The organism is Microcoleus sp. N9_A1 (genome assembly GCF_036701795.1).
Taxonomy (GTDB): domain Bacteria; phylum Cyanobacteriota; class Cyanobacteriia; order Cyanobacteriales; family Microcoleaceae; genus Microcoleus.
Window position 1 is genome coordinate 57672 of sequence record NZ_JAUBRI010000018.1, and the last position, 53937, is coordinate 111608.

At 45.5% G+C, this 53937-nt stretch carries 43 protein-coding genes, 1 tRNA gene and 1 pseudogene (1 of these 45 cut by a window edge); 16 read left to right on the forward strand and 29 right to left on the reverse strand.

Features of this window, described 5'->3' with window-relative positions; genetic code table 11:
• Together QUA58_RS11215 and QUA58_RS11220 are read right to left on the reverse strand one after the other, a co-directional pair.
• On the reverse strand, positions 1 to 420 hold the 5' end (the start) of the coding sequence (locus tag QUA58_RS11215) for a class II fructose-bisphosphate aldolase (RefSeq protein ID WP_333251219.1). The gene continues 558 nt to the left of window position 1, outside the view; 420 of the gene's 978 nt are visible here — the first part of the coding sequence; its start codon is at positions 418 to 420; its stop codon lies beyond the left edge, outside the window.
• A 293-nt stretch (positions 421 to 713) separates the two neighbouring features.
• Complete coding sequence (locus QUA58_RS11220; RefSeq protein WP_333251216.1) at positions 714 to 1448, reverse strand: phosphoadenylyl-sulfate reductase; 735 nt, start codon at positions 1446 to 1448, stop codon at positions 714 to 716.
• Positions 1449 to 2460: 1012 nt separating this feature from the next.
• Between QUA58_RS11220 and QUA58_RS11225 the strand changes: the two genes are divergently transcribed.
• The 7 genes from QUA58_RS11225 (at position 2461) to QUA58_RS11255 (ending at position 14412) form a co-directional block, all read left to right on the forward strand.
• Entirely contained in the window at positions 2461 to 2826 is a 366-nt protein-coding gene (locus QUA58_RS11225) for a response regulator (RefSeq protein ID WP_333251212.1), read from the forward strand.
• A 256-nt stretch (positions 2827 to 3082) separates the two neighbouring features.
• Complete coding sequence (locus tag QUA58_RS11230; protein WP_333251210.1) at positions 3083 to 3586, forward strand: chemotaxis protein CheW; 504 nt, start codon at positions 3083 to 3085, stop codon at positions 3584 to 3586.
• Positions 3587 to 3730: 144 nt separating this feature from the next.
• Positions 3731 to 9520: a PAS domain S-box protein gene (locus QUA58_RS11235; RefSeq protein WP_333394083.1), complete on the forward strand. Its 5790-nt coding sequence runs from the start codon at positions 3731 to 3733 to the stop codon at positions 9518 to 9520.
• A 299-nt stretch (positions 9521 to 9819) separates the two neighbouring features.
• Entirely contained in the window at positions 9820 to 12642 is a 2823-nt protein-coding gene (locus QUA58_RS11240) for a hybrid sensor histidine kinase/response regulator (RefSeq protein WP_333394085.1), read from the forward strand.
• A 272-nt stretch (positions 12643 to 12914) separates the two neighbouring features.
• Positions 12915 to 13334, forward strand: a complete 420-nt coding sequence (locus QUA58_RS11245; RefSeq protein ID WP_333309642.1) for a chemotaxis protein CheW — start codon at positions 12915 to 12917, stop codon at positions 13332 to 13334.
• Positions 13335 to 13400: 66 nt separating this feature from the next.
• On the forward strand, positions 13401 to 14141 hold the full coding sequence (locus tag QUA58_RS11250; RefSeq protein ID WP_333394087.1) for a pentapeptide repeat-containing protein: 741 nt from the start codon (positions 13401 to 13403) through the stop codon (positions 14139 to 14141).
• Positions 14142 to 14157: 16 nt separating this feature from the next.
• A complete protein-coding gene (locus QUA58_RS11255) occupies positions 14158 to 14412 on the forward strand; it encodes a hypothetical protein (RefSeq protein ID WP_333394089.1) in 255 nt (84 codons plus the stop codon).
• Between the two features lie 111 nt (positions 14413 to 14523).
• Here QUA58_RS11255 and urtE read toward each other — a convergent pair whose 3' ends face one another.
• From urtE to QUA58_RS11350, 19 genes are all read right to left on the reverse strand, one after another.
• Positions 14524 to 15222 carry an urea ABC transporter ATP-binding subunit UrtE gene (gene urtE, locus QUA58_RS11260; protein WP_333394091.1) on the reverse strand — a complete coding sequence of 233 codons (699 nt, stop codon included), beginning with the start codon at positions 15220 to 15222 and terminating at the stop codon, positions 14524 to 14526.
• A gap of 226 nt (positions 15223 to 15448) precedes the next feature.
• Positions 15449 to 16195, reverse strand: a complete 747-nt coding sequence (urtD, locus tag QUA58_RS11265; protein WP_333394092.1) for an urea ABC transporter ATP-binding protein UrtD — start codon at positions 16193 to 16195, stop codon at positions 15449 to 15451.
• Positions 16196 to 16330: 135 nt separating this feature from the next.
• Positions 16331 to 17053: a TIGR00266 family protein gene (locus tag QUA58_RS11270; RefSeq protein WP_333394094.1), complete on the reverse strand. Its 723-nt coding sequence runs from the start codon at positions 17051 to 17053 to the stop codon at positions 16331 to 16333.
• Between the two features lie 311 nt (positions 17054 to 17364).
• Positions 17365 to 18507: an urea ABC transporter permease subunit UrtC gene (gene urtC, locus QUA58_RS11275; RefSeq protein WP_333394095.1), complete on the reverse strand. Its 1143-nt coding sequence runs from the start codon at positions 18505 to 18507 to the stop codon at positions 17365 to 17367.
• Between the two features lie 27 nt (positions 18508 to 18534).
• Complete coding sequence (locus QUA58_RS11280; RefSeq protein ID WP_333394097.1) at positions 18535 to 19689, reverse strand: ABC transporter permease subunit; 1155 nt, start codon at positions 19687 to 19689, stop codon at positions 18535 to 18537.
• A gap of 335 nt (positions 19690 to 20024) precedes the next feature.
• Positions 20025 to 21344: an urea ABC transporter substrate-binding protein gene (gene urtA, locus QUA58_RS11285; RefSeq protein ID WP_333394100.1), complete on the reverse strand. Its 1320-nt coding sequence runs from the start codon at positions 21342 to 21344 to the stop codon at positions 20025 to 20027.
• Positions 21345 to 21897: 553 nt separating this feature from the next.
• Positions 21898 to 21970: transfer RNA gene (locus QUA58_RS11290), tRNA-Ala, on the reverse strand.
• Positions 21971 to 22090: 120 nt separating this feature from the next.
• Positions 22091 to 22819, reverse strand: a complete 729-nt coding sequence (locus QUA58_RS11295; protein ID WP_333394104.1) for an HAD family phosphatase — start codon at positions 22817 to 22819, stop codon at positions 22091 to 22093.
• Between the two features lie 282 nt (positions 22820 to 23101).
• Positions 23102 to 24001: a methyltransferase domain-containing protein gene (locus QUA58_RS11300; protein WP_333251173.1), complete on the reverse strand. Its 900-nt coding sequence runs from the start codon at positions 23999 to 24001 to the stop codon at positions 23102 to 23104.
• 248 nt (positions 24002 to 24249) lie between these two features.
• Entirely contained in the window at positions 24250 to 26808 is a 2559-nt protein-coding gene (locus QUA58_RS11305; protein ID WP_333251171.1) for an ATP-binding protein, read from the reverse strand.
• A gap of 295 nt (positions 26809 to 27103) precedes the next feature.
• Positions 27104 to 27829, reverse strand: a complete 726-nt coding sequence (locus QUA58_RS11310; RefSeq protein WP_333251168.1) for a TVP38/TMEM64 family protein — start codon at positions 27827 to 27829, stop codon at positions 27104 to 27106.
• A gap of 98 nt (positions 27830 to 27927) precedes the next feature.
• Positions 27928 to 28914, reverse strand: coding sequence for an arsenosugar biosynthesis radical SAM (seleno)protein ArsS (gene arsS / locus QUA58_RS11315; RefSeq protein ID WP_333394105.1), 987 nt, complete (start codon positions 28912 to 28914; stop codon positions 27928 to 27930).
• A 298-nt stretch (positions 28915 to 29212) separates the two neighbouring features.
• A complete protein-coding gene (arsC, locus tag QUA58_RS11320) occupies positions 29213 to 29608 on the reverse strand; it encodes an arsenate reductase, glutathione/glutaredoxin type (RefSeq protein WP_006633827.1) in 396 nt (131 codons plus the stop codon).
• A gap of 29 nt (positions 29609 to 29637) precedes the next feature.
• Entirely contained in the window at positions 29638 to 30294 is a 657-nt protein-coding gene (gene arsH, locus QUA58_RS11325; RefSeq protein ID WP_333251160.1) for an arsenical resistance protein ArsH, read from the reverse strand.
• A gap of 7 nt (positions 30295 to 30301) precedes the next feature.
• Positions 30302 to 31006 (reverse strand): MIP/aquaporin family protein, encoded by a 705-nt coding sequence (locus QUA58_RS11330; RefSeq protein ID WP_333394107.1) that lies wholly within the window; start codon positions 31004 to 31006, stop codon positions 30302 to 30304.
• A gap of 104 nt (positions 31007 to 31110) precedes the next feature.
• Positions 31111 to 31452: a metalloregulator ArsR/SmtB family transcription factor gene (locus QUA58_RS11335; RefSeq protein ID WP_333251154.1), complete on the reverse strand. Its 342-nt coding sequence runs from the start codon at positions 31450 to 31452 to the stop codon at positions 31111 to 31113.
• 139 nt (positions 31453 to 31591) lie between these two features.
• Positions 31592 to 32707, reverse strand: coding sequence for an inorganic phosphate transporter (locus tag QUA58_RS11340; RefSeq protein WP_333394110.1), 1116 nt, complete (start codon positions 32705 to 32707; stop codon positions 31592 to 31594).
• 237 nt (positions 32708 to 32944) lie between these two features.
• Complete coding sequence (locus QUA58_RS11345; RefSeq protein ID WP_333251151.1) at positions 32945 to 33199, reverse strand: hypothetical protein; 255 nt, start codon at positions 33197 to 33199, stop codon at positions 32945 to 32947.
• A 177-nt stretch (positions 33200 to 33376) separates the two neighbouring features.
• Positions 33377 to 34051 carry a HEAT repeat domain-containing protein gene (locus QUA58_RS11350; protein ID WP_333223789.1) on the reverse strand — a complete coding sequence of 225 codons (675 nt, stop codon included), beginning with the start codon at positions 34049 to 34051 and terminating at the stop codon, positions 33377 to 33379.
• A 269-nt stretch (positions 34052 to 34320) separates the two neighbouring features.
• Between QUA58_RS11350 and QUA58_RS11355 the strand changes: the two genes are divergently transcribed.
• Positions 34321 to 36780 (forward strand): CBS domain-containing protein, encoded by a 2460-nt coding sequence (locus QUA58_RS11355; RefSeq protein ID WP_333251149.1) that lies wholly within the window; start codon positions 34321 to 34323, stop codon positions 36778 to 36780.
• Between the two features lie 216 nt (positions 36781 to 36996).
• On the opposite strand, the gene QUA58_RS11360 is transcribed toward QUA58_RS11355, so the two are convergent.
• The 6 genes from QUA58_RS11360 to QUA58_RS11385 all read right to left on the reverse strand — a co-directional run bounded on the left by QUA58_RS11360 (position 36997) and on the right by QUA58_RS11385 (position 44007).
• Complete coding sequence (locus QUA58_RS11360; protein ID WP_333251147.1) at positions 36997 to 39354, reverse strand: polysaccharide biosynthesis tyrosine autokinase; 2358 nt, start codon at positions 39352 to 39354, stop codon at positions 36997 to 36999.
• A gap of 1040 nt (positions 39355 to 40394) precedes the next feature.
• Positions 40395 to 41825, reverse strand: coding sequence for an MFS transporter (locus tag QUA58_RS11365; RefSeq protein ID WP_333394113.1), 1431 nt, complete (start codon positions 41823 to 41825; stop codon positions 40395 to 40397).
• A gap of 212 nt (positions 41826 to 42037) precedes the next feature.
• Positions 42038 to 42403 carry a Uma2 family endonuclease gene (locus QUA58_RS11370; RefSeq protein WP_333309644.1) on the reverse strand — a complete coding sequence of 122 codons (366 nt, stop codon included), beginning with the start codon at positions 42401 to 42403 and terminating at the stop codon, positions 42038 to 42040.
• Complete coding sequence (locus QUA58_RS11375; protein ID WP_333251137.1) at positions 42400 to 42597, reverse strand: Uma2 family endonuclease; 198 nt, start codon at positions 42595 to 42597, stop codon at positions 42400 to 42402. Before QUA58_RS11375 ends, QUA58_RS11370 begins: the two co-directional genes overlap by 4 nt.
• 59 nt (positions 42598 to 42656) lie before the next feature.
• Positions 42657 to 43211, reverse strand: a complete 555-nt coding sequence (locus QUA58_RS11380; protein ID WP_333394116.1) for a hypothetical protein — start codon at positions 43209 to 43211, stop codon at positions 42657 to 42659.
• A 118-nt stretch (positions 43212 to 43329) separates the two neighbouring features.
• Complete coding sequence (locus QUA58_RS11385) at positions 43330 to 44007, reverse strand: ATP-dependent Zn protease (protein ID WP_333394118.1); 678 nt, start codon at positions 44005 to 44007, stop codon at positions 43330 to 43332.
• Positions 44008 to 44246: 239 nt separating this feature from the next.
• Between QUA58_RS11385 and rseP the strand changes: the two genes are divergently transcribed.
• From rseP to rpsN, 4 genes are all read left to right on the forward strand, one after another.
• Positions 44247 to 45341: an RIP metalloprotease RseP gene (rseP, locus tag QUA58_RS11390; protein ID WP_333251128.1), complete on the forward strand. Its 1095-nt coding sequence runs from the start codon at positions 44247 to 44249 to the stop codon at positions 45339 to 45341.
• A 3-nt stretch (positions 45342 to 45344) separates the two neighbouring features.
• A complete protein-coding gene (locus QUA58_RS11395; protein ID WP_333394120.1) occupies positions 45345 to 45626 on the forward strand; it encodes a hypothetical protein in 282 nt (93 codons plus the stop codon).
• A gap of 45 nt (positions 45627 to 45671) precedes the next feature.
• On the forward strand, positions 45672 to 46316 hold the full coding sequence (gene nth / locus QUA58_RS11400; RefSeq protein ID WP_333251124.1) for an endonuclease III: 645 nt from the start codon (positions 45672 to 45674) through the stop codon (positions 46314 to 46316).
• 406 nt (positions 46317 to 46722) lie between these two features.
• The gene (rpsN, locus tag QUA58_RS11405) at positions 46723 to 47025 is read left to right on the forward strand and encodes a 30S ribosomal protein S14 (protein WP_006633844.1); all 303 of its coding nucleotides are present in this window, start codon (positions 46723 to 46725) and stop codon (positions 47023 to 47025) included.
• Positions 47026 to 47216: 191 nt separating this feature from the next.
• Here rpsN and QUA58_RS11410 read toward each other — a convergent pair whose 3' ends face one another.
• Positions 47217 to 47546: a hypothetical protein gene (locus tag QUA58_RS11410; protein ID WP_190740107.1), complete on the reverse strand. Its 330-nt coding sequence runs from the start codon at positions 47544 to 47546 to the stop codon at positions 47217 to 47219.
• Positions 47547 to 47592: 46 nt separating this feature from the next.
• Between QUA58_RS11410 and aat the strand changes: the two genes are divergently transcribed.
• From aat to leuS, 3 genes are all read left to right on the forward strand, one after another.
• Positions 47593 to 48189 (forward strand): leucyl/phenylalanyl-tRNA--protein transferase, encoded by a 597-nt coding sequence (gene aat / locus QUA58_RS11415; protein WP_445243661.1) that lies wholly within the window; start codon positions 47593 to 47595, stop codon positions 48187 to 48189.
• A 100-nt stretch (positions 48190 to 48289) separates the two neighbouring features.
• Positions 48290 to 48970 (forward strand): Uma2 family endonuclease, encoded by a 681-nt coding sequence (locus QUA58_RS11420; protein ID WP_333394123.1) that lies wholly within the window; start codon positions 48290 to 48292, stop codon positions 48968 to 48970.
• Positions 48971 to 49220: 250 nt separating this feature from the next.
• On the forward strand, positions 49221 to 51776 hold the full coding sequence (gene leuS, locus QUA58_RS11425; protein WP_333394124.1) for a leucine--tRNA ligase: 2556 nt from the start codon (positions 49221 to 49223) through the stop codon (positions 51774 to 51776).
• 85 nt (positions 51777 to 51861) lie between these two features.
• On the opposite strand, the pseudogene QUA58_RS11430 reads toward leuS, so the two are convergent.
• Positions 51862 to 52680, reverse strand: a pseudogene (locus tag QUA58_RS11430) (helix-turn-helix domain-containing protein).
• 170 nt (positions 52681 to 52850) lie between these two features.
• Between QUA58_RS11430 and QUA58_RS11435 the strand changes: the two are divergent.
• Positions 52851 to 53888, forward strand: coding sequence for a site-specific DNA-methyltransferase (locus QUA58_RS11435; protein ID WP_333394127.1), 1038 nt, complete (start codon positions 52851 to 52853; stop codon positions 53886 to 53888).
• The last annotated feature ends 49 nt before the right edge of the window (positions 53889 to 53937 follow it).

Here is a 53937-nt window from a genome sequence, read left to right on the forward strand (position 1 = left end):
TTCCCTGGCACTAATTCTGCCGATTTCTGCTTCAACTGCCGCACCGTTAGCGTGGGCTAATTTAGTCATTTCCCGGCTAAATATTAAGTTTTGTTCGTATGGCAAAAAAGAACCGTCTGCCATAATGGATTTAATGCCAGCGGCTAGACCGAGGTGAATGTCTTTTTCTGAGGTGCTGTGATCTAAGTGTACTGCGATCGGCACTAAAGATTTGCGGGCTGCTTTGATGCACAGCGCGACTAAAGGCGATTTTCCGTATAGGAGGGTGCTGGGGTGAAGTTGCAGTATAGCAGGACTGTGCAGCGCTTCGGCCGCATTGATGACGGCTTTTACTCCTTCGAGGTTGTAGACGTTAAAAGCGCCGATTGCATAACCATTTCTCAAAGCCGTGTTCAGCAATTCGCTAGTTGAGGCGAGCATATAGTACCTACTTTAAAAACTTTTCTGAATGTTGATCATTCTATCAAAGTTTAAGGGCAAGCTCAGCTTAATCTGTGTTTATTTTAATTGCGAATTCTTCGGCTAGCATTTATTCTCAATGTCGGTCATTCTATCAAAGTGCAAGGGCAAGCTCAGCTTAATTTGTGTTTATTTTAATTACGAATTCTTCGGCTACGATTTATGTGAAGTGCATTTATTCTTGGGCAAGGTGCGCCTAGCGCACCCTACTATTTGTTTGGTGAGCCTAGCGCACCTTACGACTAAGGGATTTACTATGTTTGTGCGTTACCAGCGTGCAAACCGCACTCTTTTACGGTCGCTTCTTCCCACCACCAGCGACCTTCGCGTTCGTGTTGGTTCGGCAATATCGGCTTCGTACAAGGTTCGCAACCAATACTTACAAAACCGCGTTCGTGCAACTTGTTGTAAGGCACATCCAAAGCGCGAATGTATTCCCAAACTTCTGCCGAAGACCAATTGGCTAAGGGGTTGAATTTAATTAATTCATGGTCTGGAGTTGAAAAAGCACCGTCAACTTCAATCACCGGAATACCATTGCGGGTACTGGGACTTTGGTCTTTGCGTTGACCGGTAATCCAAGCATCGAGGGTATTCAATTTCCGGCGCAGCGGCTTGACTTTTCGCACGCCGCAGCATTCTTTGTGACCGTCTTCATAAAAACTAAACAATCCCTTTTCATCTACTAGGGCTTGTACTTCTGCTGCATCGGGAAACATTACTTCTAATTTAATGCCGTAATGTTTTCTGACTTGATCCAAAAACTGATAAGTTTCTGAGTGCAATCGTCCGGTGTCTAGGGTGAAAACGCGGAAATTTTTGTTGATTTTTGAGGCAATATCGATCAGAACTACATCTTCAGCCCCGCTGAAAGAAATGGAGATATTGTCAAAATTTTCTAGGGCAAATTTGAGAATGTCTCGTGGTGTTTTTTGACTGTATTCTGCTTCTAGCGCGGCAATGTTGAGATTTCTTTGGATGGCAACCATATTTTCGGGTTTTCGGTGTTCTTTTCCTCTAGCCCTTTATTATAGCCGATCGCCGTCTCTCCCTCACCGACTAATTTGACAATCAAGCAATGTCGTCCGGAACCCCCGGATTCATCCGTGAAGCGAGAAAAAAGCTCCGACTGCTCATCACCCGCCTCCGGATTTATCAGTGGGAGCGCTTCTAAAATCTAAAATCTAAAATCTAAAATCGATTGACCGCATCTTCCAGCAGTCTTTGCGGCTGGGTTCACAATCAAACTCAAGGATGGCGCCTGCTGGTAGCAGTTTTGGTGAAACCAACACTCCTCTACTCGGTAAAATGGGACTGCCGCGCGGCCTATTGAATTTGCCCCCCAATTATAAATCACACACAATAGAATTCTTTAAATGTCATTGTTAAAATCCTCAAATTTGAATTGTATCATTAATAAAATAATAGCGCTTGCTCAGCGATATCGGGCTGTATATTAACTGAAATAAACTTTATTCTTCACCCAAACTAGCACCGCTATAACTATTTTACGTTACAATTAATAGCGTTAATAAATAATTTATTTAGCATTATATTAGGTACTAATTAAAACTAGATTTTGGGGAATAAAGCTAAAATAAACGTAGAAAATTTGGCTTTTTTCCCCTACATATTCTTCTATTAAAATCCTAAAATATTGGTAAATTTATTACTCCCTCAGAGCGGGTTCGGGGAGGGTGGGGGGGTAAATTTGACGACTCCGGCAAGGATTGCTATACTAAGAACTGTTGGTTTTGAAACACCGAATTACAAGAATCAATTACTAATTGCCGATTAATTTATTCAGAGCGATTCCGTTAGTAAAGTAAATTTTTATCGCTTTTTATCCCTGACAGCTAACCTTCAGCCATACGATCGGCTATATTGTATTTGGAAGTACATTAATTTGTCCGCAAAGCGGTCTAGTCCCATCGCCGCCGATCGCGCCAGCTTCTGAATAAACGTAGTCCGCTGTCAATAACAGCAAGGAAGTGTGGAATCATGTCAAAAATTTTAGTAGTGGACGACGTTAAGAGCGAACTAGAAATCATCTGCCGCATTCTTCAAGATGCCGGATTGGATGTGATCCGGGCAGGCGACGGCGAAGAAGCGATCGCCATGATCCGCAAAACCCCTCCGGCTTTGGTCGTTTTAGATGTAGTGATGCCACGAATGAACGGGTTTGAAGTGATCAGAGAATTGCGGGGCGATCGCGCAACTGCCAAATTGCCCGTAGTATTTTGTACTCATAAAAACACCGAGATCGATAAAGCTTGGGGAACCGATTTAGGCGCCGACGCTTACGTTAGCAAACCCTTTGAACCTCAGCAACTGGTCCACATAGTGCAACGCCTGCTTTCGACGTAATCCGAATATAAAGTTATCGGCAGATTTCCCAAAAATATTATACCGAAAAACCCCGTTTTTTTTAAGAAACTGGGTTTTTGAATTCCATAAAACTTTATGTTTAATCATATAAACCTGCTTATTTGCCCAGCCGCGATTTATTTAACGGAAACATTTGACGCACCAAAACTGATGCAGAAAAACTAGATCGGCGATCGACTTTAGGGTCAAAGCAAAATTCTAATTTGTAAGCTACACTATAAACTAAAAATAAGCCATGAAAATAACGGCTTCCCCCGCTGGGGGGAATCAGACAAGTGGAACAAAGCAATTTCTCCTGTTCGGTCAAGGAGGCAGTCTGTTCGCCATAGACTTAGAGGCAGTACGGGAAGTCCTTTCCTTCAAGGAACAACCGATTTCCCTGGTTCCCAACACCCTGCCATTTTTGCTGGGATTAACCAACTTGCGGGGCGAAATCTTAGCAGCAGCAGACTTCGGACTGTTCGTCGGTATTGAGTCGGTTGACATCTACCACCCAAACAGCCGCATCTTAGTTGTAGAAGCGCCCGATCCACGAGACGTGAGATTGTTGTCGAGAATCCGCCTGGGATTAGCAGTCTCCCGCGTCGAAGGAGTTTTACCTCTCAGTCCCGATCGCATTGTCTCAGCACTAGATGTGAGTCCCGACCTAGCTCCATTCTTAAAAGGTCTGTACAATTCCGAAGGACGCTTGCTAATGATTGTCGATGTAGAAGCAATCGCCCATTCCGAACGCTGGTAATTAAACAGTTGACAGTTGACAGTTGACAGCGAGGTTTTTAGACAGTTGACAATTGACAAAGAAAGAATAGGGAGTAAATCTAAAATCTAAAATTTTGCAATCTATCCATCGCCCGCATTTGAGTTACCAACTATAAATTTTATCATGAAACTTCTCTATACCTGGATCGCAACAACTTTCACCCTGACATTGCCAGACTTCTCTCCATCGCTGCTAGCTGGGGTTGCTAATTGCATCATTTGTGTCTGTTACTTTGGCATCGCCTCGCTGATCAGCTTAGGTTTGTGGCGAAACCGTCAATTCGGGTTCGACATCTTCGCCACAGTCACAGCAGGCATATTTTGGAGCTGTGGTTTGGGACACAGCGGCCACGCCGCCGAATACCTGGGACTGCCACACTCCCCGGTAATGCAAACTGTCTCCGATTGGATAACTGTAATTCCGGCGATCGGATTTTTGAGTTTATCCAACCGCTACCAATTCTTAGTAGGTTCCACCCAAATTATCAAGTCCAAAAAAGCAACAGAACAAGCCCTCAGCCAAACTACTCAGCGATTTCAAGCCATCTTCGATCAAGCTTTTCAAATCATCGGATTATTAGAACCAGACGGTACTTTGATCGAAGCAAATCGGACAGCGCTAGAATTAGGCAACTTCCCAGAATCACAAGTGCTGGGACAGAAATTTTGGCACACACCTTGGTGGGCAGCATCCCCAACCAACCAGCAGCGAATAAAAACCAACATTCAACAAGTCTCTACCGGCCAATTTGTGCGGGAAGAATACGAAATCACAGGCTTCAATAACCAGTTGATAGTAATTGACCTATCCTTTAAGCCGCTGTTAAATGAAACTGGACAAGTCTATCAAATACTCGCAGAAGGCCGCGAAATTACCAAACGCAAAAAAACAGAAGCGGCATTTCAACAACTAACTGCAGAACTAGAGCAGCGAGTCAAGGAAAGAACTGAGCAAATTTCGCAAACTAACGCCCAATTGCAACAGGAAGTTCGCGATCGCATCGCTGTTCAAGAGCAATTAAAAGCTTCGGAACAATTTTTAAATAACGTCCTCAACACCATCCCAGACCCGATTTACGTCAAGGATGAACAGCACCGCTGGTTAACATTAAACGATGCCTTTTGTCAATACATCGGTCACAGCCGAGAAGAACTAATTGGCAAAGCTTACCGCGACTTCTTGCCGAAAGAACAAGCAGACATATATGAAGAAAAAAACCAATTAGTTTTCTTGGCAAACACCAGCATCGAAACCCAAGAAACCATCACAAACCCAGCCGGAAACACCAGGTTTCTCTCCGTCAAAAAATCTACCTTTGTCGATGCCTGTGGCAGCAAAGTCCTCGTTTGCGCGATTCGAGAAATCACCAACCGCGTGGAAATGGAAGAACAACTGCGGCACACACTCGCAGAAGCAGAAAGCTCCCAAAACTTGCTGCGGACAGTCATTGACGCTACGCCAGACTGCATCTTTGTCAAAGATCGAAACTCGCGCTATACCCTAGTCAATACAGGTTTCGCCACCGCCTTCGGCAAAACTCAAGCAGAAATTATCGGCAAAGACGACGCAGAAATAGGCATATCGGTCGATCAAATCTTTGGCAACTTCCACGCCCACACAGACTCCCCGAACCAAATCCAAAAATTCCGGGCAGACAACCATCTCGCCCCGAACTCCAACGACTTCGCCACTTTAGCCGACGGAAAAGTACACAGCTTCGACACCCAGAAATTGCCCCTCAAAGACGCAGAAGGCAACATTTTAGGAATGCTCGGCTTGGCACGCGACATCACACAACGCCGCAAATCTGAAGAAGAACTATTGCGGTTCAAAGCAATTTTAGAAACCACAACAGACTGGGTAGGCATAGCCGACACCGAACAGCGCACCATTTATCTCAACCGCGCAGCCAGAGAAATGTTGAGAGTTGGCGAGGACTCAGGTTTAGCCGGAGTCAGCATTTCCGACCTGACATCGCCCAAAAGTATCGACACTATTATCAACGTCGGCATCCCCGCAGCTTGCCGGGACGGGGCGTGGAGCGGCGAGACAATTTGGCAAACTTTAGACGGCAAAGAAATACCAGTTTCTCAAGTAATTATTGCTCACAAATCCGAGAAGGGAGAAATTGAATTTCTGTCAACAATTGCCCGCAACATTACAGAAAGCAAGCGCACAGAAGAAACCTTGCAGCAGAACTTGCAAATGCTCGACCTGGCAAGCGATGCCTTGATCGTTCGGGATATGGACGGCAGGATTAATTATTGGAGTCAGGGAGCCGAACGGATGTACGGCTGGACAAAAAAAGAAGCCTTGGGGAAAGTCACAATTACTCTATTGCACACCATTTTCCCCCAGCCTTTAGCAGCTATTTCCGCACAGTTAGAAGAGCAAAATTATTGGGAAGGAGAATTGATTCACGTCACCAATTATGATACCCAAGTCACCGTATTTAGTCGCTGGAATTTGCAGCGAGACGAACAGGGGAAACCCAAAGCAATTTTAGAAACTAACAACGACATCACGGAGCGCAAGCAAGCAGAAATCGAAAAGCAAAGATTGATTGCGATCGTAGAAAGTAGCTCGGATTTTATCGGTACGGCAACCCTGGAGGGAGAGGCAACATACCTCAATGCGGCTGGCCTTAAACTAGCAGGATTGCAAAATATTGAAGAAGTAAAAAGCAAAACTATATATGAATTCTTCTCAGCAGAAGATGCTAAAAGCTTAAAAGAAGAAATCCTGCCGGCTACTATGCGAGACGGTTTTTGGCAGGGTGAATTCCGCTTGAGGAACTTTCAAACCGGCGAAGACTTTCCGGTTGACTTCACCCTATTTACCGTCAAAAACCCAGAAACTGGCGAGCCTATGGGGTTGGCAACAGTTACCCGCGACATCAGCGATCGCCAGCGGGCCCAAGAAATGCTGCGCGATCGCGAAAGACTGTTCCGAGCCATTTTCGACCAATCGTTCCAATTAGTCGGGCTGCTAGAACCCGACGGCACCGTCTTAGAAGCCAACCAAACAGCCCTGACAGTCGCCGGACTAGGGCGCGAAGACTTCATCGGCACGCAGTTTGCCGAAAATCTGTGGTGGCAGATTTCCCCAGAAGCCAAGCAAAAAGTCGAAGCTGCAGTCGTCAAAGCCGCCGCCGGCGAATTTGTTCGCTACGAAGCCGACGTGCTGGTTGCTGGAGGTGCTGTGATGACTGTGGACTTCTCCCTCAAGCCGATCGTAGATGACAACGGCAAAGTCGTGCTGCTAATTCCAGAAGCTCGCGACATTAGCGATCGCAAAGCCTTAGAACGAGAATTAGTTTTGCGTCAATCCCGCTTTGACGCATTTTTTGCCGCCGCCCCGGCCGCCATGTTTATCTTTGACGACCAGTTGCGGTTCGTGCAAGCAAACGAGAAATTAGCCGAAACTACCGGCGTTTCAGTTGCCGAACACCTCGGCAAAACGGTGAGGGAAGTTTTACCGGAAATGGTTGATACCCTAGAGCCGATATTGCAGCAGGTTCTCGCCACCAACCAACCATTGTTAAACGTTGAGGTGTCGGGAACAACTCTCAACCAACCGGGCGTGATCCGAGATTGGCTGGCTTCTTACTTTCCTTTGGCCGGAGAGGACGGCAAACCGATGGGTGTCGGCGGTGTGGCGATCGAAATTACCGATCGCAAAACAGCCGAAGCAGAGCGCGATCGGTTTTTCACCCTCTCCCTCGACTTGCTTTGCATCGCCGATTTTCAAGGCAAATTCAAGCGCCTCAATCCCGCTTGGGCAAAAACCCTCGGCTACACCGTAGAGGAATTGCAAGACCAATCTTTTATCGATTTCGTCCATCCCGAAGACTGCGAAAAAACCTTAGCAGAAACGGCAAAAATAGCTAGCGGAGCCGAAGTAATCGCTTTTGAAAACCGCTATCGGTGCAAAGACGGTTCCTACAAATGGCTGTCGTGGAAGTCGCGACCGCTAATAGAAGAAAAGATTATGTATGCAGTCGCTCGCGACATTACCCAAAGCAAACAGGCGATCGCCCAACTGCAAGCAACAACAGCCCAATTAGCCAGTTCCGAAGACAAATTTAGAGGCCAAAGCAATCTTTTGCAACTGTTAATTGACAGCATTAGCGACGGCGTAGTTGCAGCCGACGAAAATGGCAATTTTGTTTTATTCAACCCCGCCGCCGAAAATATCTTTGGCTTGGGTTCCACGGATACTCTTCCCGACGAGTGGTCGGGAAAATACGGCTTATTTTTACCAGATGGAGTCACTCCCTATCCCGCAGCCGACATACCTTTAGCGCGCGCAATTCGAGGAGAATCAGTACGCGAAGTAGAGCTTTTCACTCGCCACGCAGCCCAGCCGGAGGGCCTGTGGATAAAAATTAGCGGCAGCCCGCTCAAAGACGAAACCGGAGCAATCAAAGGCGGTGTAGTCGTTTGCCGCAACGTCACCCAAGAAAGAGCATCCCAGCAGCAGATGCAGCAGTTGGCCGAGACACAGCAACGCTTGTTGCAAGAACTCAAAACGCGGCAAAATGCTCTGGACGAATCGGCGATCGTCAGCGAAACTGATCTTCAAGGCATGATTACCTACGTCAACGATCGATTCATGGAAATATCCGGTTACAGCATGGGAGAACTCCTGCACCGCAACCACCGCCTCGTCAATTCCGGCTACCATCCCAAATCATTTTTTGAAGAAATGTGGGTGACACTTTCTCGCGGTTTGGTGTGGCAAGGGGAAATCAAAAACCGACGCAAAGATGGAGCGTTTTACTGGGTAGATTCGACGATCTCCCCCATTTTTGATACCAGCGGCACAATAGTCAAATATATCGCCATTCGCTTTGACATTACCGAGCGCAAAGAGGCAGAAGAACGACTAGGAAAATTGGCAGCAGAACGTAAAGCTGAAGCTGATTCTCTGACTCAGCAAGTCGTTAAATTGTTGGGAGAAATTAAAGGCGCGGCTCAAGGCGACTTGACAGTCAGGGCGGAAGTGACTAACGACGTTTTAGGTGCTGTCGCCGACTCTTTTAACTTCTTAATCGGTTCTCTGCGGAAAGTGGTAACGGGAATTCAAACTTTAGCCGAACAGGTAACATCTGCCACCGGCGAGTCAATTAACAATACCAGTCAACTCACCCAACAGGCGGAAGTTCAAGCAACAAAAATATCTGCCATCATGCGGGAAATCGAGCGGATCGTGAATTCGATCCGCGACGTGCGAGATGTTTCGGTGCGGGCCGAAACAGTCGCCCAGCAGTCTTCTCACACTGCTGAAGTCGGCGGTATGGCGGTCGATCGCGCTGTCGAAGGCATTAACGGGCTCCGGTTGACGATCGCCTCTACCTCAAAAATGATGAAGCGTTTGGGCGAATCTTCGCAGCAAATTGGCAAAATTGTCACTTCGATTTCTCAACTTGCTTCCCAAACGAATTTGTTAGCACTGAATGCTACGATTGAGGCGGCGCGCGCCGGCGAACAAGGTTTGGGTTTTGCGGTTGTCGCCGAAGAAGTGCGGAAGTTGGCAGAAAGATCCGCTGGCGCTACGGAGGAAATCTCGGAAATTGTCGGTACAATTCAAGAAGAAATCAGCCGTGTGATGAAGGCAATGGAATCGGGGACGCTGGAGGTAGTGGAAGGCACTAAGCTGGCAAGCGAAGCTAAAACTCACCTCAATGCCATTATCGAAGTTAGTCGAGAAATGAATGCTTTGGTGCAGAATATTACGATCGCATCTGCCAAGCAAACTGTTTCGGCTGAGGGAATTGCTAACAGTATGCAGCAAGTCAACGAGATTGCTAATACGACTGCACAAAAAGGTGCGGATGTCAAAGCATCTTTGGACGAGCTGTCTGGTTCTCTGGGCCAATTGCAAAAGTCGGTGGCGAATTTCCGCAGTTAGTTCAGTTGACAGTTGACAGTTGACAGTTGACAGTTGACAGTTGACAGTTGATAGTTGACGGTTGACTGTTGACAGTTGATAGTTGACGGTTGACTGTTGACAGATTAGATAATTCGGCGATTGAAATCGCTACTAAACAAACGAAGTCCACTGCTAGCGGACTAAGAATGCCGGATTTAGTATTGATAATCGTAAATCCGCCCCTAAAATAATTACAGTCAATTAACCTGACATCATATATAAAAAAACTGCCAACAGTCAACAGTCAACAGACAACAGTCAACAGACAACCGACTAATATGAATGATGACGATTTAAACGAATTAATAGATGCTTTTACCGCAGAATGCGAAGAGTTTCTCCAGTTAATGGAGACGAATCTGCTGGCGATGGAAGCTGCGGGTTTGAAAGAGCGACAAGCGGCAGTTAAAGAAATGTTTCGGGCGGCTCACTCGATTAAAGGTGCGGGTTCGATGTTGGGCTTTCAAAACGTATCGGCGGCGGCTCACACCCTGGAGGACTGTTTTGTCATTTTGCGCGATCGCACAGACTTGTCAGCCCTGGAACCGACTACTGTGAGTGTTTTGCTGCAAGGGGTGGATGCTCTCAAAAAGATTACGATCGAATCAGTTCAACACTCCGATGTCACAACTCCGGATCAAACGGAAAACTTGGAGGCGATCGAGCAAATTCACGCTCAGTTCGAGGCCAAGTACGGCAAGGCAGAACCGCCGCCAGTCCCCGCAGTCAGCCAATCGACCGCCCCGGAAACCCTGAAACAGATTTTTGAGCACCAAGTGCCGGCACTCTTCAATCGCCTAGAAACCGAGCTTTCCCAAGCTTCCGAGGCAGATTTGGCAACAAGCGTCACCGCCCTCAACCAGGTTTACTACCAACTCTCCGGTTTGGCTGGAATGCTGCAATTGCCGGATTTTGGGAAAATCGCCGCAGCCCTCAGCGCTTTGATAGACTCTCCCGACTTGACTCTACAACGGTTGCAATCCGAGGGTTGGGCGATCGCCCAAAACTTGCAAACCGCACGCCAACAAATATTGGAAGGAAGGGCGATCGACATCCCCGAAATCTCCCCCACTCCCACTCTCCCCCTCTCCCCCACTCCCCCTCCCACTCCCCCCCTCTCCCCCTCCCCCACTCCCCCCGAAATCCCCCCCTCCCCGACTCTCCCAGTCCCCAACCCGCAAAGGCCGACAATCCGGGTAGACTTAGAACGCTTAACTGAATTGGTGAATCTAGTCGGGGAATTAGTCATCAACCGTACAAATTTAGAACTTCAAGAATCCGAACTGCGTGGCGAAGTCAAGCGCATCCGCCGCAGTATCGTAGATTTAAACCAATTCGGCGGCCAGTTGCGGGAAGAATACGACAGACTGAGTTTTGCAGACTGGAAAGGGGGAAACGGGAACTCTGGATTGGGAAAACTCGCAGCAGCAGAAACAGAATTCCCCATGATTGCTAACGGCAAATCCTCTCCGATCCATGCTCACTTCGATATCTTAGAGATGGATCGTTATACAGAGTTCCACTCGACAGCCGCAGAAGTCATCGAAACTGCCCAAGCAATTTCTCAATCCGCCACCAAATTAGACACCTTAGCCATGAAATTCGAGCGCAGTACCGACCAACTGCGCCGCATTACCGAACAACTCCGCAGCCGCGTCATGCAGTTGCGAGTCGTGAGTTTCAGTCGCGCCGTCGATCACTTACCCAGAGCCCTGCGGGAAATGTGCCTCACTTATGAGAAAGATGTCAACCTGCTGCTAGTGGGAAGAGATACCAAAATTGACGAAAGTTTGCTCGACGCTTTGCGCGACCCCTTAATACACTTAGTGAGAAACGCTTTCGACCACGGCATCGAAATGCCCGAAGTTCGGAAAGCAAGCGGCAAGCCGGCCAGCGGTCAAATTGAAATAGAAGCCCGCCACCAAGGTGGCCAAACTATTATTACTGTCGCCGATGACGGCAAAGGCATTGACCCGGAAATGATTCGCCGTAAAATTGTCACAAAGGGTTTGGCTACGGAGGAACAAGCTCAAGAATTTTCCATTGCCGAACTCTACGATTTTCTGTTTTGGCCGGGTTTCAGCACTACAGAAGGGGTCAGCGACCTTTCGGGGCGGGGAGTCGGGCTCGACGTGGTGCGAACAAATTTGCGGACTGTGCGGGGGACTGTGAAGGTAGACTCTCGCCTGGGAAAAGGTACGAGTTTTATCATTAAACTGCCACTGCTGCTGTCGATTACTGATGCTTTGATGGTGAAGACCGATCACAATAAAATAGCAGTGCCACTGGATGCAGTCGAGGAAATTCTGCACATTAAAGCGTCGGAAGTTCACATTGCCGGCAATCAGCCGATGCTGTGGTGGCGGGAGGAATTTATTCGTTTGGTGAGGATGCAAGATTTGCTCGAATACAGCGTCGTCGCGCCGGATGCCCCCTCTCCTGACCCTTTGAGTCTAGACGAAATTCCTGTCCTGGTTTTGGCTTCTACCGAAGGAATGCTGGCTGTGGCTGTGGAACGGCTGATCGGCCAGCAGGAAATTGTGGTTAAACCTTTGCCGCCGCCTCTATCTAAGCCTCGCGGGGTTTTGGGGACTACGATTTTGGGGGACGGGCGCGTGGTGAATATTCTGGATGTGGACGATTTGGTGGGCCAACCTGTGGTAAATAGTTCGATCGGCGCTGTCTCCGGTAAAGTGCAGGAGATACCGGCGAGTTCGAGTCAGTCACCGCAGATTTTGATAGTGGATGATTCCTATACAATTCGGCAGTTGCTGTCTCTGACGCTGACTCGTGCTCGCTACCGGGTGGTACAGGCTAAAGACGGTGTGGATGCCCTGGAAAAGTTGCAAAATGGTCTTGATTGCAGTTTGGCGATCGTGGATATTGAAATGCCCCGGATGGATGGATTTGAATTGTTGCGATCGATCAGATCGACCGAGCGGTTTGCTAAGATTCCCGTAGCCATGCTGACATCCCGTAGCGGGGAAAAACATCGGCAAATGGCAATGGAATTAGGCGCAAATCAATACTTCACCAAACCTTACAGCGAAGCCCAACTTTTACAAGCTATCCCCAAATTAATCCACCAATCAATAATTTAATCCAAAATCTCAAATCTCCCATCAAATAATCCCTAATCTCAAACAAAACTTAGGCAAAAAGTAATTGAACACGCGAATTATAGTGGGAAGATACGCAACCGACGCACCTACTAAAATCCAATAATTTTCAATTTTCAATCAAATAATTTTCATTCTTCAATCTTCAATCAAATAATTATTCAATCTAAAATCTAAAATCTAAAATCTCAAATCCAATGACTCACGCTAATTACAATCGCCGATTTCGGAGCAAGAAACAAGCCACTGTTATAATGGCCCCTAAAAAGTTTGTTTCCTTTGAACTAGGAAATATTTACTATGCTGTTCCTATTGAACGAGTGGAGCGCATTGTTAAAAACTTTAATACCTACGGCACTTTACCTAACGGTAATAGTTTACTGCGGCATCAAGAAGAACTGATTACTATAATTAATTTATCCAAAATATTTCCCAGCAGTCCGAGCATTGCTGAGTGCAAATACCTGATTATTTGTACCTTAAATAAAAGCGATCGGTTGGGGATTCCCCTTCCTGATATGCCAAAAATTTTGGAAATTACCGAAGAAAGCTTCTGCGAGATTCCCGAATTGTACCGTCAACAGCAACTGCCTCCGGTAATAGAAAAGTTAATTCGCGCACCTGATGGTTCCGAAGTTTTTTATCTAAATTTTGATTTATTTAGCGAAATGTAGGGTGTTCACTTTTCGAGTTATTATACCATATAAATGGTATTTTTGCAAACAAAAACTTATTGATTTATGAAAAAACTCACAATAATGTCGATCGCCCTACTAATTTTTGCAGCAACTCTCGAACTGCCGAAGGTGGGCCTGCAACTAAGTGCGATCGGGCAAATAGAAACACCCCAACCAATCCAAACACCCCAACAAATCCCAACACCCCAACCAATCCCAACACCCCAACCAATCCCAACACCCCAACCACAAACACCCCAACCAATCCAAACACCCCAACAAATCCAAACACCCCCAATACAAACACCCCAACCAAAACCAGCCGACCCCAAAAACCTCGGCTACGTCTCCCCAGAATTTGCCGAAAATTTCTCCCAGCAACAAATCGACCAAATCAACGCCAACGTCGAAACCTTGCTGGTAACTCAAAGCTGCTCCCGCTGCGACCTCCGAGCCGTAAAATTAGTTAACCTTAACTTAAAAAATCCCATCCTTACAGGATCAGATTTATCAGATGCCAACCTCAGCGGTAGTCGCTTCGAGATATCAGATTTTGTCAACACCAATCTAGCTCGCACAAACTTAAGCGGAGCCGAATTAGTAGGAGCGAGAATCAGCAACGCTAACCTCAGAAAAGCTAACTTGACAAAGACAAATCTCGACGGTGCAGACCTGCGATTTTCCGACTTGAGGGATGCCAATCTTTCCGATGCCAACCTCCGCAATGCTAATATAGATGGCGCTAGTATCGATCGAGCAAGTATGGCCGGCACCACAATGCCCGACGGCAGAAAAAATCAATAATAATAGAGGTAGTCTTATGTCGCCGATTAAACAACGCCTTCTCGAAGCGATCGAACGGACTCCTGAGCCACTTTTAGAGCAAACGCTGGCATTTCTGGAATTTTTGACCAGTCGGACACAATCCGCGATCGCCCCAGACTTCGACTCAGATTTTGACTCAGATACCGACTCCAACGAGCAAATCCTCGCCGATCTGAAAGCCTCCCTCCACCAAGCCAAAGCGGGACAAACCTTTCCCATATCGGAACTCTGGGACGCTATCAATGTGTGATACGTCAGTCCAAGTCACATTTCCTCGTTTCCTGCTTCCCTCTTCCCTCTTCCCTCTTCCTTCCATCCGTTACATCCGTCGAGCGAATCCGTTGCCGAACTTCCTTTTGAATCAAACAGCCAAAAACCTCTGAATCACCTCATCACTTAACTCGCTAGTGCTTCCAGAAGCCACAATCCCGCCTTTTTGCATAGCATAATACCAGTCAGCCTGCCGCACAAAATGCAAATGTTGCTCCACCAACAAAACAGAAATTCCCCTAGTAGCAACCACACGGCGCACCGCAGCTTCTATGTCTAAAATAATAGACGGTTGAATCCCCTCCGTCGGTTCATCCAAAACCAGCAACTGCGGCTCACCCATCAAAGCCCTAGCAATAGCTAACTGCTGCTGCTGTCCCCCGCTTAAATCACCTCCCAGGCGATCGAGCATAGTTTTCAAAACAGGAAATAAATCAAAAATTTCATCAGGAACTTCAGGATTTTTGGTTTTGGTTGGTTTAGCTTCCAAACCTAACAATAAATTTTCTTTTACCGTCAAACGTGGAATAATTTCACGCCCTTGAGGCACATAACCAATTCCTAATCTAGCCCGCTGGTGAGTCAACTTAGAAGCAATAGATTCTCCGCCAAAAGCAATAGTGCCACTGCGCGGTTGCAGCAACCCCATAATCGTTTTTAGCATAGTAGTTTTGCCCACACCATTGCGGCCGATCAAGCAAACCATTTGCCCCGCCCTGACGCTTAAATCGACATCGCGTAAAATGTGACTTTCGCCGTAGTAAACATTCAAATTAGAGACTTGCAGCATATATTTAATAATTGGTAATTGGTAATTGATAATTGGTAATTGGTAATTGGTAATTGGCCTCGTGTCCTTTGAATTACCCGCGCTCAAATTTGGTCGCCGGGGCGGGTTTCTGTAGATTGTCGGTGAGAATGAAAGATTGTTGGTTAACCCGCCCCTACAAATCTTGTGGTTAATTTACCAAAGATGATATGTCAACTGTCAACTGTCAACTGTCAACTGTCAACTGTCAACTGTCAGGTTTTCCCAAATATACCTCAATTACCCGATCGTCATTTTGCACCTCATCCATAGTCCCCTCACACAAAACCGCACCCTGATGCAACACCGTCACCTGCCGCGCAATTTGCCGCACAAACTCCATATCGTGTTCTATCACTAACACCGAATGACTTTGGGCCAGCGAAATTAGCAAATCTCCAGTTAACACCGTTTCCTCATCCGTCAAACCCGCCACAGGTTCATCTACCAACAACAAATCAGGAGATTGAGCCACCAACATTCCAATTTCCAACCATTGCTTTTCCCCGTGAGAAAGCAAACCCGCCGAAATATCAGCCTTAGCAACTAAACCAATTGTTTCTAACAAACCGGCCACCGTGCGTTTTTCAGCAGCAGAAGCAGGCTTGAACAAAGTCGAAAAAACATTTTTATGGCGGCTGCAAGACAATTCCAAATTTTCGCGTGGCGTTAAATTCAAGTAAACTCGCGGCGTCTGAAACTTGCGGCCAATTCCCAAGCGCGAAATCCTATCTTCCGACAACTTGCGTAAATTTTGTCCCTTAAATAACACCCTGCCCTCTGTCGGCTGCACCTTCCCGGTAATTGAATCGAGAAAAGTTGTTTTCCCCGCACCGTTGGGCCCAATGATAACTCGTAGTTCGCCGGCCTCCATGCTAAAATTTAAACCGTTGATGGCTTTAAAACCATCAAAACTAACAGTCAAGTTTTCTATTTCTAATACTTTTCCATTCATAATTAGTAATTAACTCACTAATGGACAACAACCGATACACTTTGTACGTGCGTAGCGCAAATATCCTTCCTTATTAAGCAGAGTTTATCTCCTTCCGTGGCACCCTAGTTTCTACTTTTGGCTGGCAGTTTACTCTCAAGTAAAACTACTAGGACTGTTCGGGATGGCAGTAGGGCTGGCAGCCATAATTCGCTCAGCTAACTTCGAGAGTGGCAGACTTTGCAAATACACTTTTCCAGGCCCGGTTAGCTTGACTAAAAACAAGCCTTCGCCACCAAATAGAGCATTTTTAAACCCGCCCACAAACTGAATATCGTAATCTACAGTCGGAGCAAAAGCTACCAAACAACCGGTGTCCGCTCGCAACACTTCGCCAACCCCCAAATTTTTCTCAACTATGGTTCCTCCCGCATGAACAAAAGCTAGCCCGTCACCCTGCAATTTTTGCAGAATAAAACCCTCTCCGCCAAAGAAACCGGCACCGAGCCGCTTGGTAAAAGCTACCTCAATTTCAATGCCGTTGGCCGCACAGAGAAATGAGTCTTTTTGACACAAAAATTTACCGCCAAGTTTGCCTAAATCGAGGGGAATTACTTTACCCGGATAAGGGGCGGCAAAAGCGACGCGGGCCTTGCGATTTCCGGCGTTGACAAAGGTGGTAATGAAAAAACCCGCTCCTGTCAGCATCCGTTTAAAACCTTGAAATAAGCCGCCGCCTGTGGATGTTTGCATTTGGATGTCGCCTTCCATGTATGTCATGGTTCCAGCTTCAGCCCTCACCCCTTCTTTAGGGTCGAGTTCAATTTCGATGAGTTGCAAATCGTCGCCGTAGATTTTGTAGTCAATAATATCTGCCATATTTGGCCTCTAAAGTTAAAGAACGAAGGTACTTGCTACGGATATCTAAGGATCGTGAATTAAATAATTTGCATAAGCCTGTGGGATGGGCGTCTCGCCCGTCTCTTATAGACGGGCGAGACGCCCATTCCACAAGAACAATTAAAATTGCACGTTATTTAATTCTCATTCCTAAGTAGGTGGACATATATATTGCATATTCTCCGAGAAAAACGCAGCTTTTCCCAAATCTATGGCGATTACTTCGTTCCTCGCTGCCTGGTGACATTTATTTATGTCCGCCTACTTATATATACACGATATTTTTGCACTCAATGTTCAAGTTCTTCTTTTTCAAGCTGCACTTGGGGGTCTTGTTCCAGGCTGGGGTAAGTAGATGCGTACTTCGGTCTTCTGAACAAGCTGCGGATTTGGCCGAAACCTTGATGTTGCAGCCATCCGACTAAGCCGTCGGGCAGGACTGTGACTACTATTAGGAATAGCGCGCCTTGGAAAAACAGCCACACGTCTGGGAATTTTTCGCTCAAGAAACTCTTGCCAAAGTTGACTAGCAGCGCTCCCAATATTGCTCCCGATAATGTGGCGCGACCTCCCACTGCGACCCAGATTACCATTTCAATGGAAAAGGCAATATCCATTGCTTTTGGCGAAATGATTCCGGTTTGTACGGTAAATAATGCACCTGCTATTCCGGCTAGACCGGCGGAAATTGCAAAGACTAAAACTTTGTATCCTGTGGGATTGTAACCTGAGAAACGCAGACGCACTTCGTCGTCGCGAATTGCTACTAGCAAGCGGCCGAAACGCCCGCTTGTCAGCCAGCGGCAGAGGGCGTAAGTTGCTGCTAGAAATAGTATGGTGAGAATGTAGAAAATATATTGAGTATCTCGGTCATTTACTGTGGCTCCGAACAATGTTTTAAAGTCGGTGAGTCCGTTGGTGCCGTTAATCAGTTTTTGCTGACCGTTAAAGAAGTTGAAAAATACAATGGTTGCTGCTTGGGTAAGAATTGAAAAGTAAACGCCTCGAATTCGATTGCGGAATACTAAATAACCTAAAAGTGCGCCCAAGATGGCGGGGATGAGAACTACTGCTGCTGCTGAGAAGGGAAATGAATTAAATGGTTGCCAAAACCAGGGGAGTTCGGTGACTCCGTAGAGGTTCATAAATTCTGGTAATTGACTGCTGGCGGTTGGGGGAATTTGCAGTTTTAGGTGCATGGCGAAGGCGTAGCCGCCGATCGCAAAAAACACCCCATGCCCTAAACTAAGCAAACCCGTGTATCCCCAAATCAAGTCTATGCCGAGGGCGGCAATTGCTAGTGCTAAAAATCGCCCCAATTGATTGAGGCGAACGTCGGGGAGTATTCCTGGGATCAGGAATATGAATGTGAGGGCGATCGCCCCTACAATTGCCGCTTCTTTTAGCCAGGGTTTTTGATGTGTTTTCTGCATTTTTCGGTACACTCGCAGTTGTAATTATTAATTTTCTACTGTCCGCCCTTTTTGCGGGAAAATCCCTCCCGGCTTCACTTGCAGAAAAGCCATAATTAAGGCGAATACCATTACTTTTGCCATGCTGGTTGTCGCGAAAAATGTGAAAAAGTCGGCTAAAGGCTTGACAGGGGCGAACATTATTGCTAAGGTTCCCGAACCGATCAGGTAATTTGCAGTGCCGATCGCCATTGCAGCAACTACACTCCCCACAATCTTGCCGACACCGCCCACAACCACCACCATAAAGGTATCGACTATATAATTTTGTCCGGTATTTGACCCTACCGAACCGATCAAACTAATCGCGCACCCAGCGACACCTGCGAGCCCCGAACCCAAAGCAAAAGTCAGCGCGTCTACTTGTTCGGTAGGAATGCCCAAACACGCGCTCATGCTGCGATTTTGCGTCACAGCGCGAATGCGAAGTCCCCACACAGACTTTTGCAAAAATAGGTAAATTCCCGCCAAACAAATTCCTGTCAGCACAATAATAAAAATTCGGGCGTAGGGCAACTGAAAATTGCCCAGCGGTATGCCGCCCCGCAACCATTTCGGTGCAGTTACGTCCACATTTTGAGCGCCAAACCAAGGTTTAGTTACTGCCAGTTTGTAAGTTTGCCCTAAAAATGCGCTCACCGCCCAGGAAATACCCAAAGACAGAGGCAGAATTATGGCGATAATTTTGTTGCGAATGCGATCGAAATCCAGGCGAGATTTCAGCAACCGCAAACCGCCAAAAAACAGCAAACAAAACACCGCAATCCCAATTACCAGCACCCAACTGACGCTGCGGACAAACTGCTGCAAAATTAAACTTACGCCCCAAGTGGCCAGCAGAGTTTCTAGTGGCCGCCCGTAAAGATAGCGAATCACTCCGCGTTCGAGAATTAATCCTACCAATGCAGCCACTAAAAAAGCTAGGGGAATCGCAAATAAAATATAGGTTTCAAAAGCAAATCCTCCGATACCTTTGAAGACATTTTGCACCACGAAAGTTGTATAAGCCCCCAGCATCATCAACTCGCCGTGAGCCATATTAATCACGCCCATCAGCCCGAAAATAATCGCTAACCCGAGAGCTGCAATTAGTAAAACAGCGCCGATGCTAATGCCGTTAAATAAACCGTCCAATATCGCCAATTTTGTTACTCCTGCATCAAGTCGGTTAACTTTGTTCGCCGATAATTAGGGGCGGGTTTTATCCAATTGGTGTCAACTTAGAACTAAAACCCTCTGTATATTTCCCTTCTAGCCTAGTCTAGATCCCCCTAAATCCCCCGAAAGCAAGGGGGACTTTGAAGACTCCAGTTCCCCTTTCTTAAGGGGATTAGGGGGTGACGCAAGGAGACTCCTGTTCCCCCTTATTAAGGAAGTAGGGATTGACTTTGAATGCCCTTACTCCCCCCTTATTAAGGGGGACCGGGGGGGATCGAAGATAAGTTGCCAACGTTAACAAAATTGGTATTACCTACTTATCAAGCTTTGAATTTTCCACCTTTTGCGGGGTCTGACCAATCGCAAGCAAAGCCTTTTGTTTCAGCGACAAACTGATTCCAAGGCACCGGCTTAACTGCTTCTGGCGTAGCAAAAGCGATGTTAAATAAACCGTCTTCTCTCACTTCGCCCAACCGCACAAATTTAGAAAGGTGATGGTTAACTTCCATCGTTACTGTGCCCCCCGGCGCGTCAAAGGTTTGACCCAAAGCTGCTGCCCGCACTTTTTCCAAATCGTCGGCTGTCCCGGCTTTTTCGACGGCTTGCTTCCACAGGTAAACCATGATGTAAGCTGCTTCCATCGGGTCGTTAGTCACTCTATCGTTGCCGTATTTTGCTTTGAAAGCTTGCACAAATTTTGTATTGGCCGGAGATTCCACAGTCATGAAGTAATTCCAGGCGGCGTAATGGCCTTTAAGATATTCTACGCCGATCGCCTTTACTTCTTCTTCAGCAATACTGACAGACATTGACGGATATTTGTCCGGGCCCAAACCTGCACCCTGCAACTGTTTGAAAAAGGCTACGTTGCTGTCGCCGTTGAGGGAATTGAAAATCACACCGCCGTCTGGCAAAGCTGCCTTAATTTTAGTGATAATTGGCGTGACTTCTGTCCCGCCCAAAGGAATGTAATCTTCCCCAACTAATTCGCCACCTTTGGCTGCTAGCTGTGCTTTGATAATGGTATTTGCCGTGCGGGGAAAAACGTAGTCAGACCCGACTAAGAAGAACTTTTTGCCTTTATTTTCTAGCAGCCAGTCAACTGCTGGTTCGATTTGTTGGTTTGGCGCTGCCCCGGTATAAAAGATATTCTTGGAACACTCTTGACCCTCGTATTGTACGGGATACCAGAGCATATGATTTTTTTCTTCAAATACCGGCAATACTGCTTTGCGACTGGCGGAAGTCCAGCAGCCGAAGACGGTGACAACTTTATCTTGGTCGATCAATTTTTTGGCTTTTTCGGCAAAAGTCGGCCAGTCTGAGTTGCCATCTTCTATTACTGCTTCGATTTGTTTTCCGAGGACACCCCCAGCTTTATTTATTTCTTCGATCGCTAATTGTTCGGCATCGACAACGCTTTTTTCGCTGATTGACATTGTGCCGCTCAAGGAATGCAAAATTCCTACTTTGATCGTGTTTCCGCCCCCCGCTGCTGCTGGTGTACTTCCTGTTGATGTGGGAGAAGCGGCTGGAGTTGCTGTGGGAGTGGGAGTTCTACAAGCTTTGAGAAATAAACTTGATGTTAGGGTAGCAGAACTGTATAAAAGAAATTTCCGCCGATCGAATCGCTTTGTCATTTTTTCTTGTTACTCTTGAATAGATGAGTCAGATGATTGAGAATAATAACACATAGCGACTTGATATTAAGACTCGCTTCCACAGAGTGTTGTATTTTTAGCTACAAAACTTATTGTTTTTGACAAATTGAATGTTTTGTGGGGATTGAGGGTAACTGTGGCAGAAATGGAGTTTAGAAACCAAGATACGTCATTTCAAAAATCAGTCTGAAATTAGAAACCCGCTTTTTTTAGAGAAATACCTGATGAATGCTTGGAGTTAGGCAGTAACTGGTCGATCGCACACTCATAGGCAAATATCAAAGCAGGTGACGATCGCCCGCGAGTACAAATATAGCAACAGGCACATCGGGCGCGGACATAAATAACCTAATGAATAGAGCCGAGAACCTATAGCATAAATGGTTTGATTCCCCTACTCTGCAACTGCCAACTGCCAACTGCCAACTGTCAACTGTCCACTGCCAACTGTCCACTGCCAACTGTCAACTGCCAACTGCCAACTGTCAACTGTCAACTGTCAACTGTCAACTGTCAACTGTCAACTGATTTATGGAGAATAGCGGACTCGAACCGCTGGCCTCTGCGGTGCGATCGCAGCGCTCTACCAACTGAGCTAATTCCCCTGATTGAGTTTTAATTTAGCATTTGAGATGCGGGATTGCCGAACCTAAAAGGCTTACAGGTCTTGCTTGCTGTCACGTTCGCAGACCGTCACCTACACTAGCACGTAAAGGCTAAAAACGTCAAGTGTTTTCCGCAGCCGGCTCAGTGCGGACGATCGAGCAAAGTTGGGCCACTCTGTCCAACTCTAAATCAGCAAAATAGTCCACCGTCCAATTAGCTTGGCGCTGGATCATGTGAAACGGGTAAGTGTGAGTCACCCCCGCAACCTGAATCCCCGCTTTTTTCGCCGCTTCAATCCCCGCAAAAGTATCTTCTATCGCCAAACACTCGATCGGTTGCAGGTTAAAGTCAGGATATTTCTGGTTGAGAAGTTCCACAGCCAATAAATAGCCATCGGGTTCTGGTTTGCTCGCCCTCAAGTCGTCGCCTGCGACAATTAACTCAAAGTTTGCTGCCAAACCGGCCCTATCTAACACCAATTCTATATCCGATCGCATTGCCCCACTAACTACGGCCATTTTCAATCCGGCGGCCCGAATTTTGTCAATAAATTCTGCCAAACCGGGATAAATCGGCAGTTTCTCCAAAGTATCTATTTGAGCTTTGTAAGCTTGGGCCTTGCGCTGCAGCAGTTGATCGAGATATGTTTCTGTTAGATATCGCCCCCGGCGCTTGAGCAGTTCGGTAATGCAAGCGCGATCACTCCTTCCCAAACAAACTTCTCGAAACTCCCCACGTTTGAGCTGGAGATTTTCATCGAGCATCAATTGATCGATTATTTTCTCGTGAATTGGCTCATCATTAACAATCACGCCATTAAAATCAAATAAAACTGCTTTTAGAGTCATTAGTTATTAGTTATTAGTTATTAGTTATTAGACCTCTTGCAAAATAATTTTATGCTATAATCAAAGGTTTGGCTTAAGTGGAGCAGATTGCAGGTTATATCAGCACTTGACAATTATGAGTGAGCTTCGTGGGTCTCAAACTCAAAACCTTTAATTGTAACATAGATTTTTTTTGCAAGAGGTCTATTAGTTATTAGTTATTAGTTATTAGTTATTATTCAGTCCGCGAAGGCGGACTTTGTTTGTGTAGCCCCGACTTTCAGTCGGCAGTGATTCTGTAAATCAAGCAGGGGCTGGAATGCCTGGTAAATCGCCATCAAAATCAGGAGTTCGATCGCCCAAATTCCACCCCCTCGCCACCGGCACCCGTTCCAAATCTTCCCCCGGCAAAGGTTTCACGCCCTGCGTCACCTGATTCGTCCACCAGTGTTCGTGAGTTTGCACCGCCGCAAATCCAGCCGCCCCCGCCCAAGCATCGAGGCTGCCAGCCGCGTAAGACTTAATATAAGGCTCCTCAAAGATATCAGCCAGCCACTCAGTCTGCCGCAAAGTTTTTTGATTTCCGTCCAAAATTGCCACTTGTCCCCCAACCTTCAGCAGTCGGAAGCTTTCTCGCAAAATTGCCCGCGATACAGCAGGTGGCGTCTCGTGAAACAGCAAGGAAGCTGCGACTAAATCGAAGCTGGCATCGGGAAAAGCCACGCTTTCGGCGTTTCCGTGCAACCACTGAATATTTAAGCCTGCTTTTTGCGCTTTCATGTCGGCAACTACCAGCATATAAGGCGACAAGTCCAAGCCGACAACTTCGGCTTCGGGAAAGGCTTGCTTGAGCATGAGGGTTGTCGAACCGGTGCCGCATCCCAAATCGATGATTCGGCGCGGTTTCACTCGCACAGCGTCAATTAAGCCTTGTCGGACGACTGTTTCGTGGGGAGGTAAAACATATTGCGTGATTGGATCGTAGGAAACGGCGGCACTGGGGTTAAGGTAGCCGCCTTTAATGCCGTGAAAGTTTTGGCTGCTGTAATATTCGGGATAAACTAAGTTGGGTTGTCGGTAGCGATCGCCCGCTGTTTCCCAGTCGATACCTTCGTAGAGTCGTTTCAGTGCTTCTTCGTCGATCGCCAGTCGCATCAGGGGGGCTAAAAAGCGCTCGAAAATTGTATCCTTGCCAACAGCCATAAAACACCTTTAACAAAAACTCTTCTAATTTTAGCCAAAGCCCGTCAACTTAGCATTAATTAAAACTTTTTGTCCCCTCCAACATCTTCCCTCGAACCTCTATCCCTTACCTCCGTTACAAAATCCGTGGGCTTCCATTCCCACTTCCTCCTGATACCTGTTTCCAAAAATAATGCAACTAGAGATAATATCCAAAACCTTGTATTATCAGTCCTTCCCCAATTTAAAATCTAAAATCTAAAATAGTCTTACTTCCCGTTACTAATAGGAATTTTCACCAAAAACTCCGTGCCACCGCCCGGAGGCTTAGAAATTGTGATGCTACCGCCGTGTCCATCTACTACAATTTTGTAGCTAATTGCTAACCCCAAACCCGTGCCTTTGCCTACCTCTTTAGTAGTAAAAAATGGGTTATAAATTTGGTCTTTAACACTGTCTGGAATGCCGGGCCCGTTGTCGGCGATCGCCACTTTCAGAAATTTACCGCCATGTTCACGAACTACTCCCGTGGAAATAGTAATAATTTTATCCACGCGATCGATCTCGTTCAAGGCATCGATCGCATTACTCAGCAAGTTCATAAACACCTGATTGAGCTGAGAGGGATAGCACTCGACTGAAGGCACTTTTCCGTATTTTTTGACTATATAAATTCTATTTTTAATGCGGTTGGAGAGCAACAGCAAGGTATTTTCTATACCTTCGTGAATGTCCGCTAGCTTTTTGTCAGATTCATCGAGGCGAGAAAAGTTTCGCAAAGAAAGAACTATGCTGCGAATGCGTTCGGTTCCTATTTTCATAGAATCCAATATATGCGGCAAATCTTCCTCGATAAATTCTAACTCGATTTCTTCGGTGAAATCAGCGATTTCCTGGGGAACCTCTGGGAAGGATTCTTTGTATAAACTCACCAATTCTAATAAATCTTTAGTATATTTGCTGGTGTGAGGCAAATTAGCCGAAATGAAGTTAACGGGGTTGTTGATTTCGTGCGCTATGCCGGCCACCATTTGACCTAATGATGACATTTTTTCGCTCTGGACTAAATGAGTTTGAGTTTTTTTCAGTTCATTTAAGGCACTATTGAGTCGTTTTACTTGGTCTTGGGTTTGACTGTAAAGGTGAGCTTGAGTAATTGCGATCGCCAATTGGTCTGCTACCGCTTTTAAGAGTTGGATTTCCTCCCGGCTCCAAAGCCAATGAGTAACGTGGCTGCAAATTAAATAACCCTGCGGCTGGTTTTGAGTATGGACTGGCACGGCTAAATAGCTATTAGCTTTAAGTTCCGGCGGTTGAGTTACACCCTTCGCCCAAGTGTCGCTCGAAAGAATAATTGGTTCGCCTTCACCACTCCGTACTAACACATTTTCGAGAAAGTAAGACTCAAACTTTATGGCTTGTGTCGGAGAATCAGATGGGCAAAATTCCCACAGAATTTGTAACGTTTTTTCTTGCGGTTTGTACCAACCAAAAGCCGCCCGTTCTAGGTGCAGCAAACTTACTATTTCTTCGACTGTACTTTGCACGATTTGGTCTAATTCCAGGGAAGCGCGAATGCGTCCAGCAATCCGGTTGAGCATGGCTTCCCGCTCCGCTTGAGCGCGATTGTTTTCCGAGGAATAAATTAGCCAAATTGCTGCTAGCATTGCCGGGATGAGCAGTCCGGCGACTACGGATGTCAGCAAATTTAATGCTTGTAGTTTGGATTCAATATTTTCGCGGGGAATTACTAAAGCCATCGACCAGTTAACTTCCTTGAGGGGTGCATAGGCTACATACACCCATTTGTTATCTATTTTTACCAGTTCGATGTTCGTCTGGCGATCGATCATCTGCCGCGCAATTGTGGAGAGTGCGGGGTCTTTTGACTGTAAAAAGCTTGGGGCCTCCCGGTCGATATTTCCGATTAAGTTATTGTTGGGATGAACAATTGGCACTCCTTGTGAATTGAGCGCAAAAGCATAACTGTCGGAACCGTACAGCAAGGTGTTAGCGACAGATGTTACTCGGTCTAATTTAATGCTGCCCGAAAGGACTCCCATTACTTGATTTGGAGCGGGGGGCAAAGCCCAAATAGGAGCTGAAATAATAATCGTAGAAACTTTGGTACTGCGGCCTATCAGCGGGTCGGAAACGTTGAGCTGCCCGGCCATTGCTTTTTGAAAGTGTTGGCGGTCTTTGCTGTTCGCGCGGTTGCCTAAAGTGTTGATAAATGAGCCGTCCGATTGAGTTAATGACAGGATGAAATACTCTTTTAATCTGTATATTTCTCCTTGCAACCGGGGTTCGACTAATTTCCAATTGAGAGTGCCAACCGTAGGATCGTAAGCAAGGGTTTCTATTTCTGCTTTGCGAGTGCTGAGCCAGCGGTCGATTTCGTCAGTGCCTTTTTCTAGTTTTAATAGTGCTATTTGCTTTAAATTGTCAAGGATTAGTCCGCGCACAAAAAAATAGCTGATGCAAGCAGTTGTGCTAATGGTTAAAGCGGTGGTGGCCAGAATTATCAGGGTCAGCAAATGGCGGCGCTGCCGTCTGTGCTGCCAAAGACTGTGCGCTTGCTGCCACCGCGATTGAGCCGAATTGCTGATGTTTTGCCAAAAGCGGCGCAGCTTTTTTGTTTGTGGCGGCGGCGCAGACACAGATCCGGCTTGATTTGCTGGGTTTTGCATCATCAAATGTTCCCTCAGAGTCAACTTCATCAAACGGTCTTCGTCATTCGGCAGACTTAATATCAGGCAAGTAGTGAGACAGTTTAAGAAAAGAATGCAACTGTAGCCAAGATTCAAACCTTGGTAGTCATCAGTCATTCGCAATCTAAAATCTAAAATCTAAAATTTAAAATAATATGACTTACATTCCGGATTGCAAACAATTTTTCTTATGGTTGGGCGCTCGCCTTCTATTTTGGCATCAATTTTATATTTCGACCTTCGGTTTACCTATTTGAGGTTTGTGCTTTACGATATCTTTAATATCTATCTCGTTTGTATAACAAAATAATTGTAAATAACACAGAGAAAATACGGAGTTTTTTAAATTAGCAATGTATTATAATGTATGGGCAAAACCCTCTTGACAATTTTACTAATTTGTGCAGTAGTTTCAAGGGGAAATTTTTTCGTCTAAAGCTTTTTTAGCCAAGCGGGTTGCATAAACGGTGAGGGCGATCGTTGCTAGCAAACCAATGCCGTAGAGAGCCCACTCAGCAGCAGTGCGCGATCGCCCGCTAGATCCGAGTGCAGCCAAACTCCCGGCCAGGGAACCGATATAAACATACATGACTGTTCCGGGAATCATGCCGATCCAAGATGCCAAAAAATAGTCTTTTAGAGATACCTGCGTGACTCCAAAAGCATAGTTAAGCAAATTAAACGGAAAAATGGGAGAAAGCCGCGTCAGCAGCACAATTTTCCATCCTTCAGAGGCAACGGCTGCATCGATCGCCTTAAATTTTTGATTGCCCTCTATCTGTTTGGAAACCCAGTCGCGAGTTAAATACCGCCCTACCAAAAAAGCGCAAGTTGCGCCTAAAACCGAGCCGATGGAAACACAAACCGAACCGCCAACAACTCCAAACAAAACCCCAGAACCGAGAGTCAGCAAAGAACCGGGGATAAATAGAACCGTTGCGACAATGTAAATTAGGATAAAAGCTGCCGGGCCCCACGGGCCGAGACTCGCGATCGACTCCAGGGCATTTTTCAGAATTCCTTGGAAGTTGAAAAACTTGGCCGCCGCAATCAAAGCCACAGCTAAACCAATCCCTAAAATCAGCTTCCACCTGTTGGATGGCGGCGGATTTTCACCAGGCGATCGCGAATCATTCATTACCTAAACTCCCCAGTCTAAATTGCATACACCCTAAGCTTGGCAGTTGCGCTTTAGCGCTGCCATACTCTGTAATAAAGCGCAACTTTTCCCTTAAATTAAATCAAAGTACCGCCGCAGCTAGAACCGCTACCCGCCGTACAGCCGTAACAATAAGCAGCCGTTTGCACCTCTTGAATCACATCTAAACTGCCAGATTCGAGCAATTTAGCAACAGTTATCTTTTCCCCGCTGCCAGTTTTCGCGGGCAAATTTTCCATTTGGTTAAAATCGCAGTCGTAGACATTGCCCAAATAGTCGATCGACAATTCGTTACGGCACATTAAATGTTCCAGAGTACCGGGATTAAAATTATCCTCCAAAAACCCCAGATAAGGCTTGTGCAGTTTCTTATGTTCCAAATGAAACTTAGTCCGCCCCACCGGCAAATTAGTAATCGCGAACAATTGATTAAAACAAATCCCAAAATGTTCGGCTAAATAAACCTTGTAATCTTCCTCTAACTTGCCTTGTTCAGGCGTTAGCGAAAACTTGTCTGTTGCCGGCACTTGTGGATTGTACACCAAATCTATAATTAAATTTGGGTTTTTCCCGTATCCCAACTGATTTAGCTTTTGCAGCGCCCGAATCGAACTGTCAAAAACACCGCTGCCACGCATTTTGTCCACATTGTCAGCTTGGTAGCAGGGAAGCGACGCCACAATTCTGAGTTGATGCTGCGCGCAATATTCGGGAATATCTTCAAAACCTTTTTCAAAGTAAATCGTCAAATTAGAACGAACAATTACCTCTTTACCGGCCGCCCGGGCTGCTTCCGCTAGCGGTTTAAAACCGTAAAGCATTTCGGGAGCACCGCCGGTGAGGTCAACAGTTTGAATTTGAGGAAAGCGGCGAATGATTTCAATTAATTGGTCGCAAATTTCCGGGGAAAGTTCTTCTGTTCGTGTCGGGCTAGCTTCTACGTGGCAGTGAGTGCAAGCGAGGTTGCAGCGTTTGCCGAGATTAATTTGTAAAACTGTAATCTGCTTTTTAGTTAAAGCTGAGTTGATTTTGCTTTTGAAAGGCGTAACTGCGGTCTGAATCATGTGCTAACCTTTTTGGTCTGTTCTCGCAACGAATGTAGAGGCGTTCCGACAAAACGCCTCTCATAATTTAGCACTAATTTTTTGGATTCGACAGCGACAAATTTTAACTGGTCGCTACAAAGTTAATTGAAACTCACATCTTGCACCATTATTAAAAACAGGCTTTCCGGCCTGTTCCACAGGAGAGGAATTTTGTTGTGGAACAGGCCGGAAAGCCTGTTCACAAAAGGCTTATTGACAATACTGCAAGAGCTGAGTTAAAACCGACAAGGCAAGAATTATAATTTTGGCACTAATCTTACTTTAGAGAGTCCACTAATGTTTCAACTCGTGCTTTAATTTCATCTCGAACGCGGTGAAAAGTTTCGATGGGTTGTCCGTCGGGGTCGTCGAGTTGCCAATCTTCAAACACTTCTCGCAATACCCACGCTTCGGGTAAATTCACGCCGCAGCCGCACAAAGAAATTACTGCATCGTAGTCTTCTGCATTGAATTCGCTTAATGGGTTTGATGTTTGATCGGTGATATCAATGCCGATTTCTGACATAACTTGAATTGCTGTCGGATGAACTCTGCTTGATTCTAACCCGGAACTGGTGACTCCAATCTTGCCGGCTCCGATGGTTTTAGCGAATCCTTCTGCCATTTGCGATCGGCAGGAGTTTCTTTTGCAAACAAACATTACTTTTTTCATGGTTTTGGTTGGTTGTTGGTTGTTAGTTGTTAGTTAGATGTTTCAAGGGCGCGATTTGCTACGTCGATCGCCTCTTTAGTGGCTTGTTCCTTGCGTTCGCTGTAGCGATCGGTCAAATAGTCGGTTTGCTCCCGCAACAGCAAGGTAAACTTGTACAGTTCCTCCATTACGTCGATCGCGCGATCGCGATACGGCGAATCCTTCATCGTCCCATCATCATTAAATTCCTGATAAGCTTTCGCAACCGAAGACTGATTTGGAATCGTAAACATCCGCATCCAGCGGCCCAAAATCCTCAAAGTATTAACAGCATTAAAAGACTGCGAACCACCGCTAACTTGCATCACCGCCAAAGTTCGGCCTTGAGTCGGTCTGACAGCCCCAATACTTAAAGGAATCCAGTCAATTTGGTTTTTCAGAATGCCCGTAATATTGCCGTGCATTTCTGGACTAGACCACACTTGACCCTCCGACCACAGGCTCAATTCCCGCAATTCTTGAACCTTCGGATGCGTATCGGGAACGCTACCGTAAATCGGCAATTCCAGAGGATTAAAAAACCGAATTTCTGCACCGAAACCCTCAATAATTCTCGCCGATTCTTCCGCCAACAAGCGACTGTAAGAACGCTCTCTTAACGAGCCGTATAAAAACAAAATTCTCGGTTTGTGCGTAAAATTTGCCATGATGCTTTCAATTAAAATCCCGAAATCCGTTCGACAGTTCCCGATAAACTGCTACTGCTAATTGCGCTCCCCAAATCGGAGCCATCCAGTAAACCCAATGGTGTTCCCAAACGCCACTAATTAAAGCTGGGCCGAGAGAGCGCGCCGGGTTCATGCTCGCTCCGGTAATCGGCCCCATAAATGCAGCTTCTAAGCCTACAGTTAACCCAATTGCTATCCCGGCAAAGCCGATGTGAGCGCGTCTATCTAGTCCCGAACCGAGGATAACAAACATTAAGATAAAGGTCAAAACAGTTTCTAAAATTAGAGACTGCAACCAGTGACCATTAAGAGGGACAGTTGCACCGAGATTTGCTACTTCACCTAAAGTAATTAGCAGCAGTTGAGAAGCTGCGATTGCACCCGCACACTGCGCTAAAACGTAAGGCAAAACTTTATATTTTGGGAAAAAACCGCTCGCCCAAAACCCTAAAGTTACGGCAGGATTAAAGTGTGCACCGCTGATGTGTCCTAGGGCGTAAATCATCGCAGTTACTACTGCACCAAATACAAAACTGACGCCTAAATGAGTTACGGAACCAGTGCTAGTTTTGTTAACCATCACCGCGCCGGTGCCTGCAAAAACCAAAATAAATGTACCTAAAAATTCGGCGATCGCCTCTCGCCTGCAATCGGGCCGAGCACAACCTAACCTATGACCTGTTGCATCCATCGCTCTCAACTAATTTGTTCCATCCCATCATATCAATAAAATTTGATATGTCAATCCTCAAACAACCCATATCAGTATTTGAGTTATTAATAAATGTTGATGGGTTAACCCGCGTCGGAACAAGGGCGCGCCGGCAGGATCTGGCTGAAGCGGCGGTATTCGGCGAGATACTGTTCGAGGGCGACAAACTGGGTCAAATTGAGGCTGTAGTAAATCCAGCGCCCTTCTTGGCGGCTGCGAACTAAACCGGCTTCTTTTAGGGTTTTGAGGTGGAAAGAGAGTTTAGGCTGAGGGACAGAAAGTCGATCGCACAAATCGCACACGCACAACTCCTGTTCCCGCAGCAACTCCAGAATCTGAATCCGCAGGGGGTCAGAAAGAGCGTGAAAGCCAGCAGCAATCAATTTATCTGCAACAGGTAGCGCGATCGTCGAATTTTTAACCATAAATTACCCTTAAATTTTTATTCAAAAACTCCCGGTGCGATTTCTTGTTTTTACCGTTAGATTTTATCTGGTTATCCTTTGATGACAATCCCCAATCAACGGCGAACTCTTTCTCTTCTAGGACTAACGATTAATTCTTTTACCGATGCAACACCCAGTAAGCGCAGCCGCTGATTGCAGCAGCAATTGGCAATGTCAACATCCATGATAGTAGAATCTGATAGAAAACGCGCACATTAGCTTTTTTTGAAATCAATCCGACACCAAAGATTGAACCTACCGAAACATGAGTAGTAGAAACTGGAAGTCCATAGCGACTGGCAGCAATAACTAAAAATCCCGTCACTAAGTTTGCCACAAGTCCTTGACCAGTATTCATTGCTGTAAGCTTTTTGCTCATTGTTTCAGCCACTTTTCGAGCATTCAACAAACCGCCGATTGCCATTCCCACACCTACTGCTAAACTTCCCCACTGAACTGATATTGATTGGCCGACTAACATGAGTGAAACAATTTTCGGAGTATCGTTCAATCCTCTGGCAAAACTGACTATTCCCGCACTCATAAAATGGCAAACATCTACTAACTTTTGGCTGGAAATTTGTAAGAAATTTCCCAGGTATCTTTGCGTGCATTTATCTAGAGAATCGACGGCGACATCAGCGGTCGTGATGCACTTCAGTATGTTAGTTGCATCGGGCTGGGGAATGGGAATAATCTGTTGAATTGGACCAGCGCAAATACACCATTCTTTGTGGATTCCTAAATAAACTCGCAGGTAGCGAGACAGCGCATAAATTAAAGCTCCTAATGCAATCGCAATCATGGGACTCAGCAACAAAGGCATTAGAAAACTTTTCTGCAATGCTGTAAAATTAACTTGAGTACCAATTGCTACTAAACCTGCACCGACAAGCGCACCTGTAAGACCGTGAGTTGTGGAAATAGGGAATCCAGTTAAGGTAGCAAGAATAACGGTTAAACCCGCAGCGATCGCGACTGCCAAATGAAAATCTGTGCCATTGGCGATCGCGTCTGGAACTAGCCCTTTTCCCGAAAAGCTTTTTACCAGAGTTTCTGCTATAAAAATAGAAAATACTGAACCTGCAAAAGTTGTGAGCGTCGCCCAACCAATTGCTGTTTTATAGTTCGTCGTCTGACTCCCAAACAGTGTCGCCACGCCTTTAAAATTATCATTAGCACCATTGCAGTATGCTAAAAAAAACGTGGCGACAAATAGTGCAATAAGTAACATTCTCTTACTCAGAATCAGTGGGGTTTATTTAAAACTGTTTTTGGCCCGGGCCGCTACAGCACCGAATTTGATTGTATAGACACAGTTGCATCAAATAAAATAATAAAAATATTAAGATTTCTTTGGGTAGTAGGCGAGCGATCGCGTCTTAATTTCGCGCAAGCAACATGGGCGCGATATTGAACGATACTATAATTAAGGCTCGGCGATCGCGGACGGTACGCTCAACCCACCCATTCACTTAGGATTCTCTACCCTTGCCGGCACATCAGTGAGTCCCGTCTTCTGCATCAGCGAAATCACCCCTATAGATAGAATTCCCCCAACAATTGCCCCAACAACTACCAGGATGATAAAGACTTTTTGCAGAGTTTTTTTAGTTGCCGGGTGGTACTGTCTCGGCAATGCTTCACCTTGCTCGTCAACTTCTTGCTCCAAGGGGTCTAGCGGATTGGAGGGATTTGAGTTAAAGGGATTGGGCGCTTGATTCATGGTTAGTTTGGGTTAAAGGAGATCGACAACTATTTTAACTTACGATTTAGCCTCGCAGCTTAAATAATACATTCTGGTTTTACTGAATACTCTATAAATTTTATTAAGATTGCTAAAATACGGATTAACCCGGTTTATTGAATAAACCGGGTTTTTCAACATACTAAAAGTTTTATGTCACGCTTCTGCTTTTGACAGGCGATCAAGAGAAATTGTTGCCGCCTGAGATACTTGAGAATTACTATCTTTTTCTAAGTATTTCAAAGCCGAAACGCTCTTAACACTCGGCAAATTGCCCAAAGCTTCCGCCAGCCTCTGGCGGATCAGCCAATCTTCCGACTGAGCAAAATTGAGGATGCGATCGATCGCCCCAATATCTTTAATTTCCCCCAAAGCCGAAATTGCCGCCTGCTGGATCACCACTTGCTCGCTGTCGAGAGCTTTCAGCAGCACATCGCGAGCCCGAGGATCTTTGAGATTCCCCAGAGAAACAGCAGCACTGAAGCGCACCAGCCATTGAGTATCTTCGTAAAAAGCCCGCACCAAAGCCTCAAAAGCTCTGATATCTTCCAGATAGCCCAAAGCACCCGCAGCGTCAGCGCGAATGCCGTAATCCGGGTCAGTTTCTAACAATTTGACTAGAATAGGATAGCACTCTGCTGTCGGTTTCACCCCGAGAGCAAACACAGCCATCGATCGCACCTGCAAACTTTCGTCGTTCAACACCTTTTTAATCAAAGGCACCGCCTCTGCAGCAGGCACATTCCGCAAGTTGGCCAAAGCCACCATTCGATCGGCGGAATTTTGGCTTTCTAACTTGGCTGCAATTTGCTCTAAGCTTAAAGTTGTCATTATCGGTAAATCTTGTAGTAAAACTTTACATTCGGGTTATTTTGATTATAGGAGAGTCTCAGGGGAAAAGCAGGCAGTAAAAACCGCCCTGCGTATTTGAGATGAGTAAGATTGCGGATAAGTGAGACGATTAATCTAAAGCTCAGATTGCGTGGAAATAATCAATGAGAAAGTTTATTATTTAAATCCCAAGCACAGGCGAGGTGTTTCTGCCGTTCCCTAAGGCTTTGCCCGATAGTTAGCCGCCCTCTGACAACCTGCAATCAACTATGCCGTTTTACCACCCGCCCTTTTACTCCTCAGCCTTAGAACAAGCGATCGATCGCTACCCCCTCACTGCCGGGCCAGAAACTTCCTTAGCAGTGGCGATCGCCCTGATGAGTCAGTTGCAAAACAGTTGTCCCCTAGTCAAAACACCTGTACCCTCAGACCGGGGAGCGATAACCGAAACATCCGCGCCGGAAAAGGTGCGGGCCCGCTGTGTGTTCGTCGTGCAGAACCAGCAGACTATTACCACAGGCAACTTATCCGACAACCCCAGCCGCGGACTGTTAATCGGCCTATTAACACCCGCCGACCTAGTGAGACTGATAGCTTCTGGCACAATAGACAGCCAGCACAAAGTAGCCCTGCACAAAATACCAATTTCCGAAGTGATGTCCCCGGTGTCGGTCTCCCTCACAGAATCCGATGACCAAGACGTGTTTACCGCTTTATCCTTATTTCGCCAGCACAAGATTCGCTATTTGCCGATCGTCAATCAATTTCGCCACTTGGTAGGAGTGCTGACGCGGGAAAGAATTCGCCAAGTATTGCAGCCTTCAAACATTCTTAAATTGCGGCGGGTAGCAGAATTAATGACTACGCCAATTACAGCGCCTCACACCGCCTCGCTGCTGAGGATAACCGAACTGATGTCAGAGCATCAAGTCAGTTGCGTAGTGATTACAAAAAACAAAGAATTAACAATGGAGAAGCCCAAAGATGACTATACCTCCATTTTTCACTATTCCTTTCACCAACCCCTGGGAATTATTACCGAATATGACCTTGTGCAGGCACAGTTTCTCGAACTAAATTTCGAGCAAACCCCAGCTCAAAAAGTCATGAGAACTCCCTTGCAATTTCTTCAACCTTCCGATTCCCTATGGACGGCGCACAAAGAAATGGAGCAGCAACAAGTGCAGCGGTTGGTCGTGTGCGGGGGACGCGGAGAACTGTTGGGAATTATTACTCAAACCAGCTTGCTCAGAGTCCTCGACCCCACCGAAATGTACCGAGTTGTCAAACAGTTGCAGCAGTCGGTTTATCAATTGCAAGCCGAAAAAGTAGAACTGCTGCAAAGCCGCAACGCCAAACTAGAACAGCAGGTGCGGGAACGGACGGCAAAACTCCATGAACAATTGCAGCGCGATCGTCTGTTAACTCACATTTCCTTGCGGATTCACCAATCCTTAAACCTCGAAGAAATTCTCCACGCCAGCGTCGATGAAGTCCGCCAAGTTTTGCAAGCTGACCGAGTAGCAATCCTGCATTTAGAGTCCAGCAATTACGGCATTGTAGTGGCAGAATCCGTTGCCGAAAATTGGCCTTCAATCTTGGGAGAAATCATGCCCGATAATATTTGGCAAGAATCTGCTTCGGTGATCGAACAGGAAATTTATGCCGTCCCTGACATTGACCAAGCCAGTTTGAGCGCCGAAAAATATGCCCGGTTCCAGCAATCGCAAATCAAAGCTTATTTGATTGTACCAATTTTGCAAGACGGCAATTTGTGGGGAATGATGTGTGTCCATCAGTGTTCCCAATCCCGTCAGTGGCAACCTTCGGAAGTGGATCTGCTGCTGCAACTGGCAACTCAAATCGCGATCGCCATTCAGCAAGCCCAACTCTATCAGCAAGTCCAAAATCTCAACACCGACCTCGAACGCCAAGTCCAAGAACGCACCGCCGAATTACAGCAAAAAGTTCACGAACTCCAGCATTTAAACGTCCTCAAAGATGAATTTCTCAGCACCGTTTCTCACGAACTGCGGACGCCTTTAGCTAATATAAAAATGGCTATTCATATGCTGAGAATTTCTCCCACACTCGATCGACGCCAGATTTACCTAGAAATTTTAGAAACAGAATGTACTAGAGAAACAGATTTGATTAATGCTTTGCTAGATTTGCAGCGGCTCGAAGCCGCAACTTGTCCGATCGACCTCGAACCAGTAAACTTAGAAGTCTGGCTGCCTACTATTATCGACCCGTTTTACACCCGGGCCCACGACCGCCACCAGGATTTGCGAGTAGAGTGCGATCGGCACCTCCCCACGATCAGTTCCAACCGCGCTAGTTTGGGACGAATTTTAGCCGAACTCCTCAACAATGCCTGCAAATATACGGCTAATGACGGCGAAATTTCTCTGAAAGTCAAGTGCAAAAACGGAGACGACGAACAAGGAGGACAAAGGACAAATTCGCGACAAGCAAGTGCTGTGGCTTCAGAAATCCAATTTACACTCAGCAATCAATCGTCCATTTCCATAGAGGAATTGCCTCGAATTTTTGAGAAATTTTATCGAGTTCCCAACGCCGATCCTTGGAAACAAGGAGGTACAGGTTTGGGTTTAGCTTTGGTTCAAAAACTTGTCGAACAGTTGCAGGGAAAAATTGAGGTTGAAAGCAGGAATGGCTGGACTAATTTTATCGTCACATTTCCTACCAACCCGGATGGAAATTAGTCGGCCATCAGTCAATTTTAGATTTTAGATTTTAGACTTCGGCCTAAGAGGTTCGGCGAGCGCGAGCGTCAAGTCGCGCTCAGTCGAACGATTTTAGATTTTAGATTTACTCCACAGACAAATCTGGGAGCTTGAACAAGAGTCTAAAATTTTGGGAGTTCCATGACTGCTGTCGGGGGCTTGTATCCTTTTTTTGGGGGTCAGCTTTTTTGGGTGTCACTCTTTTTTAGGAGCTAGTTTGCGGATAGGAGACGGTGCTGGTGCCAAATTCAAATATTCATCTTTATCTTCAACAACTGAGGCTCTAGATGCTGGATACTTCTTGCGTTTAGAGGCATGATTCGCAACTGTGCCCAAGCATGGTATGCCAAAATTTTCTAATTGACTGAAAACTTTTTGGACTACAGAAAATGGGACTTGGTGAATTGCTACAACCATCAGTATGCCATCGGTGCGCGCCGCTAAAAAATTCGCATCTTTACTATCCGCCAGCGGCGGCGTATCGTAGATAACTAAGTCAAATTTTGCCTGAAGTTCTTCCATTAAATACTGCATCTGAGATGATGCCAGCCGTCTGGCAGTACCAGGCTCCGGGAGACCGGCAGTTAATACAAAAAGATTATCTGCTAGATGCGATCGTTGGATAATTTCATTGGGTTCGTTTTTATGGTCGAGCAAGTGGCTCAATCCCTTGACATTAGGCAGTTCCAACAGCAAGTGCAGGCTGGGCGAATGCAAATTCGCGTCTACTAACAGCACTCGCTGACCCGCCAGCGCTGCCACGTGAGCTAAGTTTAAAGCAACGGTAGATTTGCCTTCGCCAACTGTAGCCGAACCAATTGCCAAAGAGCTAATCGTTCGATTTGAAGAAAGAAAGCGGATATTAGTATAAAGAGAGTCAAAAGCTTCTATAAATTCCGCAGCATTTTTCTTATTACCCTTTTTTCCTTCAAGATAAGCATAGGCATTCGCAATAGAAGGCGGCAATTTTCTAGCATTTTTGTCAAGAGGAATTGCTCCCAATAAAGGCACTTCAACCGCATCTTTAACGTCATCAGCACAGTAGAAAATATTGCGAAACTTTTCAATGAGGATAGCCGATCCCAGACCCAACACGAGCGCCCCAATAACTGCCATTAAAAATTTGTTTTTATTTTTCGTGGCAACTGGAAGCAGCTCGCCCTTCTCATCTCGCGGTATCCGTGGTTCCGAAATTATTTCCCAAGGTACTTGGCTTTGAGCTGCTTGGACGCGCAGATTTTCCCGCTGGCTTAAAAGTTGATCGCGGGTGCGGGCGGCTACTTCTAATTGCTGTTGCAGTTCGTTGTAGCGGCGGGCTATGGTGGGGAATTCTGTTGCTTGTCGGTTTAAATTATTTTTAGTTTGGCTGATTGCCTGACGGCGAGCTTCTAAGACTTCAACTTGGTTAGCAGTATCAACCAATTGTTTAATCAAGCCTATGCGAATAGAATTTTGAAAATTCTGAACTTTAGAATTAGCTTGGGTGCCTACTAAATTTTGCCCCAAAATTCGAGCAGTTTGCTGGTTGAGCAAAGCTACTAAATTTGCCCGCTTGCGCTCTAAAGCTTCCACTATAGGGTTAGCAGATTTAAAACGAGCTGTTTCTACAGCAATCTGACCTTCTACTTCCTTAACCTTGGTCAGCAACTCTTTATATTGAGGTTCTTCGCTTAAAGCGGAAGCAGCAATAGCTTCATTGGGTGTAAAATCTAATTGTTTTTGCAAGTTAGCGTACAGCGTTTTCTGTTCTTGCAGTAGCCTTTGAGTTTCTAACTCTAAAGTTTCTACGGTGCGAACTTGCGCGATCAATTGCGCGCCTTGTTCTTGAGGATCGGTAATCTGTTGCTGCTGCTGTATCACCTGTAACTCCGACTTCAGGTCATTTACGCGCTTGTTGAGTCCCGGAAGCTGGTCTTCAATAAATTTAACACCTTCACCAATCCTAGTCTTGCGTTCATCAAGACTGTACTTTAAATATTTCTTTTTAGTTTCTTGTAAAACGAACTCAACTAATTTAGGATCATTCCCCATGAAGCGAACTTCCAAAATTTTAGTCAGCGTCCTCTCATCTTCTCCCAGTCGCATAACCACTAATTCTTTTTGAAGAATTTTCTCGGTAACTGTTGGATATCGTTTTTGGACTTGTTTAACAATAGCCGACAGCATCTGAGGACTCTGGAGAATTTGAAGTTGAGTTGCGTAGTCCAAACTAAAAAAATCTCTACTAGGTACTCCTCCCCCCTCGCCGCGATTGGCTAGGGCAGCGGGGTCAGCAATTCTTGCCTCCGTTGTCACTGGTTCCACTAGCATCCGAAAATCGCCTTGATATGTTTTCTGGCCTCCCTTGATCTGATAAGCAACTCCACCACCTACTATACCTATAATCCCAATAATGATGAGGGCTTGTCGCTGAAAAGTCCTCAACAACGGCTTTAGATTCAATCCTTTCTGAGGCTGCGCGCTTAACTCTTCTCCCTCGTCAACGGAAAATTGCTGCACCTGTCGGCTCTGGTTGCTAATGGGTACGATATGAGCGTCCTGTTCTCTTTCCATGTTGACCTCTTGGATATTTTGTGGGTAAAATCAGCTTTCTTCTGCAAGCCTTCGGGTTGATACTTTGAGCATTGGCTTAAGGATATCACACGAAATTATTGGTTGGTCGAGCCCACTTCCTTCTAATAGTTCTCACTACTTTCACATAGTATACAAAAATAACTAAATCCCTATGCTATGCCGGCGGCAAAAGTTCTTTTACAACTGCTGGAGAGTTATATCAGGCTGCATTTGGCTCTGCTGCGTTGTGCTTGTATTTAGGGTTTCCGGGCGACGAAGCAAACTTTTTCAGGTGTCGCTCAGCTTCGCGACAGGGGGTTCAATAACTTTACCAAACTTTTACAATTGACCGTAACACCTCAGCCGCCGCTTGCGCTGGTATTGGTTTGTCCTCTATACCATTTTTCGGTTCGCAGTCCACGGCAGAAGCACTTGTTAACTTACGCGCTAACTGACCGGCTAAAAAGTTTTGCATTTCCCATGTAGATATAATTAGCCACATTCAGCAGATTTTTGGGAACGGCAACTAATCGAATCAATTTCCTAGAAAAATCTGTTTCTTCTTTTAATTATAAGCTTTTTGAGGAGCTGGATGACTGATTAAGTTTATATACTTAATTGACAGCTGCGATTATATCACTAACTCATCTCTATAGTGCGCGAAAGACATAAAATTTAATAATTTGTGTTTTCAGGCTCGATCGACATCTCGAACAACTCAAGCCTTGTGGGTTTTTCTACCGGGGCGGATGGCGCTGGGCGATTTATGCTTTTTCGTAAAAAACTAGGTTTCTGCGTTCCGGGGCTATTACTAAAACTATCGCTTTGATTCGCCCTCGGAGCAAGTTATAGCAATCCTTTCGGGAAACGCGCAACGGGCTTTTTTTTGAATTAACCGATGCAATAAGAAGATGACACATTGTCAAAGAAAAAAAAGAGTTTGCACAGGATGGGAGGATTGCTATTGATCACGCTCTGATTAGCTATCGGTAGTTGTTAGTTTTTGATTTTACTAATTACCAACTACTCCTTATTAGCGATTACTGATTTTGTGCTTTTCTTTCTCGAAGTTTCAACAATATTTCTGCATGAACTTCGCGGGTTATAGGATAAAAATATGTAAGAATCATGCCAGCAATTAAAGCAATTGTGGGCAGTGGCCCGATCGCAACTCTAATCGCAAACAGTGCAGAATCTGGCTGTACGGGTGCCGGCTGTCCCGGAACTGTAGATAGAAATCCAGCTCTTTCTAATGCTTGACCTACCAACCACAAACCCCCTGCCAATCCGATTTTTTGCAGCAGTACCATAAACGAATAGAAAACGCCTTCGCGTCTTTCTCCTGTTTGCAGTTCGTCTAGTTCGATCACATCCGGTATCATCGACCAAGGTATTAGATAAGCAGTGGAAACTCCGACACCTGCCATGACTGCTAATAAGTACATCTGCAATACTTGTCCTGGTTGGAGGAAAAACAGTCCAGCTTGGGCAATAATCCACAAACTCATGCCCATAAAATATACGGCTTTTTTGCCGTATCTCTCGCTGAGTTTACTCCAAACAAATAGCATGATTAATGCAGTGCCTTGAACTGCGATCGCCACCAAGCTAAAAACGTACTGGGGCTGTTGCATCCAGTTAACAACAAAGTAGGGAATAATAGTAGCCGTCAACTGCACTCCCAGCCAAGAAAAAAGATAAATTCCAATGACGTACAAAAAAGGGCGATTGCTAAATGCAATCTGCAACTGTTCTTTTAGTGGCAAGGATGTAGAATTATCTAGTTCGCCGTTTTCTAATAGTTGGGCTGCGACGTGCTTGCGAGTTCCCAAAACGCACCAGTACAAAGGCAAGACAGAGATAACTGCACAGATTGCACCTAATACTAAATATTGTTGATTCGGGTCCTTTTCAAATACACGAAAGATAATTAGAGCTAAGATTAATGAAAAGATGCTGCCACCAATGGAGAAAGCAAAGCGAAAACTATTAAGGCTAGTGCGTTCGTTGTAGTCTTGAGTAAGTTCTGGAGTCAGGGCAGTGTAGGGAAGATTGACAGCCGTGTAGGCGGTGTTGAACAAAATGCTGATCGCAACATAGTACCAAAATAACACTGTGTGATTCGTGCTAGGTACAATCCACTGCAATAAGAAGAATATGCCGAAGGGAATGCCACCATATATTATCCAAGGATATCGGCGGCCCCAAGGGTGAGAAGTGCGATCGCTCAATACCCCCACAATCGGGTCATTTATGGCATCCCAAACCTTGCCAACTACCAAAATATTGCTGGCTAAGCCGGCAGGTAAACCAGCGACATTGGTAAAGAAAACTAGGAGGTAAAATGCCAAAACATTAGCGGTAATTGCCGGGCCGAGGTCGCCGGCACCGTAAGCTAATTTTGTCGAGAGGCTAAGTTTTTGTGTTGCGGGGTTGTTGGCGGCTGGTTGAGGCCCGGAAGTGTTGCTCATAAACTTTGATTTCGGGGTTATTTTGCAGGTGGGGGCTTTGTAGTAGGAGTATAACTCGCGCTAGACCCGAATACGCAATTTTTTGTAGCGATCGGGATTATTCTGAAGAATTGATAATTGGTAATTGATAATTGGTAATTTATAGGTTGGTGGGGGCAGGTTTACGAGATTATTGGTTTTAGGCAATTATTTTTGGTAAAACCTGCCCCTACTTAAGGAAACAGTTGCGAAATCTGAACTTCTATTTCTGGAAATGCCAGCATTGACAAAAAAATATCTTCATTAAATACTGTTTCTGATCGGTAGTTTGCCTCGCCCGGTTCGCGAAAAACATAAACTTGCCGCGTGTTAACATCAAGTATCCAATAATCAGTAATTCCCGCTTTAGCATAAGCCGATGCTTTCCGCTTGCGGTCTGTTTCTAAGGTCGTGTCAGCTATTTCTACTAATAACAAAATATTGTCGGGCGCGGGATGAAAATCTTGGTAAAGCCGAGGGTCGATTTGCACGCTCAGCAATATCCGGTTCTGGTTCTGAATTATAACGAAAGAGCGATCGGGTATTGAATGCGAATTCAAGCAAGTCCTGCCAGCAGACTTCTGAGATAGTAGGCTGCACAGAGGTTAGTTGCTGCGTGGGGAGGATTTTTTGCACTCATTGAAATAATTTGCCCGTCAATTAATTCGACTCGTTCATCGGGATTGAGAATGCCAGTTTCGGTCAGGCGGCGGTATTCGTCTACAGTCCACAAGCGTAAATCTGTTACAGTCATGGCACAATTTCCTTTGGCGATATTATCTATTATCGATTCACATTCTAGTTTTTCTTAAATTACTGGGTCAACAATCTAGATTTTGTTGTAATTGCTCCCACACACCACAAAATGGCATTGACAATTTCCGATCGCTGAATATCTTCTGTGTATAAAAAACTTGCAAACTCTTCCTCAATATTCAAATGGTCTGCAAAATCATAAAGTATGCGCTTGTATTCCGTTGGCATCGGTATTAAAGTAGCTTTCACTAAATCGAAAAGCGCGTTCAAACAATTGAGGATAGTAGCTGACTCGTCAAAATCTTCGGCATCGAGCAAGTACAGCGTTTCTGCAATGTCGCAAATAGCGTCTATTTGTGTGGGTGGGTTTCCCAGTTCGCTGACATCGATATTGCACAATTGGAGAGCGTTAATCGCTAGTTCTGGACGGGTAAAAAATACAAGTTGACCGCCGGCTACTAAGGGCGGCTCTTGTTCTCCATAGACAATTAGAGTATATAGATTTGGTATTTCGGTGCCGGGGTCGATCCGGAAACCGAACAGCCACAACAATTTTTCTGTATTGGGGTTCGCTGTTTGCAGTGTTGTTGGGAAATTTTTTGGTTCTGACATGAATTTTTAATCCCTATAATACGCTCTTAAACTCGGTTTCTACGCATTTTTTTGGTTGGATGGAGAAATCTACAGAGAAACCTGGTTTATAAGGCAAGAGTGCGTAATCTTTTTTATCCTATAAATTCTGCTGGATTATGTCGCAGCATTCGGCAACTGTTGCTCTTTTTTCCATTGCTGCTACTAGGGCTTCGTAAGCTGATTTGTGGCTTTCGATCAGGTTTTTTGCTCGCAGCAAACCCCAGTTTTGTTTGAGTTGAATCTCGGAACAGGGACGGCGCAGTTGTGTTAAAATTGCGCTAATTTTGGTGCGGTCTTCTGCTCCTCCTTCTGCACTGCCGTAAACAAATTTTTCGGCGACTATTCCGGCCATCCACACGGTGCAGTATTGGTCTAAAAGTTGGGCGGAAAGTGTGCCGCTTTGGAGTTGAGATGCTAATTGTTCGTCTTCAAATCGGACGCCGCCTTGGGCTGTTTGACCTTGTTTAAATGCTTCCCAAGCGTTGAGGGCGTAGCTGGTTACGGGAATTCCCAATAGGTGGGCAACTAGGAAGTGTCCGGCTTCGTGGTGAAGGATACGATCGCGCTTTTGTTTGGAAGTTCCTCCCAGCCAATCTAATAAAATAGTACCGCCTTGACCTTGCCACTGGAAACTGTCAAGGGTGGCTAGCCCCAACAGGAAAAAAGTGGCGATCGCAGGTACGGCTTCTGGCAAGTTGAATAGGGGCCCCAACAATATTGAAACGGTGATGGCAAAGATAGAAATAGCGATAATATTCAAAGAAGTGTCTTTCATAATTGGGAATTGGTAATCGGGAATTTGTAATAGGGAATTGGTAATGGGAATGGGTTTTAGAGGTAAACTCAGGTACGATCGCGCGATCGGTTTGGCAGCGTCGGGTCGATCGCAGCGCCCGGACTTCCGACAAAAACACCATCTTCCAGTTTGACTGAAAATTGCCGCTCCGAAGCCACCGATATTAAAAAGACATTAAAATAAATCAAAGTCCAGTAAAAGTGTTAGTGGAATCCTTCATGTCAGTTTTGGCAGCGATCGCAGTTTTAGGTATCTTGATTGTCGTTCACGAACTCGGCCACTTCTTGGCGGCGAGACTTCAACACATCCACGTCAACCGTTTCTCCATCGGTTTCGGGCCCATCCTCTGGAAGTACCAAGGCCCGGAAACTGAATACGCCCTCCGCGCCTTTCCCCTGGGAGGTTTCGTGGGTTTCCCGGACGACGATCCAGACAGTACAATTCCCCCAAATGACCCGAATTTGCTCAAAAATCGCCCCGTGCTCGATCGGGCGATCGTCATTAGTGCAGGGGTAATTGCCAACTTGATTTTTGCTTACTTCCTGCTGGTGGTGCAATTGGGTACTGTCGGCGCTGCAGAAATGAACTACCTACCGGGAGTTAAAGTCCCGGAAGTCGCCGCAGAAGTCAGTTCGGCGGCGAAACAAGCCGGAATTCGATCGGGCGACGTTGTTCTTTCTGTTGACGGCAAGGAATTGGGCGCTTCCCGCGAAGCAATCAAATTATTGGTCACAGCAATCCAAGATCATCCCAACCAACCCCTAGCGTTGGAAATTCAGCGCCAAGAACAAAAATTTGTGGTGACAGTAACTCCTGAACTGTCGCCCGACGGCAAAGGTCGCATTGGCGTGCAACTAACTTCTAACGGCACTGTCGTGCGGCAGAGGGCCGGATTTGTAGAGGCGTTTAGCAAGGCCGCCAAAGAATTTGAGCGGATTGTGGTGCTGACGGTTCAAGGTTTCGGGCAGTTACTTAGCAATTTCAGCCAGACTGCCGACAAGTTGTCCGGGCCTGTGGCGATTGTGGCGATTGGTGCAGGGATTGCGCGATCGGATGCTGCGAGTTTGTTTCAGTATGCGGTGTTAATTAGCATCAATTTGGCTGTGATTAATATCTTGCCTTTACCTGCTTTGGACGGCGGTCAGCTAGCTTTTCTATTGATAGAAGGACTGCGGGGCAAGCCTCTACCAAACCGCATTCAGGAAAATGTCATGCAGACTGGTTTGGTGTTGTTGCTGGGTTTGGGAATTTTCTTGATTATTCGCGATACTGCTAATTTGACTGGGTTTGATTTGCGAAATTTCATGCAATAGTAAATGAAGGCAGAGGGAAGAAGGAAGTTCGGCAACGGATTCTGTAACGGATGTAACGGATGTAACGGATTTCAGGAAGAAGGAAGTTCGGCAACGGATTCTGTAACGGATGTAACGGATGTAACGGATGTAACGGATTTCAGGAAGAAGGAAGAAGGAAGAATTATCCCTACTTTTCCCTTTTCCTATTTTCCTGTTTTTCCCTCTCCTTTTTTTCCTCCGCCAGCGAGGCAGATCCTCTGGTTATGGGTTCCCCGGTCGTGCCTGGAAGTTAAAAACAAATAACAAATGACTAATGACTACTGACTAATGACTAATGACTACTGACTAATGACTAAAAAGTTAAGTTTAAAACAACGATCGCTCGAAATTCTGATTCGCCTCAAACGCCTCTATCCAGAAGCTCCTTGCACTCTCAACTACGAAACTCCCGTGCAGTTGCTGGTGGCGACGATTCTCTCGGCTCAGTGTACGGACGATCGCGTAAATCTGGTAACGCCGGCTTTGTTTGAGCGTTTTCCCGATGCGGTTGCTTTGGGAAATGCTGATTTAGAAGAATTGGAACGTCTCGTGCGATCGACTGGTTTCTATCGCAATAAGTCTAAAAATATTAAAGGTGCTTGTTGGGCGATCGTCAATAAATTTAACAATCAAGTGCCGCAGCGGATGGAACTGCTGCTAGAATTGCCCGGAGTTGCCCGCAAAACAGCTAATGTCGTTCTCGCTCACGCTTTTGGTATTAATATGGGCGTGACGGTAGACACTCACGTCAAACGTTTGACTCAACGCTTGGGATTGACCGAACATACCGATCCTACACGGATCGAACGGGATTTGATGATATTGTTGCCGCAGCCGGATTGGGAAAATTGGTCGATTCGGTTGGTTTATCACGGCAGGGCGGTTTGTAATGCCAGAAATCCGGCTTGCAATATTTGCGAACTTGCAGATTTGTGCCCTTCTGCTAATAGTTAGGTATTGCACAAATGTTAAGTACAGGCAAGATGCCTGTACCACAAAAAAATGAGTTATTGCAGATTTGTGCCCTTCTACTAATAGTTAGGTGTTGCACAAATGTTAAGTACAGGCAAGATGCCTGTACCACACAAATGTTGAATAATTGTGGAACAGGCATCTTGCCTGTTGCCAAAAATGTTGAATAATTGTGGAACAGGCATCTTGCCTGTTACTAAAAATCTGGAGTTATGGTGGAAAAGGCATCTTGCCTGTTACTAAAAATCTGGAGTTATGGTGGAAAAGGCATCTTGCCGGTTGCTAAAAATCTTGTTAAGAAAAAAAGTAATTCAAATAAAAGCGATCCGAAATGACCAAAATATAGTAAAATAGTAGATTGTGATTTATCTAAGGATATCAACAGATTATGGCTAAGAAGAGCATGGTCGAGCGCGAGAAAAAGCGCCAGAGACTCGTAGACAAGTACGCCGACAAGCGGGAAGACCTGAAAGACCAGTTTGACCAAGCTAACAATCAGATGGACAAAATGGCGATTCACCGCCAACTACAACAGCTACCCCGCAGCAGTTCGCGGACTCGCTTGCGGAACCGCTGCTGGGCAACTGGACGGCCCAGAGGTTACTATCGTGACTTCGGACTGTCTCGCAACATGATGCGAGAAATGGCTCACGAAGGTCTTTTGCCCGGTGTTGTGAAGTCTAGCTGGTAGCACGAGAAAGAAGGAAGTTCGGCAACGGATTCTGTAACGGATGTAACGGATGTAACGGATGTAACAGATGTAACGGATGTCAGGAAGAAGGAAGGAAGGAAGAAGAAAAAAACTCACAATTAATCGGCAGGATTAGGTTTGGGGTTGATTTTTGTTTCAGACTTATGAGTTAAATTTTCCTCCTTCTTGCTTCACTGGCCACAGCATTTATCGATGCCGAGACTTTCGAGTAACAAGTCGCTGACGGCATTGGCGATCGCAAATTCGCCGTAGAAGCTTTTAGAAAAATCATAGGCCTGCATTTCGGTGACGATCGCAATTACGAGGCTGCCCACGTCATTTTCGCCTTCCATACGCTGGCGGACATAGATTTGGGCAGCCCTTTTAGCTATTTGCTGGTTGGCTGCTTCTGGGATAAACTCGGAGTCTAGCCATGCCAGCAGCGTTTGTTGAAGCCATTGGCCTTCTTGCTCAGGGTTTTTGGCGGGCGGTAAGGTAATAGGTTCGATGGTTTCAGACATGATTATTCCTAATTGCTAATGTTGACTTTGAAAAGTTAACTGACAAATGACAACTGATAAATATATGCAATATGATATACCGACAATTATACAAGGATATGCACAAGGCTACTTCTTGATGGCAAATGACGGCGAGGAAAGTTTGGGGTGGTATTCGAGCCGGCAGCGGGCGCTGATTCCCCTAGATGAAAGATTTACCTATCCGAAATCCCTGCGTCGCCAAATCAATCAAAATCGATTTTCGGTGGCTGTGAACCGCGATTTTGGGGCGGTGGTTGAGGGTTGTGCCGATCGCGAAACGACTTGGATTTCTAAGGAGCTCAAGCAGATTTACTGGGGTTTGTATGAGGCCGGTTGGGCTTACAGCTTCGAGACTTGGTGCGGCGACGAATTGGCGGGCGGTATTCTCGGATTGTCGATCGGCGGTGCGTTTATTGGGGAGTCGATGTTTTACCGAATTCCCGAGGGTTCTAAGGTGGCGATGGTGAAGCTGGTGGAGAGATTGCGCGATCGATCTTATCTGATGTTCGACGCTCAAATGAACAATCCGCACTTGGAAAGATTCGGAGCTTATACTATTAAGGAAAAACAGTACAACACTTTTTTGCAAGCAGCTTTGAAGCGCCGCTGTTCGCTATTGTGAACATTCTTGTCAGGCAAATAACACTGCCGCATTCTGACCCGATATACCTACTTCAAATAATAGTATAATCAAGCATAGATACTTCTCGGAGACAACCACAATGCAAGTCACAACCGAAGAAATCATTTATCCATCCAGCGACGGTCAACCAATGGCAGAAAGTACAATTCAATACAAATTAATTGTCACCATCAAAGAAGGTTGCGAATCGCTGTTTCAAGATGACCCCAACGTGTTTGTAGCAGCCGATTTACTCTGGTATCCGGTTGAGAGAAGAAATGACATTTCTCAAGCACCAGATACGATGGTAATATTTGGTAGACCAAAAGGCGAGCGCCGTTCCTACCTACAATTTGGCGAAGATAATATCCCTCCCCAAGTCGTCTTTGAGATTCGCTCCCACAACGACAGCAACACAAAAATACACAAAAAACTTTCATTTTACAATCGCTATGGAGTTGAGGAATATTACCTTTACGACCCCGAAATAAATGAGTTGGCAGGTTGGCAAAGAATTGAAGGAACCTTAGAACCAATTGAACCAATGGAGGGATGGATAAGTCCGAGACTGGGAGTGCGGTTTGAGTTACCAGAATCAGGGTTAGAAATTTATAAACCTGATGGAGAAAAGTTTCTTTCCCCTTCCGAAATAAATGCAGAGCGACTACTAGAGCGAGAACGTGCCGAAGAAGCCTCGCAGCGCGCCGAACAAGCCTCGCAGCGGGCCGAACGTTTAGCCGCCAAACTGCGCGAATTAAACATCGACCCAGATAGCATATAAGCCCAAACAACGAGTAGAAACCCGGTTTTTTAAAGAAATCGGGTTGCTGCAGATTGCAGTTATTTACTTTTTTCAGGGCGAACGGGGAGATTTGGTCGATCGCCCCCCAGCTCAAATTACCTATACTACAATATATAATACATATATTTGAGCCAAAATCCTTGGAGCTCAGAAAAATCCGAATCGAAGCCCCTTGAATGTGCCAAAATGTTCAAGCAAACATTAGTAAATCCTACACGGAGCAATTGTTGTGGATTCCAGATATAACCCCCAATCCATAGAAGAAAAATGGCAGCAGACATGGGCTGAGCAAAACTTAGACCAGATGCCAGAAGATACCCAAAAGCCTAAATTTTATGCCTTATCCATGTTCCCCTACCCGTCGGGAAACCTGCACATGGGACACGTCCGCAACTACACAATCATCGATGTAATTGCCAGACTCAAGCGGATGCAAGGCTATCGCGTACTCAATCCAATGGGATGGGACGCTTTTGGTTTGCCCGCAGAAAATGCCGCCATCGAGCGCGGAATTCCCCCCGCACAATGGACTTATCAAAACATTGCCCAAATGAAAGGCTTATTTCGCCGTCTGGGTATTTCTTTCGACTGGACAAAAGAAGTTACAACTTGTTCTCCTGATTATTATCGGTGGACTCAATGGATTTTCTTGCAATTTTTAGAAGCAGGATTAGCTTATCAAAAAGAAGCCGCAGTTAATTGGGACCCCATAGACCAAACAGTCTTAGCAAACGAACAAGTAGATAACGAAGGTCGTTCCTGGCGTTCCGGTGCCAAAGTCGAGCGCAAATTATTGCGGCAGTGGTTCCTCAAAATTACCGATTACGCTGAACAGTTATTAAACGACTTAGACAAATTGCCAAATTGGCCAGAAAGAGTCAAATTAATGCAAGCCAACTGGATCGGCAAATCAGTCGGCGCTTACTTAGAATTTCCGATTGTCGGAATGGATGAAAAAATCCCCGTTTTCACCACACGTCCCGATACAGTTTACGGCGTTAGTTACCTTGTTTTAGCGCCGGAACATCCATTAACTAATCGCGTTACTACACCAGACAGAAAAGCAGCCGTCGAAACCTTTGTTAAAGAAGTTGCACTGCAAAGCGAGATCGATCGCACAGCCGAAGATAAACCAAAGCGCGGCATCCCCACAGGCGGCAAAGCAATCAATCCTTTCAACGGCGAAGAAATCCCCATTTGGATTGCCGATTATGTGCTGTACGAATACGGCACCGGCGCAGTTATGGGAGTACCAGCCCACGACACGCGAGATTTCAAATTTGCCAATCAATATCAACTGCCAATTAAAGTAGTAATTGTCGCAGATGATGAAGTTCCGCTGACGGAAGCTTACACCGAACCAGGAATTATGATTAATTCCGAAAGCTTCAACGGCATGGATTCAATTAAAGGCAAAGCAGCAATAATTAAAGCTGCCGAAAATTCAGGTTGTGGCAAAGCGCGAGTGCAATATCGCTTGAGAGATTGGCTAATTTCTCGCCAGCGTTATTGGGGCGCTCCGATTCCGGTAATTCACTGTCCTAATTGCGGAACAGTCCCAGTTCCGCAATCTGATTTACCCGTATTGTTGCCGGAAAATGTACAATTTACTGGTAAAGGTTCGCCCTTGGGAAAGATGCCAGAATGGGTAAACGTTCCTTGTCCAAGTTGCGGGACTCCGGCGCAGCGGGAAACGGATACGATGGATACTTTTATGGATTCATCGTGGTATTTTTTGCGCTATCCTGATGCTCAAAATCAAGAGCAAGTCTTTGATTCTGCGAAGACGAATGATTGGATGCCAGTTGACCAATATGTCGGCGGGATCGAGCACGCAATCCTCCATTTATTGTATTCGCGGTTCTTTACTAAGGTTTTGCGCGATCGGGGTTTAATCAATTGCGATGAACCATTTAAACGCCTATTAACTCAAGGCATGGTGCAAGCAAAAGCCTACAAAAATCCTGTGACTGGCAAATACGTTGCTGCATCAGATGTAGACCAGGAAAATCCTAAAGATCCGCAAACTGGCGAAGCTTTGGAAGTCTTCTACGAGAAAATGTCCAAATCCAAATACAATGGCGTTGACCCCTTGGAAGTTATGGGCAAATATGGGGTAGATACGGCGCGAATGTTTATTTTATTCAAAGCGCCGCCAGAGAAGGATTTGGAGTGGGATGACGCTGATGTGGAAGGGCAATTTCGCTTTTTAAATCGCGTTTGGCGATTGGTGACAGAGTTTGGTTCACCCCCCGCTGCCCCCCCTTGCGAAGGGGGAGAGGAAGAGGTTTTAAGTAAACCTGAGAAGGATTTGCGGCGGGCGATTCACACTGCCATTAAGGAAGTGAGCGAAGATTTGGATGGCGATTATCAGTTCAATACTGCTGTTTCTGAAATGATGAAACTCAGCAATGCTTTGCATGATGCTAAATGTAAAGATTCGCCAATTTATGCAGAAGGAATCAACACTTTGATTCGCTTGTTAGCGCCTTTTGCGCCGCATATTGCTGATGAATTATGGCATAATACTGGTAACAGTGAATCGGTGCATACGCAAACTTGGCTGAGTGTGGATGCTTCTGCATTAGTTACCGATGAAATTACGCTGGTAATTCAAGTTATGGGCAAGACTCGTGGCACAATTCAAGTGCCTTCAGGTGCTGATAAAGCTGCTTTGGAAAAGTTTGCTCGCGAGTCGGAAGTAGCCAAGCGTCACCTGGAAGGTAAGGAGATTAAAAAGGTAATTGTGGTGCCGGGAAAGTTGGTTAATTTCGTGGTTATTTGAGTGTAAAAGTCTGTACTTGTCAGTCATATATCACTGCTACGCTACACAAATACAACCTAATCTTCTTTAAGGATTGACAGGGCAACTATTCTTTACTGCGAGAGTAGACAAGTTGCCCTTTTCTAACTAAGTTTAAGGGAATTTTAGGATTGTTTAGCGGTTCGTTTCTTAGCCTCACCTTTTCTTCCCATTCTTTAAATTTAGGTTCCAGCATTTCAGGTGTAAGTTTATAAATCTCTTTGAGAGTTATGCCTTCATACAGTCCAATATACCAACCTTCAACTCTGCGATATTTGTTAAGTATAATTTCATTCAAATGATGGTGAGTAGTGACCCCACCGCTTCTATTGAGAGCAATATTTCTTGTTTTAAGTTCGTATTCTTTTCCTTCAGCATCAATAGCATCGTTTCCTTCTCGTCCAGGCGATATCCGCAGCCCTAAAAGGATTAATAACTGTAAAGTCTATCCCCCGTTATCTTGAAAAATATCCGCAATACCATATTCACTAGCCATATTTTGCAATTCTTGGATGCTTTTCATCGCATCTTCTAGCCGTTTAGCATCTGAACTGCGTTCGTTTTCTGTAGTAATAGGCTCTTCAACCGGCTCCACTACCGAAGGAGAAACTGGCTCAGCTATCAGGGTATTAAGGATAGCCGTACTTTCACCGCTTTGGCTAAAACTTAATAAATAACTAGCTGGTACGTCTAGAGCTTCAGCGAGATTCAGAATGACTTCAAAGGATGGCGATCTTTCACCCCGCTCCAATAAACTGATATAGTCAGTAGTCTTATCTGCGAGTTCTGCTAACTCCTCCTGTGTCATCCTTTTTTCTCGGCGCAACTGACTTACTTTGGCCGCAAACAGTTGTCTAGCTTCCTTGTAATTCATACCCTTTACCATTTACAAAAACGTACTGACAGTTCGATTTTTGAATGGTACGAAGAATTTACATTTTAAAGAAGGTACTGAGAGTACGGGTTTACTCGTACTTTCAGTACGAGTTAAGCTAGAATGACCATAAAATCGATCGCACTCTGTATTTTGTAACTTGCAATAATGTTCAATTAGATATGAGTAATATTTTGCCCGCCCCAGTTTATAGCACCAAGTACGGTCAAGCTTATCTGGGAGATTCTTTTCATCTGCTCAATTCTCTTGCTAGTAATTCTGTTGATTTGGTGATGACATCCCCTCCTTTTGCACTACAACGTAAAAAAAGTTATGGAAATGAAGACCAAGACTTATATGTTGACTGGTTACTGGGATTTGCACCGGAAATTAAAAGAGTTCTCAAGGACACGGGAAGTTTTGTGATAGACCTTGGCGGTGCTTATCAAAAAGGGATACCCGTAAGGTCGCTGTATAATTACCGCGTGCTTATTAGGTTATGCGACGAGTATGGATTTAAACTTGCTCAAGAGTTTTTCTGGTTTAATCCTTCAAAACTTCCATCTCCTATAGAGTGGGTGAATAAACGGAAAATTCGGGCAAAAGACTCTGTTAATCCTGTTTGGTGGCTTTCCAAAACGAATCAGCCTCAAGCAAATATTACTAAAGTTAAAGTAGAGTATTCTGAGAGAATGAAAAAACTCTTGAAAAATGCTGATGAATTTTATACTCCCAAGGAACGTCCTTCCGGTCATCAGATTAGCGATAAATTTGCCAAAGATAATGGAGGTGCTCTGCCATCTAATTTGCTAGAATATTCTAATGCGGATAGTAATTCTCAATACCTGCGCTTATGCAAAGAGATTAATGTTAAGGTGCATCCGGCACGTTTCCCCAAAAAATTACCGTCATTCTTTATCAATTTTCTTACTGAACCGGGAGATTTAGTAGTAGATATTTTTTCTGGTTCTAATACGACTGGTCACGCAGCAGAAGAACTATCAAGAAAGTGGATTAGTTTTGAACTAGAAAAACAATATATTGCTGCCTCAACCTTGAGATTTTTACCTCAAGAATGCTTTGACAAAGCCGATGAAATATATAACAAGCTTTTGACAGAGGAACCATCGGGATTTATATTACCTCAGAGTCTGCTACTGTTTGATATCAATAATTGTAATTGCTCAACCCCCTTGACAAGAAGACAAGATAGACATTAGATAAAGGAATGGAAAAACTCCCCGACCTAAAACAGCTATCGAACGAGGC

Bases quoted from the DNA above. Each gene is read 5' to 3' on its own strand.
- urtC (WP_333394095.1), bottom strand. From the start codon at position 18,507: ATGCAGAAAACACATCAAAAACCCTGGCTAAAAGAAGCGGCAATTGTA.
- QUA58_RS11310 (WP_333251168.1), bottom strand. From the start codon at position 27,829: ATGAATGATTCGCGATCGCCTGGTGAAAATCCGCCGCCATCCAACAGG.
- QUA58_RS11305 (WP_333251171.1), bottom strand. From the start codon at position 26,808: ATGACTGATGACTACCAAGGTTTGAATCTTGGCTACAGTTGCATTCTT.
- QUA58_RS11345 (WP_333251151.1), bottom strand. From the start codon at position 33,199: ATGAATCAAGCGCCCAATCCCTTTAACTCAAATCCCTCCAATCCGCTA.
- QUA58_RS11330 (WP_333394107.1), bottom strand. From the start codon at position 31,006: ATGGATGCAACAGGTCATAGGTTAGGTTGTGCTCGGCCCGATTGCAGG.
- QUA58_RS11335 (WP_333251154.1), bottom strand. From the start codon at position 31,452: ATGGTTAAAAATTCGACGATCGCGCTACCTGTTGCAGATAAATTGATT.
- nth (WP_333251124.1), top strand. From the start codon at position 45,672: ATGACTAAAAAGTTAAGTTTAAAACAACGATCGCTCGAAATTCTGATT.
- QUA58_RS11360 (WP_333251147.1), bottom strand. From the start codon at position 39,354: ATGGAAAGAGAACAGGACGCTCATATCGTACCCATTAGCAACCAGAGC.
- QUA58_RS11350 (WP_333223789.1), bottom strand. From the start codon at position 34,051: ATGACAACTTTAAGCTTAGAGCAAATTGCAGCCAAGTTAGAAAGCCAA.
- QUA58_RS11435 (WP_333394127.1), top strand. From the start codon at position 52,851: ATGAGTAATATTTTGCCCGCCCCAGTTTATAGCACCAAGTACGGTCAA.
- QUA58_RS11295 (WP_333394104.1), bottom strand. From the start codon at position 22,819: ATGACTCTAAAAGCAGTTTTATTTGATTTTAATGGCGTGATTGTTAAT.
- QUA58_RS11385 (WP_333394118.1), bottom strand. From the start codon at position 44,007: ATGAAAGACACTTCTTTGAATATTATCGCTATTTCTATCTTTGCCATC.
- rpsN (WP_006633844.1), top strand. From the start codon at position 46,723: ATGGCTAAGAAGAGCATGGTCGAGCGCGAGAAAAAGCGCCAGAGACTC.
- QUA58_RS11365 (WP_333394113.1), bottom strand. From the start codon at position 41,825: ATGAGCAACACTTCCGGGCCTCAACCAGCCGCCAACAACCCCGCAACA.
- QUA58_RS11240 (WP_333394085.1), top strand. From the start codon at position 9,820: ATGAATGATGACGATTTAAACGAATTAATAGATGCTTTTACCGCAGAA.
- QUA58_RS11245 (WP_333309642.1), top strand. From the start codon at position 12,915: ATGGCCCCTAAAAAGTTTGTTTCCTTTGAACTAGGAAATATTTACTAT.
- QUA58_RS11355 (WP_333251149.1), top strand. From the start codon at position 34,321: ATGCCGTTTTACCACCCGCCCTTTTACTCCTCAGCCTTAGAACAAGCG.
- urtD (WP_333394092.1), bottom strand. From the start codon at position 16,195: ATGAATGGAAAAGTATTAGAAATAGAAAACTTGACTGTTAGTTTTGAT.
- QUA58_RS11340 (WP_333394110.1), bottom strand. From the start codon at position 32,707: ATGTTACTTATTGCACTATTTGTCGCCACGTTTTTTTTAGCATACTGC.
- QUA58_RS11230 (WP_333251210.1), top strand. From the start codon at position 3,083: ATGAAAATAACGGCTTCCCCCGCTGGGGGGAATCAGACAAGTGGAACA.
- QUA58_RS11235 (WP_333394083.1), top strand. From the start codon at position 3,731: ATGAAACTTCTCTATACCTGGATCGCAACAACTTTCACCCTGACATTG.
- QUA58_RS11410 (WP_190740107.1), bottom strand. From the start codon at position 47,546: ATGTCTGAAACCATCGAACCTATTACCTTACCGCCCGCCAAAAACCCT.
- QUA58_RS11375 (WP_333251137.1), bottom strand. From the start codon at position 42,597: ATGACTGTAACAGATTTACGCTTGTGGACTGTAGACGAATACCGCCGC.
- arsC (WP_006633827.1), bottom strand. From the start codon at position 29,608: ATGAAAAAAGTAATGTTTGTTTGCAAAAGAAACTCCTGCCGATCGCAA.
- QUA58_RS11270 (WP_333394094.1), bottom strand. From the start codon at position 17,053: ATGGCAGATATTATTGACTACAAAATCTACGGCGACGATTTGCAACTC.
- QUA58_RS11380 (WP_333394116.1), bottom strand. From the start codon at position 43,211: ATGTCAGAACCAAAAAATTTCCCAACAACACTGCAAACAGCGAACCCC.
- QUA58_RS11220 (WP_333251216.1), bottom strand. From the start codon at position 1,448: ATGGTTGCCATCCAAAGAAATCTCAACATTGCCGCGCTAGAAGCAGAA.
- urtE (WP_333394091.1), bottom strand. From the start codon at position 15,222: ATGCTGCAAGTCTCTAATTTGAATGTTTACTACGGCGAAAGTCACATT.
- QUA58_RS11300 (WP_333251173.1), bottom strand. From the start codon at position 24,001: ATGGCTGTTGGCAAGGATACAATTTTCGAGCGCTTTTTAGCCCCCCTG.
- QUA58_RS11250 (WP_333394087.1), top strand. From the start codon at position 13,401: ATGAAAAAACTCACAATAATGTCGATCGCCCTACTAATTTTTGCAGCA.
- rseP (WP_333251128.1), top strand. From the start codon at position 44,247: ATGTCAGTTTTGGCAGCGATCGCAGTTTTAGGTATCTTGATTGTCGTT.
- arsH (WP_333251160.1), bottom strand. From the start codon at position 30,294: ATGGCAAATTTTACGCACAAACCGAGAATTTTGTTTTTATACGGCTCG.
- QUA58_RS11255 (WP_333394089.1), top strand. From the start codon at position 14,158: ATGTCGCCGATTAAACAACGCCTTCTCGAAGCGATCGAACGGACTCCT.
- QUA58_RS11420 (WP_333394123.1), top strand. From the start codon at position 48,290: ATGCAAGTCACAACCGAAGAAATCATTTATCCATCCAGCGACGGTCAA.
- aat (WP_445243661.1), top strand. From the start codon at position 47,593: ATGACAACTGATAAATATATGCAATATGATATACCGACAATTATACAA.
- urtA (WP_333394100.1), bottom strand. From the start codon at position 21,344: ATGACAAAGCGATTCGATCGGCGGAAATTTCTTTTATACAGTTCTGCT.
- QUA58_RS11225 (WP_333251212.1), top strand. From the start codon at position 2,461: ATGTCAAAAATTTTAGTAGTGGACGACGTTAAGAGCGAACTAGAAATC.
- arsS (WP_333394105.1), bottom strand. From the start codon at position 28,914: ATGATTCAGACCGCAGTTACGCCTTTCAAAAGCAAAATCAACTCAGCT.
- QUA58_RS11395 (WP_333394120.1), top strand. From the start codon at position 45,345: ATGAAGGCAGAGGGAAGAAGGAAGTTCGGCAACGGATTCTGTAACGGA.